The organism is Haloimpatiens massiliensis, from assembly GCF_900184255.1.
In the GTDB taxonomy this organism is placed as follows: Bacteria; Bacillota; Clostridia; order Clostridiales; family Clostridiaceae; genus Haloimpatiens; species Haloimpatiens massiliensis.
Genome location: NZ_LT854637.1, coordinates 173,014 through 230,684, shown reverse-complemented (window position 1 = coordinate 230,684; position 57,671 = coordinate 173,014). Strand labels below are relative to the sequence as shown.

At 29.7% G+C, this 57,671-nt stretch carries 48 protein-coding genes and 1 riboswitch (2 of these 49 only partly in view); of the genes, 11 read left to right on the top strand and 37 right to left on the bottom strand.

The genetic code is table 11. The annotated features are described in order from the left end of the window. Nucleotides 1-683, bottom strand: the 5' portion of a protein-coding gene (locus tag C1715_RS04245) for a [Fe-Fe] hydrogenase large subunit C-terminal domain-containing protein (RefSeq protein WP_035292843.1). Its footprint begins 664 nt before the window's first position; only the first 683 of its 1,347 coding nucleotides appear in the window; its start codon is at nucleotides 681-683; its stop codon lies off the left edge, out of view. A gap of 144 nt (nucleotides 684-827) precedes the next feature. Then, nucleotides 828-1,229, bottom strand: a complete 402-nt coding sequence (locus tag C1715_RS04240) for a hypothetical protein (RefSeq protein ID WP_035292845.1) — start codon at nucleotides 1,227-1,229, stop codon at nucleotides 828-830. Between the two features lie 405 nt (nucleotides 1,230-1,634). Between C1715_RS04240 and C1715_RS04235 the strand changes: the two genes are divergently transcribed. Beyond that, the gene (locus tag C1715_RS04235) at nucleotides 1,635-2,930 is read left to right on the top strand and encodes an IS110 family RNA-guided transposase (protein ID WP_102399397.1); all 1,296 of its coding nucleotides are present in this window, start codon (nucleotides 1,635-1,637) and stop codon (nucleotides 2,928-2,930) included. Between the two features lie 528 nt (nucleotides 2,931-3,458). Here the strand turns inward: C1715_RS04235 and ribH are convergent. From ribH to ribD, 4 genes are all read right to left on the bottom strand, one after another. Then, nucleotides 3,459-3,950, bottom strand: coding sequence for a 6,7-dimethyl-8-ribityllumazine synthase (gene ribH, locus C1715_RS04230; protein ID WP_035292846.1), 492 nt, complete (start codon nucleotides 3,948-3,950; stop codon nucleotides 3,459-3,461). Nucleotides 3,951-4,286: 336 nt separating this feature from the next. Then, a complete protein-coding gene (locus C1715_RS04225) occupies nucleotides 4,287-5,486 on the bottom strand; it encodes a bifunctional 3,4-dihydroxy-2-butanone-4-phosphate synthase/GTP cyclohydrolase II (protein ID WP_035292848.1) in 1,200 nt (399 codons plus the stop codon). Between the two features lie 87 nt (nucleotides 5,487-5,573). Continuing rightward, entirely contained in the window at nucleotides 5,574-6,224 is a 651-nt protein-coding gene (ribE, locus tag C1715_RS04220) for a riboflavin synthase (protein WP_035292849.1), read from the bottom strand. 138 nt (nucleotides 6,225-6,362) lie between these two features. Then, entirely contained in the window at nucleotides 6,363-7,469 is a 1,107-nt protein-coding gene (gene ribD / locus C1715_RS04215; protein WP_051931776.1) for a bifunctional diaminohydroxyphosphoribosylaminopyrimidine deaminase/5-amino-6-(5-phosphoribosylamino)uracil reductase RibD, read from the bottom strand. Nucleotides 7,470-7,808: 339 nt separating this feature from the next. After that, a riboswitch (FMN riboswitch) is annotated at nucleotides 7,809-7,922 on the bottom strand. Between the two features lie 294 nt (nucleotides 7,923-8,216). Between ribD and C1715_RS04210 the strand changes: the two genes are divergently transcribed. From C1715_RS04210 to C1715_RS04200, 3 genes are read left to right on the top strand one after another with little or no spacing between them, the layout of a single operon-like run. Beyond that, complete coding sequence (locus C1715_RS04210) at nucleotides 8,217-8,420, top strand: spore coat associated protein CotJA (protein ID WP_035292850.1); 204 nt, start codon at nucleotides 8,217-8,219, stop codon at nucleotides 8,418-8,420. Between the two features lie 11 nt (nucleotides 8,421-8,431). Further along, nucleotides 8,432-8,707, top strand: a complete 276-nt coding sequence (locus C1715_RS04205; protein WP_035292851.1) for a spore coat protein CotJB — start codon at nucleotides 8,432-8,434, stop codon at nucleotides 8,705-8,707. Nucleotides 8,708-8,719: 12 nt separating this feature from the next. Then, nucleotides 8,720-9,292: a manganese catalase family protein gene (locus C1715_RS04200; RefSeq protein WP_035292852.1), complete on the top strand. Its 573-nt coding sequence runs from the start codon at nucleotides 8,720-8,722 to the stop codon at nucleotides 9,290-9,292. Between the two features lie 64 nt (nucleotides 9,293-9,356). Here C1715_RS04200 and C1715_RS04195 read toward each other — a convergent pair whose 3' ends face one another. Then, on the bottom strand, nucleotides 9,357-10,070 hold the full coding sequence (locus tag C1715_RS04195; RefSeq protein ID WP_102399396.1) for an adenosylcobinamide amidohydrolase: 714 nt from the start codon (nucleotides 10,068-10,070) through the stop codon (nucleotides 9,357-9,359). Between the two features lie 497 nt (nucleotides 10,071-10,567). Between C1715_RS04195 and C1715_RS04190 the strand changes: the two genes are divergently transcribed. Continuing rightward, nucleotides 10,568-11,485, top strand: a complete 918-nt coding sequence (locus tag C1715_RS04190; protein WP_102399395.1) for a DMT family transporter — start codon at nucleotides 10,568-10,570, stop codon at nucleotides 11,483-11,485. 154 nt (nucleotides 11,486-11,639) lie between these two features. On the opposite strand, the gene C1715_RS04185 is transcribed toward C1715_RS04190, so the two are convergent. The 9 genes from C1715_RS04185 to C1715_RS04145 form a co-directional block, all read right to left on the bottom strand. Then, nucleotides 11,640-12,395, bottom strand: coding sequence for a TIGR03915 family putative DNA repair protein (locus C1715_RS04185; RefSeq protein WP_102399394.1), 756 nt, complete (start codon nucleotides 12,393-12,395; stop codon nucleotides 11,640-11,642). A gap of 65 nt (nucleotides 12,396-12,460) precedes the next feature. Next, nucleotides 12,461-13,765: a putative DNA modification/repair radical SAM protein gene (locus tag C1715_RS04180; protein WP_102399393.1), complete on the bottom strand. Its 1,305-nt coding sequence runs from the start codon at nucleotides 13,763-13,765 to the stop codon at nucleotides 12,461-12,463. A 285-nt stretch (nucleotides 13,766-14,050) separates the two neighbouring features. Then, nucleotides 14,051-15,394 carry a M20 family metallo-hydrolase gene (locus tag C1715_RS04175; RefSeq protein WP_102399392.1) on the bottom strand — a complete coding sequence of 448 codons (1,344 nt, stop codon included), beginning with the start codon at nucleotides 15,392-15,394 and terminating at the stop codon, nucleotides 14,051-14,053. Between the two features lie 90 nt (nucleotides 15,395-15,484). Continuing rightward, nucleotides 15,485-16,597 carry an ABC transporter permease gene (locus C1715_RS04170; protein ID WP_423240821.1) on the bottom strand — a complete coding sequence of 371 codons (1,113 nt, stop codon included), beginning with the start codon at nucleotides 16,595-16,597 and terminating at the stop codon, nucleotides 15,485-15,487. Further along, on the bottom strand, nucleotides 16,590-17,753 hold the full coding sequence (locus tag C1715_RS04165) for an ABC transporter permease (protein WP_102399391.1): 1,164 nt from the start codon (nucleotides 17,751-17,753) through the stop codon (nucleotides 16,590-16,592). Before C1715_RS04165 ends, C1715_RS04170 begins: the two co-directional genes overlap by 8 nt. An 11-nt stretch (nucleotides 17,754-17,764) precedes the next feature. Next, nucleotides 17,765-18,703: an ABC transporter ATP-binding protein gene (locus C1715_RS04160; RefSeq protein ID WP_102399390.1), complete on the bottom strand. Its 939-nt coding sequence runs from the start codon at nucleotides 18,701-18,703 to the stop codon at nucleotides 17,765-17,767. A 281-nt stretch (nucleotides 18,704-18,984) separates the two neighbouring features. Then, complete coding sequence (locus C1715_RS04155; RefSeq protein WP_102399389.1) at nucleotides 18,985-19,635, bottom strand: response regulator transcription factor; 651 nt, start codon at nucleotides 19,633-19,635, stop codon at nucleotides 18,985-18,987. A gap of 96 nt (nucleotides 19,636-19,731) precedes the next feature. After that, nucleotides 19,732-20,907, bottom strand: coding sequence for a sensor histidine kinase (locus tag C1715_RS04150; RefSeq protein ID WP_102399388.1), 1,176 nt, complete (start codon nucleotides 20,905-20,907; stop codon nucleotides 19,732-19,734). Between the two features lie 161 nt (nucleotides 20,908-21,068). Next, complete coding sequence (locus tag C1715_RS04145; protein ID WP_102399387.1) at nucleotides 21,069-21,851, bottom strand: nitroreductase family protein; 783 nt, start codon at nucleotides 21,849-21,851, stop codon at nucleotides 21,069-21,071. Between the two features lie 1,509 nt (nucleotides 21,852-23,360). Between C1715_RS04145 and C1715_RS04140 the strand changes: the two genes are divergently transcribed. Next, nucleotides 23,361-24,110, top strand: a complete 750-nt coding sequence (locus C1715_RS04140; protein ID WP_102399386.1) for a hypothetical protein — start codon at nucleotides 23,361-23,363, stop codon at nucleotides 24,108-24,110. Nucleotides 24,111-24,392: 282 nt separating this feature from the next. After that, nucleotides 24,393-26,675: an RNA polymerase recycling motor HelD gene (helD, locus tag C1715_RS04135; RefSeq protein ID WP_102399385.1), complete on the top strand. Its 2,283-nt coding sequence runs from the start codon at nucleotides 24,393-24,395 to the stop codon at nucleotides 26,673-26,675. 113 nt (nucleotides 26,676-26,788) lie between these two features. On the opposite strand, the gene C1715_RS04130 is transcribed toward helD, so the two are convergent. From C1715_RS04130 to C1715_RS04065, 14 genes are all read right to left on the bottom strand, one after another. Then, nucleotides 26,789-28,492 (bottom strand): AAA family ATPase, encoded by a 1,704-nt coding sequence (locus C1715_RS04130; protein ID WP_102399384.1) that lies wholly within the window; start codon nucleotides 28,490-28,492, stop codon nucleotides 26,789-26,791. A 164-nt stretch (nucleotides 28,493-28,656) separates the two neighbouring features. Further along, the gene (locus C1715_RS04125) at nucleotides 28,657-29,397 is read right to left on the bottom strand and encodes an ABC transporter permease subunit (RefSeq protein WP_138203589.1); all 741 of its coding nucleotides are present in this window, start codon (nucleotides 29,395-29,397) and stop codon (nucleotides 28,657-28,659) included. 179 nt (nucleotides 29,398-29,576) lie between these two features. Continuing rightward, nucleotides 29,577-30,752: an ABC transporter permease gene (locus C1715_RS04120; RefSeq protein WP_102399382.1), complete on the bottom strand. Its 1,176-nt coding sequence runs from the start codon at nucleotides 30,750-30,752 to the stop codon at nucleotides 29,577-29,579. A gap of 1 nt (nucleotide 30,753) precedes the next feature. Then, the gene (locus C1715_RS04115; protein WP_102399381.1) at nucleotides 30,754-31,671 is read right to left on the bottom strand and encodes an ABC transporter ATP-binding protein; all 918 of its coding nucleotides are present in this window, start codon (nucleotides 31,669-31,671) and stop codon (nucleotides 30,754-30,756) included. A gap of 168 nt (nucleotides 31,672-31,839) precedes the next feature. Further along, nucleotides 31,840-34,131, bottom strand: coding sequence for an ABC transporter permease (locus C1715_RS04110; RefSeq protein WP_102399380.1), 2,292 nt, complete (start codon nucleotides 34,129-34,131; stop codon nucleotides 31,840-31,842). Between the two features lie 30 nt (nucleotides 34,132-34,161). Beyond that, nucleotides 34,162-34,356 (bottom strand): hypothetical protein, encoded by a 195-nt coding sequence (locus tag C1715_RS04105; protein WP_102399379.1) that lies wholly within the window; start codon nucleotides 34,354-34,356, stop codon nucleotides 34,162-34,164. 203 nt (nucleotides 34,357-34,559) lie between these two features. Further along, the gene (locus C1715_RS04100; protein ID WP_180963985.1) at nucleotides 34,560-37,085 is read right to left on the bottom strand and encodes an ABC transporter permease; all 2,526 of its coding nucleotides are present in this window, start codon (nucleotides 37,083-37,085) and stop codon (nucleotides 34,560-34,562) included. Between the two features lie 165 nt (nucleotides 37,086-37,250). Beyond that, nucleotides 37,251-39,767: an ABC transporter permease gene (locus C1715_RS04095; protein ID WP_171011308.1), complete on the bottom strand. Its 2,517-nt coding sequence runs from the start codon at nucleotides 39,765-39,767 to the stop codon at nucleotides 37,251-37,253. A gap of 149 nt (nucleotides 39,768-39,916) precedes the next feature. Further along, nucleotides 39,917-42,415, bottom strand: a complete 2,499-nt coding sequence (locus tag C1715_RS04090) for an ABC transporter permease (protein WP_180963984.1) — start codon at nucleotides 42,413-42,415, stop codon at nucleotides 39,917-39,919. A gap of 527 nt (nucleotides 42,416-42,942) precedes the next feature. After that, a complete protein-coding gene (locus tag C1715_RS04085) occupies nucleotides 42,943-43,128 on the bottom strand; it encodes a hypothetical protein (protein WP_102399375.1) in 186 nt (61 codons plus the stop codon). 78 nt (nucleotides 43,129-43,206) lie between these two features. Further along, a complete protein-coding gene (locus C1715_RS04080) occupies nucleotides 43,207-43,500 on the bottom strand; it encodes a CXXX repeat peptide modification system protein (RefSeq protein WP_171011306.1) in 294 nt (97 codons plus the stop codon). A gap of 20 nt (nucleotides 43,501-43,520) precedes the next feature. Next, nucleotides 43,521-45,650 carry a radical SAM peptide maturase, CXXX-repeat target family gene (locus C1715_RS04075; protein WP_102399373.1) on the bottom strand — a complete coding sequence of 710 codons (2,130 nt, stop codon included), beginning with the start codon at nucleotides 45,648-45,650 and terminating at the stop codon, nucleotides 43,521-43,523. A gap of 25 nt (nucleotides 45,651-45,675) precedes the next feature. Next, nucleotides 45,676-46,326, bottom strand: a complete 651-nt coding sequence (locus C1715_RS04070; RefSeq protein WP_102399372.1) for a S8 family serine peptidase — start codon at nucleotides 46,324-46,326, stop codon at nucleotides 45,676-45,678. After that, nucleotides 46,316-48,136, bottom strand: coding sequence for an ABC transporter ATP-binding protein (locus C1715_RS04065; protein ID WP_180963983.1), 1,821 nt, complete (start codon nucleotides 48,134-48,136; stop codon nucleotides 46,316-46,318). Before C1715_RS04065 ends, C1715_RS04070 begins: the two co-directional genes overlap by 11 nt. Before the next feature lie 235 nt (nucleotides 48,137-48,371). On the opposite strand from C1715_RS04065, the gene C1715_RS04060 reads away from it, so the two are divergent. From C1715_RS04060 to nadC, 4 genes are all read left to right on the top strand, one after another. Continuing rightward, nucleotides 48,372-49,055, top strand: a complete 684-nt coding sequence (locus C1715_RS04060; RefSeq protein WP_102399370.1) for an ABC transporter ATP-binding protein — start codon at nucleotides 48,372-48,374, stop codon at nucleotides 49,053-49,055. 368 nt (nucleotides 49,056-49,423) lie between these two features. Next, nucleotides 49,424-50,335 carry a quinolinate synthase NadA gene (nadA, locus tag C1715_RS04055; RefSeq protein ID WP_102399369.1) on the top strand — a complete coding sequence of 304 codons (912 nt, stop codon included), beginning with the start codon at nucleotides 49,424-49,426 and terminating at the stop codon, nucleotides 50,333-50,335. A gap of 5 nt (nucleotides 50,336-50,340) precedes the next feature. Continuing rightward, nucleotides 50,341-51,648, top strand: coding sequence for an L-aspartate oxidase (locus C1715_RS04050; RefSeq protein ID WP_102399368.1), 1,308 nt, complete (start codon nucleotides 50,341-50,343; stop codon nucleotides 51,646-51,648). Beyond that, on the top strand, nucleotides 51,629-52,465 hold the full coding sequence (gene nadC / locus C1715_RS04045; protein ID WP_102399494.1) for a carboxylating nicotinate-nucleotide diphosphorylase: 837 nt from the start codon (nucleotides 51,629-51,631) through the stop codon (nucleotides 52,463-52,465). Before C1715_RS04050 ends, nadC begins: the two co-directional genes overlap by 20 nt. A gap of 85 nt (nucleotides 52,466-52,550) precedes the next feature. On the opposite strand, the gene C1715_RS04040 is transcribed toward nadC, so the two are convergent. From C1715_RS04040 to C1715_RS04010, 7 genes are all read right to left on the bottom strand, one after another. Continuing rightward, the gene (locus tag C1715_RS04040) at nucleotides 52,551-53,000 is read right to left on the bottom strand and encodes a DUF134 domain-containing protein (RefSeq protein WP_102399367.1); all 450 of its coding nucleotides are present in this window, start codon (nucleotides 52,998-53,000) and stop codon (nucleotides 52,551-52,553) included. Between the two features lie 346 nt (nucleotides 53,001-53,346). After that, the gene (locus tag C1715_RS04035; RefSeq protein WP_102399366.1) at nucleotides 53,347-54,144 is read right to left on the bottom strand and encodes an ABC transporter permease subunit; all 798 of its coding nucleotides are present in this window, start codon (nucleotides 54,142-54,144) and stop codon (nucleotides 53,347-53,349) included. Between the two features lie 35 nt (nucleotides 54,145-54,179). Continuing rightward, entirely contained in the window at nucleotides 54,180-54,974 is a 795-nt protein-coding gene (locus C1715_RS04030; RefSeq protein ID WP_102399365.1) for an ABC transporter permease subunit, read from the bottom strand. 4 nt (nucleotides 54,975-54,978) lie between these two features. Further along, nucleotides 54,979-55,863: an ABC transporter ATP-binding protein gene (locus tag C1715_RS04025; protein ID WP_102399364.1), complete on the bottom strand. Its 885-nt coding sequence runs from the start codon at nucleotides 55,861-55,863 to the stop codon at nucleotides 54,979-54,981. A gap of 79 nt (nucleotides 55,864-55,942) precedes the next feature. Further along, nucleotides 55,943-56,653 (bottom strand): pseudouridine synthase, encoded by a 711-nt coding sequence (locus C1715_RS04020; protein ID WP_102399363.1) that lies wholly within the window; start codon nucleotides 56,651-56,653, stop codon nucleotides 55,943-55,945. Between the two features lie 275 nt (nucleotides 56,654-56,928). Continuing rightward, a complete protein-coding gene (locus C1715_RS04015) occupies nucleotides 56,929-57,384 on the bottom strand; it encodes a GNAT family N-acetyltransferase (protein ID WP_102399362.1) in 456 nt (151 codons plus the stop codon). 76 nt (nucleotides 57,385-57,460) lie between these two features. Then, nucleotides 57,461-57,671 carry the 3' portion of a hypothetical protein gene (locus C1715_RS04010; protein WP_102399361.1) on the bottom strand. It continues 1,145 nt past the right edge of the window, so the window shows 211 of its 1,356 coding nt (coding positions 1,146-1,356); its start codon lies beyond the right edge, outside the window; its stop codon occupies nucleotides 57,461-57,463.

Genomic DNA, 57,671 nt, shown 5'->3' with positions numbered 1-57,671 from the left:
AGCATTCCTACCCACATAGGACAGCAGCAAGAAGTTATCATTATATCCTTTTCACTTTTTACATGAGCATCAAACTCAATAGCTTCTTTTAAAGTTAACATATCTGCGAAAAATGCCACTTCCACCATGTCTAAAAAGCCAACCTTTTTAAAAGCAGTTCTCATTTTTTCTAAAGAAACATCTTTTCCAAACTGACCTGCTATAGCCGGTGCCACTGCTGCTATCACTGGTACATCTGATTTAAGAATATCTACTAAAGGCATGAATTCTATTCTATCTAAATATCCACCATTTTCACAAGCTGTAACGCATCTACCGCAATCTGTGCATAAATCTTCATTTATGTATATTTTATTTTCTTCATTTAATATTGCATTAAAAGGGCATGCTTTTTGACATAGAGTTTTTCCTTCCTCATCTGCACACTCCATAGTGCACTCTCCAATTTTGTGCACTATTTTAGCTTCTCTTTCATATCCCTTCATGGCACTTTCCAGTGAATTTATAAAACTTTCATCATCAATGTACTCTACCGTAACACCACATAAGGATGATATTACTTTAGAAAGTTCCTTTTTTTCATCTCCGTACTCCTTTAATATATTCCCTACTTCCCTTTTAAAATTACCTTCTTCTTTTGCCCATAAAATTCTTTTAAATAAATCCTTGTATTTCTCTTTCATAAATTATATGTAGTGAGTTTTTAAAAACATCACTAGCCTATTTCCCCCCCCCTTTTTTAATTCTACAATATATTTTAAATTATTCCCTTGTACACTTTTATTATACTAAAAAATCAGCCCTTAAATAGGCTGATTTTAAATTTACTATTGAACTGGATTATAGGTAGTTGCTTCTTGTAAATTTCCCTTTGTTTCATCACCCCTTGCATATTTCACGTGGTAATAATAATTTTCTCCTACTCTTAACTTTTGAAATTGCTCCTTTGTGCAACTAACCAAACATTTTTTGTAAGAATTGCTCTCTATTGAATTTATAATTATATAATAATTTTCTCCATCTTTTTCTTTATAAGAATAAGGACTTTTTCTTTTTTTCATAACTTCATGCTCTTCCTTATTATCTTTTTCTATAAGTACTACGGAACCTGTAATTGTTTCCGAGATTTTTTGGGGTCCAAATATGCCGTAGAGAATATATGATACAAATAAAATTGGTATGACTATTATTAAGATCACTAAGGACTTATATTTAATTTCACTTTTCATATATTAATACCCCTTGTATAATATAGTCATAACATTCAATAGAAAACTATCTATTATTCTAACGAATATTACAACAAATCTTTTTTATTATTGTTCTAATTATTTTGCCCGATAGGGCGTTCATTTCATACCTAAATTAAGTTTTCTATTAAATCTAAATTGAAACCTATACAGTTAAATATTTTGATATAATATCTCCTGAATAGAAGATAGATGGACTCCCCCTGGGAATGACTCTATGGAGTCATTTATACCCGTGAATTAGCGTATCATTCCATCAGTGAGAACTCTATGTTTAGCTGGTTGGGTTTCCTTTTAGGAATTATCCGTGTCACAAACAAGGTTATAGAATCACTGATAGAAATGGAATATCTATTCTATCTCAAAATAAAGGAGATAATATATATGAGTAAATTTTTTTATAGACCAACAGTTGGAATTGATGTATCAGCAGACTTTTCGGTAGTTGCTATACTATCACCTGACGGTGAAATTTATAGAAAGCCTTTTAAGATTATACATAATAGAAATGGTTTTGATTACCTAGTAGATCAAATAAAAAAAGCGGAAGAAGAGTTTAACATGAAAACGGCAATTTTCATGGAATCTACTGGTGTATACCATCTTACTCTTTTCCACTTTCTTAAAGATACATTTGAAGTATGTATCCTTAATCCACTCATTACTAATTGTAACAAGAATGGTGACATAAGAAAAGTGAAAAATGATAAAAAAGATGCATTAACCATTGCTACTATAGGTAAATTTCAAAATGTTAAATATTCTTCTGATTTTGATGTTGAAATTTACACTTTAAAGTCTCTTTGTAGAGATTACTATAAATTTACTGATAGTAAATCTACATTTAAGAAAAAGCTTTCTGCTGATTTAAGAGTTATATTTCCTAGTTATAGCTCTGTCTTTTCAGACATTACTGGCAAAACATCAATAGCTATACTAAAAACGTATTCTAGTCCTGAAGCAGTTTTAAGTGCTAATAGAGATGAACTTATCAACCTCATTTCAACCAATTCTAGAAAAGGACTAACACATAGTGAAAAAATTTATAAAAAGCTATATGATGCTGCTGACGAAGCTGCTTACATTGGTCTTAAATCACCAAGTCTATTTGTAAAAATAATTAATACTATCGCAGTAATAGAATCACTAGAAATCCAAATTGGAAATCTATTAACAGAGATTCATCTATTAATGCGTAGCACTAGGATCTCTGATGAATTTAAGAAAAATGTACAATTACTTTACTCAATACCAGGTGTTGGAGAACTAACTGCCATCACAATAATGAGTGAAATCGGCAATATTAAAGGTTTTGTTAAGCCTAAGCACTTAGTTGCTTATTTTGGATTAGATCCTTCTGTTAGCCAATCTGGTAAGTTTAACAGTGACAGAAATGCCATGTCTAAACGAGGTACCAGAATAGGCCGTAGGGCCTTATACGCTGTCGCGTTAACATCCATACGTAAGAATAGAAATGGTGAACCTATAAATAGAGTTCTACTAAATTTCTATAATGAGAATATGAAAGATAAAAAGAAAAAAGTAGGCTTAGTTGCAATAATGCATAAGCTAATTAACTACATATTCTCTGTTCTTAAAAATCAAAAAGAGTATGAACTACGTGACCCCAAGATACATTCAAAAATGTACCTAAACAACAAATCAAAACAAACAGCCTAACGGCTAAAACAATTAGGAATCACTTTCCATTGTTCGTGTTTTTCAATGGATTTTTTGTGATACCTATTTTTAGAAATAAAATTTTTTATAAAAACCTATTGACTTTTACTAGCTGGTCTAAAATTAATACACATTTAGCTTTACTTCTCATATTTTACCCCCTAAATACTTAATATAATTATATTATAACACAATATTTTACCATATTAAATAATTAAAGTTATTATTTTCTATTTATTATATATATTCATTTAATGATTATCCCACAAAAAGCATTATATTACCTGAATTATGAAATTTCTCTGGAATGACTTGCATAAGAAGCAAAGGAACTGTTTAAATTTAATTTTAGAAATTCTTCTTTTAGACAGATAAAATTATCGTAAGCCTGGCAAGGACGCCAGGCTAGCGAACCTGAGGCAGGACGCTGAATGTGAGCGTTAGATAATTTTATATGGCTAAAAGATTAGAATTTCTTAAATTAAATTTATTGTTCCGAGCTCTTATGCAAGTCATGGAGGAGAAATTTCATAATTCCACTACATTGTACCTTATTGTGGGATAATCATTTAATAAATTAGCCATTTCAATAGCTGTTACCCCAGCATCATAGCCTTTATTCCCTGCTTTAGTTCCCGCTCTTTCTATAGCCTGCTCAATACTTTCAGTAGTTAAAACACCAAATATTACAGGTACTTCTGTATCTAAAGAAACATTAGCTATACCCTTGGAAACCTCACTGCAAACATAGTCATAATGAGATGTGGTTCCTCTAATAACAGCCCCAAGACATATAACTGCATTATATTTATTTGATTTAGCCATTTTCTTTGCTATTAGAGGTATTTCAAATGCTCCTGGAACCCAAGCCACTTCTACATCTTCCTCCTGTGCTCCATGTCTTTTTAAAGCATCTACTGCCCCTGCTAAAAGTTTGCTTCCTATAAACTCGTTAAATCTTCCAACAACTATACCGAATTTCAAACCTTCTGCTATTAATTTTCCTTCATATACCTTCATTATTATTTCCTCCAATTATTTAATTTTTCTACACTATCCACCCTTTTCCTTAATTGATAATGTAGCCTTTCTCATCACTTACTGACGCTAATGACACTAAAGTAAGGCTTCTTAGTTAAATTATAAATATCAATAAATATAGAAATTTCATTTTAGGTACATGAAAAGAAATAACAAGTCAAAGATGCTAGTATATTTTGTGTCAGACAAGGAAGCAGGTTCCGCCGCTAGTAGGACTATCAGTGGGTTCTGCTGACGCAGTATGACGCAAAATAGACTAGCATACTGACTTATTATTTGTTTGAATGTGCCTTACTATACCTTTTGTACCAAAATCTAAAAGTCCAGATAATGTCCCATCTTTTCTTTTTTAGTCTTTAAATAAAACTCATTCATTTCATTGTGCCCCATGTCAATAGATACTCTCTCAACAATTTCTATTCCATATCCTTTTATACCTGATATTTTTTTAGGATTGTTAGTCATAAGTCTTACTTTCTTTATTCCTAAATGTGAAAGTATCTGAGCTCCTATGCCATAATCTCTTAAATCCTCTGGAAAACCCAATGCTAGATTTGCCTCTACAGTGTCCATTCCCTGATCTTGAAGCTGGTAAGCTTTTATTTTATTTATAAGTCCTATGCCTCTTCCCTCTTGACGCATATATAGAAGCACTCCCTTCCCTTCTCTTTCTATGTTTATCATGGAAGCTGCCAGTTGCTCTCCACAATCACATCTTAAGGAGCCAAAGGCATCTCCTGTAAGACATTCAGAGTGAACCCTTACAAGTATCGGTTCGTCACCTTTAATATCACCTTTAACTAAGGCCACATGATGTTCCCCATTTAATTTATTTACATAACCTATTATTTTAAAGTCTCCATATTTAGTAGGCATGTCCCCTTCAGCTACCTTTTCCACTAGGCACTCATGTTTTCTCCTATAGGCTATTAAATCAGCTATGGTTATTATCTTTAAATTATGCTTCTTTACATATTCCATAAGCTGAGGAACTCTAGCCATGGTTCCATCTTCATTCATTATTTCACATATAACTCCTGCAGAAGAAAACCCAGCTAACTTTGCCATATCCACTGCCGCCTCTGTGTGTCCTGCTCTTTTTAATACGCCCCCTTCTTTATAGGCCAAAGGAAATATATGCCCTGGTTTATTAAAATCCTCTGGTGTTGCACCTATATCTACTAACTTTTTTATAGTTTCCGCTCTTTCATAGGCAGAAATTCCTGTAGATGCTCTCTTAAAATCCACAGACACAGTAAAAGCTGTCTCTTTAGGGTCTGTGTTATTCTGAACCATTGGAGTTATCTTAAGCTCTTTAAGTCTCTCCCTTAACATAGGCACACATATAAGCCCTCTGCCGTATTTGGCCATAAAGTTTATACTTTCTCCTGTGACCTTGTCTGCAGCCATAAGTAGATCCCCTTCATTTTCCCTATTCTCGTCATCTACTACTACCACCATTTTTCCTTCTTTTATGTCTTCTATAGCTTCCTCAATAGTATTGAATTTAAACATTTATAACACCCCTTCGTAGTTAATAGTTAATAATTAATAGTTACTAGTTGATATTTATTTTTACTATTAATTTTAAAGTGTAACCTTTTAATAAAATCCATTTTCTTTAAGAAAATCTAAACTAATGTCCCTCTTCTTATCCACAACCTTATTAAAATTCATGAACTTTTCCATATATTTTCCCACTAAATCACATTCTATGTTAATTTTCTCTCCAACCTTTTTATTTGAAAGAGTGGTTTGTTCTTTAGTGTGTGGAATTATAGAAACCTTAAATATATCCTCATCCACATAAGCCACAGTTAAACTTATACCATCTAGGGCTACGGACCCTTTTGTTATCACATACTTTAGTATCTCTTTAGATGCTCCTATGCTTATCCACAGAGCATTATCCTCACTTACAAATTCCTTTATAACTCCAGTACCATCTATGTGCCCACTGACCATATGTCCTCCAAATCTATCCCCTACTTTTAAAGCTCTTTCCAAATTTACTTTTGTACCATTATTAAGATACTTTAGATTAGTTCTTCTAATGGTTTCAGGCATTACATCTACAGAAAAACTCTCCTTGTTAAATTCTGTTACCGTAAGACAAACTCCATTAGTGCTTATACTATCCCCTATCTTTACATCTCCTAAAATCCTTTTGCTTTTAATCCTTATAGAAGCGGATTTCTCTCCCTTTTTTATGTTCTCTACCTGGCCAATTTCTTCTATTATTCCTGTAAACAACAGCTATTCACCCCTCCCCTAACATAATTACATGAAAGCCACTATATTTTATGTAATAGTTATTAGTTCATTTATTTTAGATAAAGTTACTCTATCTATGCTAGGTATTTTTCATTTATTCACCATCATATTCATCTATCAGTTCCCTAGCTTATTATTAACTAGTGCCTCTATTAAAATATCTCCTGAAATATTTTTAACCTCTATCTTTCCTAACTCAATACACTCTTTCATAAACTCTACTCCATCACCTTCTACAGGAGTTTTTGCATCTGTCCCTCCTATTATTTTAGGAGCTATGAAACACATAAGCTTATCTACAATCCCTTCCCTTAAAGCACTGTAGTTTAAAGTACCTCCCCCTTCTAAAAGCACACTGTCAACTCCCATTTCCCCTAGTTTATTCATTAAATATTTAAGATCTACTTTTCCATCCTTTCCAGGAGTTTTTATAACTTGAACCCCCTTTTGGGCTAAAGCCATTAACTTTTTATCCTCTACCTCTTGCCCCACAGCCACCACAGTTTTAGCAGTAGAACTTACATTAATCACTTTAGAATCTAATGGTATTCTTCCATGGCTATCTACTACTACTCTCATAGCATCCTTACCACTACCATTATTTAATCTAGTAGTTAAAGAAGGATTATCCGCAAGTACAGTGCCTATGCCCACCATTACAGCTGATACTCTATGCCTTAATTCGTGAACATACTCTCTAGATATTTCATTTGAAATCCACTGGGAATCTCCTGTTTTACAGGCTATTTTTCCATCTAAAGTCATGGCAGTTTTCATTATGCAAAAGGGCATTCTAGTAGTTATATATTTTATAAATATCTCATTTACCTTTCTTATTTTTTCCTCTAATACCCCCACTTCAACTTCTATTCCAGCCTTTTTTAATATGTCTATTCCCCTTCCACATACCAATTCATTAGGGTCCTTCATACCTATAATTACTTTTTTTATACCACTTTTTACAATTTCATTTGCACAGGGTGGTGTCTTTCCATAGTGCGAACAAGGTTCCAAGGTAACGTACATATCTGCACCTTTAGGGTCTTCCTGACAGTTTTTAAAGGCATTTACCTCAGCATGTGGTCCTCCATAAAATTCATGATAGCCCTCACCTATAATTTTGCCTTCCTTCACTATCACTGCTCCCACTAAAGGATTTGGATTTGTATATCCAGCACCCTTTTTTGAAAGTTCAATGGCTCTTCTCATATATTCTATTTTCAAAAAATCACCTCTTTTAAAACACTATTGGTAAAATCAAAGGGATGTTTCCACTAGGAGAAGTGGTATTCAAGATTTGTAAACTATTACAGCGTTTAAAACTTAAAGTTTTAGTAAAACTACACTAAACTTTATTTGAAATGTGAAATTTAATCAGTTTATTAAACCACAAAAGGTACACTATGGAGTATTTATGAATTTTATCCTCCCTGCCTTTATAAAAGCTCAAAACAATAAATTTCACCATTAACACAAAAACCCTGAAGATAATATATCTCCAGGGTCCATAATCACGCTAAATAAATTCAATTAAAGAGATGCTATATAAAGCTATAAAGCATATCTTTCCTTCTCCCATCCAGACTATACTGTCGGTCTTGGAATTTCACCAAGTCAGTCAAAAGACTCGCGGACTTTACCGCCGGTGGGGAATTTCGCCCCGCCCTGAAGGTTTCACCATATTAATTTAAATAAAGTATAACACTGCTGTTTTTTCATGTCAATGTATTTTACGTTAACTTTTTACATGCATGTTTTTTCCTTTGTACACTATTTTTCTACCTCTATATACTTTACTTACAACGGTATTATATCTACTATACAAGGTCATTGAACCTCCATAACGTAAAGCCCTTTCATCCTCGATTACAAGGGTATGAACGAGATTTTACGGGTTGAATTATAAACTGTTAACACATATACCTATATATGAATAGTATATATTGTAAATAATAACTGAGGTGGAGGAATATGTATCAATCATTCAATCCATGTATGGACTATATGCCTAATCCAATGGTTAATCCTTATGCTAATATGAAAAAAATAAGGCTAACTAGAGCTTTTATACCTGATCAACCTTATATTTCTTTGTTTCCATTGGATGAAGCCCTAAAAAAGGGAACTTTATTCCCTAATCTTTATATACCTTACCCAATAAAATCTAAGGAATAGGAGGAGTTATAATGGCTAAAATGTGCTATGACGACAATGACCGCAGTAAAATGATGAAAAAAATTAAAGAATTAGAATTTGCAGCTGTAGAATTAAATTTATATTTAGATAATCATCCTAACAATCAAAGAGCTCTAAATGACTATAATATGACTACAGATATGTTGATGGATATGAAAGAAGCCTATGAAGTAAAATACGGTCCATTAACCAACTTTGGTTATGCCAAAAGTACTCCTTCTTGGAAATGGGTAGAAGAACCATGGCCATGGGAAATAGGGGAATAAGGGGGTTGTCGTATGTGGATATATGAAAAAAAATTAGAATATCCTGTTAAAATAAAATCTAAAGATTTAAAAATGGCTAAATTTCTTGTAACCCAATATGGGGGACCGGATGGAGAATTAAGCGCTGCTATAAGATATTTAAATCAGCGATACACCATGCCAACAGGAAAGACTAAAGGTTTGTTAACAGATATAGGTACAGAAGAACTAGCTCACGTAGAAATAATTTGTGCTATGATATATCAATTAACTAAAGATGCAACTCCAGATGAATTAAGGGAAGCTGGCTTAGGTGCACATTATGCACAACATGACAATGCTTTGTTCCCATCAGATGCTAGTGGAGTACCTTGGACTGCTGCCTATATTCAAGCACTAGGTGATCCTGTAACAGATATACATGAAGACATGGCTGCAGAACAAAAAGCTCGTGCAACATATGAGCATCTTATAGACCTTACAGATGACCAAGATGTAAAAGATGTTCTTAAATTCCTATGGGCAAGAGAAATCGTACACTATCAAAGATTTGGTGAAGCACTAGTAGATGTATATGACTATATAGATAGTAAAAAATTCTTTTAGGTCTATAATATATGTAGTAACGTTAATAAAGGTTGTTGGTATAGCCAGCAACCTTTTGGGGTTATTAAACATCAAAATATATCTTCATCAACTTATCTACAGATGCATTAATGGCATTATAAACTGCTGTAGCTAGCATCTCTCCAAATAAAACATGCTTACCACAATATCTTATTTTTCGGCCTTGTCCGTTAAATACAACCACTGAATCAGTGCCTGTACCAGTGGCTATTTTATCACTTACAGGACTTATTACAATTAAATCTTGCATAGCAGCTGCCTTTGCTTCTGTTATCATCATAATACACTCCACCATAGCTTCCTTTGTTAAACTTGCATTGGTTCCAAATATTATATTTATAGTCCCTGACTTTAACGCTGTTTCATCAAAATGCGGCCAATCAGCCTTATCACCAGCTCTTCTAGCATTAGAAAGTCCTAATGTTACAAAACATTGAATCTGAACATCATCTTTTTCTATAAAATACTCTGCAAAGGATTCCATTTTAGCCGCAGTCATCATACCTACATGCTTACCACTCCAATCATGCTCTTCTATATATCTTTCTATAGTTACTTCTGGTGGTAAAAACTCTCCCCCCTCATGGCTTTCATTTTTAGGTACTCTTAAATTAAGTATTCCGTCAGCATAAGTATGTCCACCATTTAAAACTGCTGAACTTAAAATCTCTACTGATGATGGAAATTTTATATGTACATAATCATCCGTTACCTCTAAATTTAAATTTTCCATGCGCTTTTTTATATTAATACACATCTTTATCCCCCTATCTATGTGCAATTTTATATTTCACATATAAAATTTATTGTTAACTTATATGAATCTATAATTTAGATACTACATTAATCCTCTGTAATTATTAACTGGTATTACTAAAATCTATTTATACAGTAAGTTTATTTATATAGTTAATATTATAACTCTCTATTAATATAGGCGTAAAGTTTATACTTTAACCGCTTCAATTCGTAATATACAATTTATACATTAAATCTACATAGGCTTTTGGATAAATATTGATTGTAATAACACCCTAAAACCGTATTATTTCGTTAAAAAATTTTGGGCTGAGTTTCAAATTACGAATTGAAGTTTAACTGTATTAAGCTACGCATTAAATGGGAATTTATTATTTAAGTAAGAGGTAAGCTCAAGTAATATAAATAACCTTTTTTACAATTATACCCCTATAGGTATTACTATTTATATCTGCTATAATGTATCTGTATATTTAACAAAAAGGAGAGATTTTTTTGAGAAAAACAAAGGACAATTTATTAACCAATACATTTGTAGTAATGGGACTTGCTTTAATAGCCTGCTTCTTATGGGGAAGTGCCTTTCCTTCCATAAAAATTGGCTATAAGCTTTTTCACATAGCTAAAGATGACACCTATAGTAAGATTCTATTTGCAGGATATAGATTTTTTCTAGCATCACTTATGATTTTTTTATTTTGCTTTATATCTAAATACTCTATAAAAGTTAGCAAAAAAAATTTTTATAGATTAATACTACTAGGTATAATTCAAACCTTTATTCAGTATATTTTCTTTTATATCGGACTTTCTAATACCACTGGAGTAAAAGGTTCCATAATAGCTTCCTCAAATACATTTTTTAGTGTAGTTATTGCACACTTTTTCTATACAGAAGATAAAATGACCTGGAAGAAAATACTTGGTGTAATTTTAGGCTTTTTAGGGGTTATTATTGTAAACTCTAAAAGCGGTGGCTTTTCTGGTGGATTTAAATTCTCTGGAGAAGGCTTTGTTTTAATCTCCAGTTTATTTGGAGCCTTTGCAGGAGTCTACACAAAAAAATTAGCAAATGATATACCACCTTTTGCTGTTTCCGGTTATCAGTTATTTACAGGCTCTATTGCTCTTATTTTAGTAGGACTTTCAGGGGTTTCCCATAACATAACCTTTACTCCTGTTGGAAGTATTCTGCTTTTATACATGGCATTTATATCTGCAGCGGCCTTCTCCATTTGGTCATTATTATTAAAATATAATGGCGTAGGAAAAGTTTCTGTTTATAAATTTTCAATTCCACTATTTGGAGTATTTTTATCCTACTTCTTTCTTAAAGAAAGCTTCTCCAGCTCAAATGTAATTTTAGCTGTTGTATTGGTTTCTTTAGGAATATATTTAATAAATAAAAAATAATTTGTTTCTTTAAAAGAAATATGTTAACTACTACCGAGATAAACAACAAAAGTTTTCGTAAGAATTCTATAAGATATCATAAAAAAGTCATGCATTAAAAGGAGACTTTCTCCTAATTTATGCATGACTTTTTTTCTTATACGCAACTCTTCCTTTATAGCAAACTATCTTCTGTCTCAATTATATATTTCCAATACCTTTTAGGCATGCTTCTCTTTTGAAGTCTTAAGTTTCTTCTATTTTCAATATTAGCACTTTTAAAATATTGCTTCCAAAGATTTTCGTAAACACTGTCACCTGTGCACTTTAAGATGTTGTCTCCCTGTTCTATAGACAAAGGGGCTATTACCCATTTTTCATCTTTATATAAGGAGACTATCTCTCTTTTTCTGTCATGTATCATAAATTGTTCACCTGAAAGTCTTTTTGCAAAATGAGGAGTTATAAGCTGAAGTATATTATGATCTGGTTCCATAGCAGCATAATATGCACCATTTCTAAGCTGCCTAAATCTTAAAAACCCAAGCATTCTATGTTTCTCATCCATAACCTTTTTACACATTCTATGCATGCTTATGACCACTTCATTATGCAAATGTAAATCCACATCTTTTCCTATTTTAAAGCCCATTTTTATATATCTGTAAATCAAGGTAGATGTACCTTCTACCTCTGACAAAAAAACATAATATATAATGCGTAGAGCATCTTTAGATATCTTTTTTTCTATGGCATTATAGACTTTTAAATATTTTTCCTTTTCATTATTTATATACACAGGTTCATAGAAAAAACTGGGCTTAAATTCATCCTCAGCAAATATTTCTTCCAGCCTTTCTCTTCTATAATAAGCTTCATATATTGCCGTAAGTAACCCCATGAAACTTCCGTCATATACATAACAAACCATAAAACGCCCTCCAATACAACCCTTTTAAAAGTAAGTAGTAAACAGTTCCCTCTATAGTTTTCAATCTATAGCTGACCGGTTATTTTACTATAGTCATTTATCATACTATTATCCGGTAATAATCTATCAAAAAATGAAATCTGATAATACTTTCCACTATCTCCACTTTTCTTAGGAATAATTATATTTTGTCTTATACTCTCCTCTTTAAAGCTACAAGTTCCACAATATTTTCCTTCACATGTTATAAAATATTTTGCCCTTTTTAAAACTACACCTATTTTCTTTAAATCCGCAACTTTTATAGAATGAACCCGTCTTATAGACAATATTCTATTTACAGACCTGACCCCAACACCTGGAATTCTCAAAAGCATCTCCCTTGAAGCTTTATTAATTTCCATTGGAAATAATTCTAGATGTCTTAACGCCCAATCTGTTTTAGGATCTAGTTGTAAATCAAAATTTGGCTTTTTATCATCTAAAAGCTCTTTTGCAGAAAAACCATAAAATCTTAAAAGCCAATCTGCTTGATATAGCCTATGTTCTCTCAAAGTTGGCGGAGTATCTACCTTAGCTATTTTCTTGCCATTTCCCACAGGTATATATGCAGAATAGTATACTCTTTTCAAGTCAAAATTTTTATATAATCCCTCTGATAACTTCATTATTTGAAAATCACTTTCTGGCGTGGCCCCAATTATAAGTTGACTACTTTGACCTGCTGGAACAAAATTAGGTGTTCTTTTGTAAATTTTTTTCTCATGTTCAATAATTGCAATATTGCTTTTTATAAGACTCATAGGCTTTAAAATTTTTTCTTTATTTTTTTGAGGTGCCAAAAGTTTTAGGCTTTCACTGGAGGGCAATTCAATATTTACACTCATCCTATCTGCAAACATACCTGCCCTTCTTATTAAAGCCTCATCTGCTCCAGGTATAGCCTTTAAGTGAATATATCCATTAAAATTATGAGCATTCCTAAGAGATTCTACTACCTTTATTAAAAGCTCCATAGTGTAATTGGCATTCTTATATACCGCAGAACTTAAAAACAACCCCTCTATATAATTTCTTTTATAAAAATTAAGTGTCAAATCTACTATCTCTTCTGGAGTAAAAGCTGCTCTTGGTACATCATTTGAAGCCCTATTTATACAATACGCACAGTCGTATGAGCAATAATTTGTAAGAAGTATTTTTAAAAGAGAAATGCATCTGCCATCCGGCGTAAAACTATGACATATGCCACTGTAACTGGCATTTCCAATGCCACCTTTTTTATTCTTTCTATTGCTGCCACTAGACGAACAAGATACATCATATTTGGCCGCAGCAGATAATATATTAAGCTTTTCAAACACATCCATATAAAACACCTCACACAATTAATACTGTATACTTTGTTAAAATTTCACATTTAACTTATAACTATATGATATCAAACATATGTTCTAATGTAAATAGGCAAATAAAAAAACTCCCTTTTAAAAAGTGGAGATTTCCCATATAATTATGAAATTCTTTAGTTATGGTACATGAAAAGAATTAACAAGTCAAAGATGCTGGTATATTTTGCATCAGACAAGGAAGCAGGTTCCGCCTTTGGTAGAACTATCGGCGGTTTCTGCTGACGCAGTATGACGCAAAATAGACTAGCATACTGACTTGTTATTTATTTGAATGTGCCTATATGAAACTTTATTAGATATTCGTAATATAACCTCAATGTAAAGTTTTACTGCGTTAATTAAATCCTTCTCATTAAAATCAAATCTAGGCGAGTGATGCTCCCCCTTTAAATCACTGCCAAACATAATATATGCTGCTTTTCCGCCATTATCTTGAACCTTTTTCATCATATAGCATATATCTTCGCTGGCTCCAAAGTCCTCCTTATCATATATGAGGCTGTAGCTTTTCATATCTGTTGCAACATTTTTAATAATTTCCACTAATTCCTTATCACTTTTAGCACTTATGGACTTTCCCACATGTTTTATTTCTACATGAGTATCGTGCATTTCTGCTGATGCCCTCAATATTCTCTCTGCATATTCCTCCATATATTTGTTTAAATTTGTAGTTTCCCCTCTAGTCTCTATCTCCATAAAGGCTCTCCCTGGTACTACATTTCTTCCACTGCCCGCTACTAATTTACCAACATTTATTCTAGTAGTACCCTGCCCATTTCTAGGTATAGCATCTAAATTCAAAACCGCAGTGGAAGCTGAGAGCAGTGCATTGTGTCCTTTTTCTGGCGCCGCTCCAGCATGAGATGACCTGCCTTTAAACTCAGCATTAATCTTTGATGTAGCTAAAAAACCTTCTGTCCCACAGACTATCTCGCCAGACTTTTTAGCCCTCATACCTATGTGTCCACTTATTATATAATCTACATCATCTAATAAATTAGATTCTGCTATACACTTAGCACCTCTAACCCCTTCCTCTGCTGGTTGAAATATAAGCTTTATCTTTCCTTTCAATCCAGCTCTGAACTTCATAATAAGTTCTGCCACTCCTAAACCTATGGCTATATGTCCATCATGACCACAGGCATGCATAATCCCATGATTTACAGAAGAAAAACCATTTCTAAAAGGTAAATGATCTTCTTCTTTACTTTCCATTACTTTAATTCCATCTATATCAAATCTCAATGCTATTTGCGGTCCTGGTCCATTATCTAAAATACCCACCACAGCTGTAAATCCACCCGTCATCAGCTTGCATATTTCTTCGTAGGCCCCTTGTTTTATAGCCCTTTCATAGTTATCTTCTAGTTCCTCATTAGAAGGCACATTCATTCTATAGTTATCATTCATAACCTCTTTTCCTATTTTTACATGATAGCCCATATCCATTAACCTTTTTCCTATCAGTGAAGCAGTTCGAAACTCCATCCAAGCAGTTTCTGGATATTTATGAAACTCTCTTCTATAGTTAATTATCTTCTTCTCTATATCATGAACTAATTCATCTATAAGTTCATACATTTAACACACTTCCTCAATTCGTAATATTATTCCCAATATAAATTTCTTACAAATGAAGTTTTTTGTCAACCAATTTTTCTAAAAACATATCTATTTATTAGCAAAATCTCTAAGTTTAACATTGCCTGCAGTAAATAAAACCACTGCCATTAATATAAGCACAAAAATATTAGGAAATACTTTTCCAGTATCAATACTATTAAATACCCAGTACTGAGGCGTGAATCTAACTATATTTTCTAGTACCCAATGCATTTTTTTAACTTGTATCCCAAGGCCTAAAACACTTAAAAAAGTGGTAGCAGTACACACAAGTGTTATTATAAGAGTTACCACGGATTCATTTTGAAATACCCTAGTTACAAATATCCCCAAGCTAATAGAAATAGCAGCAATCAAAATTATACTAATGAGAACTATATGAACTGATGCAAATGAATAACCTATTATAAACTTCTCTATCAAATATACAAGGGAATATACCGTAACTATTTGAAAAAACATTGCCAAATACAAACTCCCCACAATCTGCCAGCCCTTATTAGCTGTGGTTATGCACCTAGATAAAACCTTTTGTCTTCTTAAATTTAACAGCTCAGTACCTACCCCATTAGCAGAATACAACATAAAATTTATTAACATAGTAAGAGTTATCATCATTGCCACGTCTATATCCTTGGAAGAATTTTTTATTTGAACGCTTACTGAAGATTTTTCTATGTCCTTACCACTTTCTATTATGTTTTTATTTATAAGTAAATGTTCTTTCACTTTTTTATTAATTTCATCATCCAATGCTCTTTCAACTGGCACTGTACCATTCCCATCTTGTTTTTTATAAGCTTTTATACTTGGTTTTTCTCCATTTTTAATTTTCTCAGTAAAGTCTTCTGGTATTACATATACTGCAACCACATTATTTTTTTCTACCAATTCCATTACCTTGCTTTGATTATAATTGTAATATATAGATTTACTTATATTTAAATCCTTTAACATCTTACTTCCATATTCACCCTTATCTAAAACATTAAAGGCTACATCTACCATACTGGCAGTTCCCCCTGATTCTTTATTACTTATAAAATAAACAGCTGTTATAACCACTAGTGGCATTAAAAATGATAATAGCATAACTATTTTATCCTTCATAAGCCTTTTAAAATTTACAAAAACCAATGTTAAAAATGCCAAATTACTCACCCCATTTAACCCTAACTTTAAATATACTAATGCTATAAACAACCGCCGCAATTACAACAAATAATATTGAATAAAACTTTATAGAATGAAAAGAATTATATAATAGATAATTCTTATAAGTTTTTATTACAAGTACATTTGGTGAAAAATTACTTAAAAACTTAATCACACTATTACTAGTCTTATCTATAGGCCAAAAGGCTCCTCCTACGGTTATTGACAACATTACAAATACTCCTGAAATTATATTTAAAGTCTTTTTTTCTTTAATAAATGCAATTATAAGTCCTGACAATACTGATGCCAAAAGGCTCTGTAATAAAACTATTGCTAAAAGCAATGGAATAGATCTATTAAATGATAATCCCATAATTCTGTATCCAAATACATATATGGAATTTAATATAACCGCTGTAATAAAACAGTTTATTATTGAATAGTTAAAATATTGAGTTTTGCTTAAAGTTGTAGACAATATTCTCTTAAATATCCCAGCTTCCTTTTCCGCATAATATGATGCTGATAAAGATATAATAAGCATAATGAACATAAAACTAAATATTGATATTGAATAGTATTCATAAGAAGTTAGACTATTATCTTCAGTAACTATTTTATTCTGTATAGAGCTCCCCTTACTAGCATTATAAATTTCACTATTTATTTGATTAAATAGTTTCTGTTTTTCCTTTTCTGATATATTGTTCCTTCCGATTTTTTCTTTTATTAACATCTGACTCTCTAATTCCTGGTGATATTTATTTATAATAGAAGCTAATATCTTTTCCTTAGTCCTAGACTTGTCCTTTTTAGGAATTATACTTATTTCACACTCTTTAGAGTTCTTTAAACACTCCTGGTAATCTGTAGGTATTACAATCTTATACTTCCAATTCTTTTGACTAATTTCTATAATATTTTTCATAGCATCTGTAGTTAAAAAATTTTTTAAACTAACTGAAAATTTTGATTTATCCTTATCTTCTATAACTATAGGAATCTTTTTCATCTCATTGGGAGGATTAAACATTTCTCTTTGAAAATATCCGTATAATATACTTAAAATTATGGGAAACACGGCAAATACAAATATAAATGTAGGTAAATCCCTTATAATTCCTTTCAACGTGGATTTTATAAATGCCCTTAACTTCATAGCTATCCCTCCTAATCCCTAAGTTTCTTGCCTGTAAGTGTTAAAAACACCTCTTCAAGAGTAGGCTCTTCGAAGTTTATTCCCTTTATCTTTATTCCATGATTCTCTATTAATTTAAGCAATGCATTTAAATCAAAATCTCTTTCTTCTACCAAAAGCTTAATTACCTCTCCATCTTCACTGCACTCTCTAACTCCTTTTAAATCCTTAAATTTGATTAACATTTCTCCCTTATATTCTTCCAATCGTAAAATAACCTTATTTTTATCACTAACCATAGACTTTACGGAACTTTTACTTCCATAAGCCACTTCTCTGCCTAAATCCATTATGAATAACTTATTACATAAATAATCTACTTCCTCCATATAATGTGATGTGTATATAATTGTAGTTTTCCTCTCCTTATTTATCTTCTTAGTAAATTCAAAAATATGATTTCTAGACTGAGCATCTATACCTACTGTAGGCTCGTCCATTATTAGAAGTCTTGGGTAATGCATAATAGCTGCAGCTATATTTAATCTTCTTTTCATTCCCCCTGAAAACTTCTTTACTTTATCTTTTCTATGGTCTTTTGTACCTGTTATTTCTAACGCTTCATCTATTCTCTCTTTTAATAACCTTCCCCTAAGTCCATACAGACTTCCAAAGAACTCCAAATTATCATATGCTGTTACAGTTTCCATTAGTGCAACTTCCTGCGGAACCAATCCTATAAACTCCTTTGCCTTTATTTCATCGTCCCTTATAGAATGTCCACCTATACTTATATCACCAGAACTGCTTTTCAAAAGTCCAGTTATTATATTTATAAGAGTAGATTTTCCTGCTCCATTAGGACCTAGAAGTCCGAAAAATTCTCCTTCCTCAACCCTAAAATTTATATTATCTAAAACTATCTTGTCATCAAAACGCTTGGTTACATTTTTCACTTCCAGTATACTCATTTTACCCCTCCATTTTATTAGTTATAATGAATACATTTCATTTATTTCAATGTACCTTATATCCTTAATTGCTCATTGGTACATTGAACATTAATTATCCACACATTTACAGTTTTCAACTGTTTATTATGAACTTTTATATTGTAAATTTTCATATCATAATTCTATTCCATTGTACCTTTTTGTAGTTTAATTATATAATAGATAATTATTATAAATTTTACTATTATCCTAAGTAATTAAATAAGGTGACTTAAGTCATTTCTCAAGTCACCTTATTTCTATTTTACTATTCCATTTTTAAATGCAAAAATAGCTATCTGAGTTCTATCCCTTAAATTTAATTTTGAAAGTATATTTGTTACATTATTTTTTATAGTACCTTCTGAAAGATACAATTTTTCACTTATTTCTTTATTTGAAAGGCCACTAGCTATTTCCTTTATTATATTAATTTCCTTTTCTGAAAGGCTGAAATCCTGTGCTACCTCCCTAGAACTACAAATTTCCTCTACTCCACTACATATTATTTTATTAGCCACATCTGGATGAACTACCACATTTCCCTTAATGCAGGCTTTTATTCCCCCATATATTAAATCATACGAACTATCTTTTAAAAGATATCCGCTAGCCCCAAACTTCAACGCCTCATGTATATATTCTGTATCATTAAAAGTGGTTAAAACCAAAACCTTTATATCCTGAAATTCTTCTTTTATTATTCTAGTTCCTAAAACCCCGTCACATTTAGGCATTCTTATGTCTATAAGTACCACTTGTATTTTTTCTCTCCTACAAAGTTCTAAGGCATCTTGTCCATTTTCACAAAGACCAACTACTTCTATATCTTCATAAGTAGAGAGTATTATCTTTAAACCCTCTCTTATTAACTTTTCATCATCTACTATAGCGATTCTTATTTTTTCCATACTACTCCTCCCACTTATAGACAAATTTCTAAGTTTTCCCCTTAATCCTTGCTATATCTAAAACTTAAAAATTGTTGTTCAACAACCCAACTACCATTAACTCTTTGGAGTATTACAGTAGGTATCTGCTTGATATAGCACAACCTTTAAAAGAAATCCCTCACCTTTTTTACTATTGTATGACACGTTTCCGCCTAATTCTCCTACTCTTTCCCATATACTTTTAAGTCCAACTCCTTTTTCTATATACTCTGCCCCAACGCCATTGTCCTGCAAAGTTATAACCAAGCTTTCTAGATTAAAATTCATAAATATATTAACCTTGGTTGCCTTTCCATGACGCAAGGAATTAGAAAGAAATTCTTGGACTATTCTATATATGACAAAACATTTATCAGAATTTAAGCTCCACTTATCTTTAGTAAATCCTAACTTCACTTCTATACCTGTGAGTTTTTGAAAATTTTTAATCAGTGCCTCTACTGCTAATATGCCTTCATATTTATCAAATTCTATTGGCTTTAACTCTCTAACTGCCATCCTAACTTCTTGAAGGCTGTTTTTTGCAAATTCGCCTAAGTTTTTAGCCATTAAAGCTGCTGCCATTGCATCCTTTTGGGCTATTTTTTCTATAGCACCCAGTTGTATTATCATAGTAGAAATACTATGACCTACACTATCATGTATCTCCCTAGATATTCTATTTCTTTCTCGAAGCACCGTTAACTCCTCTATAGATTTGGCATAACTTTCTAAATCACTATTAGCTTTTTTAAGTTTCTCTTCTGAAATTCTCAATTTGTCATATAAATTTTGTGCTTTCAACTTCCCATAATTTTCTTCTTTAATGTATCCAGCTAATATAGATAATGTTATTAATGCAGAACTTATAGATATCATCTCACTAAAATTTAAATAATACCCTGTTATAATCATCGTACTTATTGTTATACCACAGCTTATCCAAGATAAAATTTGACTTTTTATAAGTACAATACTATCTAAAGCAGCATTAAAAAAATAAAAGAATACCATGCCACCATAATTTCTATAACCAAAGTATGCCATACTACACTCTAATATTAAAGATATAAAAACAAACTTTTCCTTATGACTGAGTATAAAAAATCTAATTTGATTATTTATTGTAAATAAAAGAATTAAAATAACCGTATCTATTTTTACATTATTCTTTTGAAATCCTACAATTCCTGCTATTAAAAGTGCAATAGCAGCATATCTAACTATTAATAGTAATTTTTTTCTCTCCATTTTTACCTTCCAAACTTTCCTCTATAATTTTGAAACACATATTAATTTAATCATCTTTTTTAAAATATTTCTACAATTACTTAAAATAATTTCCAAATTAATTTAATAAAAAAACCAGAAACCCACATTACTTTGGTGAATTTCTGGTTTATATTAATAAATTATTTTATTTTATGAGCATCCCAAAATTTCAATGCAGCTTCAACGGATCTGTTCATCTCTTTCATAAAATTTGACCCAGATTTTCTTCCATAAATTAGCTGTCCAAAATTATCAGCATTAAATTTATTTCCCTTAACCACAAACTTTTCATTTTCTCTATACATTTCTTTAAATTCTTCTCTGTTTAATCTTTTATATTCCTCATCAAATACAATGTACTTTTTATCAAATCTTGGCTTTATTATTTTTTTAGCATCTTCTTCATAATAGCCTAATGCAAGCATGCATATAGGGAAAGTATAGTCTGGAAGATTTAATATCTCTCTATGCTTTTCATAGTTCTCCATAACATCTCCTATGTAGCAAGACCCTATACCCAAAGCTTCTGCAGTTATTACTGCATTCTGTGCTGCTATTAACGCATCAGAACAGCCTAGTAAAAAGTCTCCCTTTCCTGGCGCTGTATAGTCCATATTATTCTTATGGCAATATTCCTCTACTCCACTGGCCTCATAATAATCATACTGTCTTTGCAAATCTGCAAGAAATATAAGTACTACTGGTGCTGAAGCTATAAATGGCTGATTGTCACAAGTTTTGCTTAAAATCTCCTTTTTATCTTTATCCTTAATTGCAATTATAGAATAAAACATCATATTTCCAGCAGTAGGAGCTCTCATGGCACCCTCTAATACTTCATTTAAATGTTCTTCCCTTATTTCTTTTTTGTCATATTTTCTAAGAGATGTCCTGTTTTTTATTACACTTAAAACTTCATTCATAAATACACCCCCAATTTATTTAACTGTGCCTAAAATAAAAAAAGGCTCTAGAAAGTCACTAACTTTTCAGAAAACCTTATTTATATACATAACCATTTGATATACGTACTTTTACGAATATTTTCTATTATATTTTATAATCTAAGCGATAATGAATACTACATTATATAGTACATCTTGTAAATTATTTTAGGGTACTTACACCCAATGCTATATTATTTCATTTAAAATTTATATATATACTATATAAAAAAAACGTAAGGTTGTCAAGGAAATTTTAGAAATTTCTCAAAATAATGAGTTTTTTTATTTATATTTGTTTTTCCCCTATTCAACCACCCTATTACTTATTTCCATTTTAAACTGTATTCTAATATAATAGAATATACCTTGTTAAAACCCAACACTAAAATTCTCAGTTCCAAAAAAATTTTAGTAAATTGGAGCAACTAATAGTTGTATAAAATATAAACATGTGTAGACAATCAAAGTTAAATGTATATATTTTATTAAAAAGCTCCCTACATTCGTAAAGAGTGTAGAGTGGTGTTTAAAAAAACATCCAAAACTCCTTTAACTGCTGGAAGTCCCTAAAGCTACATTAACCACAACGTAAGAATGAAATAAGTCTAAACGTGAAGGTGACGAAAGTAGAAAAAATAATGTAGATAGTGCAAGGTTAAATCCTAAACACAGTGACAATGGGTAATCAGCAACCAAGTTCCGAAAAGGAAAAGGCTCAACGACTAGAGAGTAATCTCGTACCTTCAAGTGAGGGGAAATGGGGAGGGTCCTAAATAATTAGGATTGTGATATAGTCTGTGCTTATATGAAAGTATAAGAAGTTCATAAAAGAACTGCATAGGAGTAACGACCTTATGTGAACACTCTAAAAATATTACAAATGTGCATTAGATAATTGATAAAAACAACCGTATTTTAAAATTTTATAATTAATGATTAACCCACAATAAGGTACAATGTGGTGGAATTATGAAATTTCTCCTCCATGACTTGCATAAAAGCTCGGAACAATAAATTTAATTTAAGAAATTCTAATCTTTTATCCATATAAAATTATCTAGCGCTCACATTCAGCGTCCTGCTTCAGGTTCGCTAGTCTGGCGTCCTTGCCAGGCTTACGATAATTTTATCTGTCTAAAAGAAGAATTTCTAAAATTAAATTTAAACAGTTCCTTCGCTTCTTATGCAAGTCATTCCAGAGAAATTTCATAATTCAAATAATATAATGCTTTTTGTGGGTTAATCAATTTATTTATTTTCTAAATCTTTAACAATTAAGATATAAACGTAATTATTTACAAAATGTTGTTCTTTATTAAACTTTAATTTTCAATTGTTCATTAATTTCTTTTGGAGTAGTAACCTTAATTTAAAAAAATCACCTTATAAAATAAGTGCATTATTTTTATAATGTTGCAAATGAAAGGGCTAGGATGGGTATACTATATAATATAAAAGTATAGTATACAAGCGAGGTGAATAATAATGGGTACTATGATTAAAACAGTAAAACAATATTCTCATGAATTAGATGATAATACAATAAAAGAATTATCATTTATAGGAAGCAAATATAGAAATGTAAAGAATTATGTATATTCAAGATATAGCGGAATTAATAGTATCCCATTATTAAAAAAAGATAGACAAATAAGAGATGGGTGGGTAAAAACAGAATTTGCAGAACAATGGAAATTACCTGCGAGATATTGGAAATTAGCTTTAAGTGAAGCTTTGGGAAATATTAAAGCCAAGTGGACTAATATCAAGAATAGAGTTAAAGAGCAATGTAAAGCAAATAATAATTTATCAAATGAAGATAGGCATTATATTAATTATATTCTTAAATTCAATGATTATTATTATAAAGTATTAACGAATAAATCTTTTGAGATTCCTAAAATATTTAGACATAAAAACTTAAATTATAAATATCTTAATAGTCTTATTAAAAGATATACAAGAAGATATAAAGAAAAGATACCATATTCTAAAACCGGAAGAGCATTTTCTATTGATACAGGTTTATATAGGTATAAAGATGGAGGTATAAATATTACATCTACTAAGAAAGGCAAAAGAGATGGTGATGTGTTTACTTGTCCTAAATGTGGTGAAATTCATTCTGATACTAATGCAAGTAAAAATATATTAAAAAGAAAATATGATAAAGAAATTACGTTGTATACAAATTATAAAAAAGTTAAAGAGATTTTAGAAAATAGAGTTAGTTAATTTAAATTGATGTAAATGATATAACTATAAAAGAATATTTAATCACAAATGTATGTACCCTATGAAAATAGAGCATATATTTTATCAGAAATGAGGGTTAAATAATTCTTTCATTGTAAAATTTTAAAATACGGTTGTAGGATAGTAAATCATTTAAATTAAAAAATTTAAATGGTTTTACGAACTGGTACATCCAAGGCTTTAAGCCACCATAAGGTGTGATAAGTGCGAATTATCTAATATGAGTACATTTGTACATGTTTTTAGAACCAGGATAATGATATGCCTGCTTTTGAACATCCAGATTATAAAAATGAGTGTAAAAAACTAGATACAACTCTTAATTACTTAAAAAACTTTGATGAGATTATAAGTAAACAAAAGAAAAGAATTGATGAAGCTGTTGAATACAGCACAAGTCATTATAACTCAGACAATGCCGAGCAGTTCAATGAGCTTGTTATAAATGAAGCTCTTCAAGTTAGCATGAAGTCTAGACTTAAAAATATCAGTAGAAGTCTTTCTAAGCCTTATTTTGCTAGAGTAGATTTTACTGAAGAAGGTCTAGACAAAATAGGTAAATACTATATAGGTAAAATGTCTCTTCTCGATGAAAAAACCGGAGAATTTTTAATTGTAGATTGGCGGTCACCTGTGGCCAATCTTTACTATGAAGGCAGACTGGGAGAAGCTAGCTATATTTGTCCCGATGGTGACATACATGGAGATATATCTCTAAAAAGGCAATACACCATAGAAGATGCCTGCCTTAAAGAAATTTTTGATGTAGACATAACTACCAATGATGACTTTCTTCAAGCTGCGCTTGGCTCCAATAAAGATAATAGACTAAAAGATATTGTATCCACAATCCAATCAGAACAAAATCAGGTTATTAGAGCAGATATGTGGAAACCGCTTATAGTACAAGGGGCCGCTGGTGGTGGAAAAACTACTATAGCTTTACATAGGATTGCCTATCTTATGTATAACTATGAAAAAACATTAAAACCAGAAAACTTTATGATAATAGCTCCAAATAGATTTTTTTTAAGTTATATATCAGAGGTTCTACCAGAGCTTGGAGTAGAAAATGTAACACAAACCACTTTTGAAGACTTTGCTTTTAATGTAATAGGGAAAAACCTAGGCAAAAAACCTAGATTAAAGTCACCTCACGAAAAGCTATCTACCATAATAGAAAATTATTCAGACAAAAAATCTAAAGAAAACAATAATATTATTGAAGCCTCATGTTTTAAATCTTCATTAGAATTTAAAGAGCTTCTCAATAAATATTTAAAGTATATAGAATACCACTATATACCTAAGGAAGATTTCAAAGTACATGACTTTGTGCTTTTCACCTACAAAGAGATTCAAAAACTCTTCATAAAGGATTATAGCTATCTACCTTTTTCCAGGAGAATTAATGAAATAAAGAAAAGCATGATAAATAGGGTGAAATATCAAAGAGATAAAATATTAGATCGTGTAGATAAAGAATATGAATGGAAGCTAGACAAAGTTAGAGCTTCCATGGGTGATTGCCCTGAGAGAAGATCTCAAATAATTGAGATTATAGATGAACGAGATAATCTACTTTTAAATATCAAAAAAGGACTTAAAACTGTTATAAAGGATTATACTTCAAAAATTCCTAAAAGATCTGTATGGCAATACTATGAAAATTTCTTAATAAATTTATCTAAATTAAATACCGATGAATCAAGGTGGGAACTTATAGATTACATAAAAGATTACTCCCTTGAAAACTTAAAAAATAAGAATATAGAAGTGGAAGACTTATCACCGCTAATGTACATCTCCATGTCAGTATATGGTCTCAGTGAAAAAATAAATTTAAGGCACATTGTAATTGATGAAGCACAAGACTTTAGTTTATTTCAACTTTATGTACTTAAGAAAATAGTAAACAGCAGCTCCTTTACAATACTTGGAGACCTATGTCAAGGTATATACAGCTACAGAGGAATCCATGATTGGAATGATGTAGCAAAATATATATTTACAAATGACAATTCAAGCCATCTTTGCCTAGAGCAAAGTTACAGAACCACCATTGAAATAATGAATGCAGCCAGTGAAGTTATAGGAGGACTAAACGATCCTCGCCTTCCAAAGGCCAAGCCTGTAATACGTCATGGTGATGAGGTTAAGGTTTTTGAAAAGGATTCTCTTAAGAATATTGCTAAGGATATTGATGATAAAATAGAAAAAATGCTCCAAAGTGAATATAAATCCATGGCTATAATATGTAAAACATTAGATGAATGCACGAAACTAAAATCCCTATTAAAAGAAAAGAAAAAGGTTTCTGTAATAACCGGTAAGGAAAAGGACTATCCCGGCGGAATAGTATTAATTCCCTGCTATCTTGCAAAAGGCTTGGAATTTGATGTGGTTATAATTGCTAATGCCTCAAAGGATATGTACACAGAAAGTGAATTAGATGTAAAACTTCTTTACGTGGCCATGACCAGACCCCTACACGAACTTTATATTTATTCTCTTGGGGAAAAGACTAAAATACTGCCAATTTAAAAACAAAGACTATTACATTAAGTATCTTACATACAATATGGTTGTTCCATAGATTAAAGTACCGAACAACCTATTGTAGTATTTACTTTATAATGTACTAGCCTTTTATTATTCTAAATTTCCTCTTCCACATAAACATCCTTTTTACCAACAACAACTATCAATAATTTTTTCATATTATCCAAATTAAAAGTCTTTCTTAATTTATCGCTATTTTTATATTTACTAATTTGCTTTAATCCTTCTGATTTAATTTTATCAAATGCATTTCTATCTTTTTCCTTTATATACTTTAGTTCTATAAGCCATTCATAATTTATACTTTCTGCAAAAGCTTTATTCTTGGACAATAATATATCAATGAAGCCCTCTTCAACCTCATACTCGCTATTAGCAATATATATATTGTTCATAAAAATAGATAATATCAAAATTTTAATATGCTTTTCATCAAATTTAACTAAATCCCTATTAGAAAGACTTTCTAAACTTTTCTTTAGACATTGTATAAATTTATTGCAATTTCCCTTTACAGCCATTTCATTTATTGCGGCTTTAATTTTTTTATTATCTATATCTAGTTTATGTGTCTCCGCAAGTTTTAATTTAAAATACTCCCAATATATTTCCTTCATAGCTATATTAGGAATTACTAATGTAACATCCCCCAGAAAAGATTCTTTAATAGTTAACATTCCCATATAAAAAAGTAATGAAACAAAGTTTTCTTTTCTATCATACATATATTCTAAATTAAATCTTTGAACTAAAGTAGTTTCTATTTGACCTTCAGCTAAAATAGTTTCAATAGTTTCTTCGTCTTTAAAATTAAATGCTAATGTTTCTAATTTCTTATAATCTGTTTTTATATTTAAATCTAACATATTCTTTGGATACTTATTATATCTTACTAGATTATCAAAAAAGTATAGTACCATATTAGGATTAAAAAGACGTTGTTTACTATCTTCACTAAAAAGATATCCATTATAATATTGTTTCATATCATCAATTAAGATATCCCTGCTGAATATATTAAACAAACATAACCTTTCCATTAATGTCTCCAATTCAGGTAGAGTAAACCCCATCATTTCATTGTACATTTTTTCTAATGTAAGATTTTTAGTTATATTAAAACCACTAGTTAAATCATCTAATAATATTGGACTAACTCCCGTCATAAATATTCTATCTACAGTAGTTGTAGTTAGTGCCTTCAACGCTTTATAAAAAGTTCTTATATATCCTTGACTAGAAATTATATCATAATAAAGTTCTTCATTAGTTGTAATCAAATCATTAGCAAAGTTATCATACTCATCTATTAAAACAAATATTTTCTTACCTACATTAGAAGTCATTGACGCAGCAAAATTTATGGCCCCTATAGAATTGTTAAATTGAAGTTTATCATTTTTACAATCTAATATATTATAATATCTAATGAAAAAATCTTTTACTGATTCTATAACCCGCTCATCAAAACTCTCAATAAGCTCCTCTTTTCCCCCAAAAGTTTTTATGTTTGAAAAATCTAATTTTAAAATTAAATAAGAATTTCTTTTTTCTGTAGGATTACTCCCTATATATAAATTTCCAAATAACTCCTCAAACCTATCCTTTTGATTAATATCATAATAATTGCGAAGCATTGACAAAAATAAGCTCTTTCCAAATCTTCTAGGTCTAATAAAAAGTTCATATGATGCATCATTCTCTAACAATTCTATATATTTTGTTTTATCTACATATAAATAGTTTTCCGTTACTACTTTTTCAAAATCTGATTCTCCATATGGGATTTTAACATTCATTTAACTCACCCTTTTTATAATTATAACTTCATTTGTGACCCTTACTTACATTATACCAAATGCAATTAATATTTATCATACTTTTTTATTACCCATTGCCTATTCCACAACTCTTATAGTATAAATATTTTAAGTCATAAATCAATTAATGATACACGTTGTTATTACGCTACCACATCTTTTTTCACAAACACCACATGAGTTATTCCATAGCATACTCCAATCCACACTAAAAGAAGTATAACTGAGAATTTAAATGTTATAAAATCCACCGCCAAATTTTTATTTATACTCCCTTTTATAACGCCTAGACTAGCGTGATATGTCGGAAATAAGAACACTAGCAGTTTATCCAGTACCGTAGCAGGCTTTAATCGCTGTATATAGTAAGCCTTAATTTTCAAATTTATCATAGCATGAGTAAATGCTATAAAAATTAGTGATAGGCCCATAGAAACATTAGTGTTATCAATGATTGTAGCCATGAGAAAACAAAATGCTATGCTAGCAGTTACTCCTAAAACCTGTAGGATTAACATTTTCACAATGAAACTTCCTGCGGAAATCAAAACCCCACTGCCAGCATATGGGACCACTGCCCCCCTTTCCTGTGCAATATACGCGGCTTCTACAACTCTGTATTTTACATCTGTCAAAACTGGCAATGAAGCATCTCCAAATCCAAATATTAATCCCAGTAAGATGAAACTAATAAATTCCAATAATAAAATTATTAAATTTACAGTTACTACAGCCACTATAAACTTACTTAGTATTATCTTCCACCTTTTAATAGGTTTTGTAAGTAACATTTTTATGGTGGCAGGTTTATTTTCTCCTGAAACCACATGAGAGACCATTATCCCAACCATAACTAGGAGTCCAAATTGCCCTAAAACCCTCATTATATCCGAAAGCACATTAACTGCTGTTATCTACATGTACTATTATAAAAAAGCAGAAAATAAAAACTGAGACAATAAGAGCTAAACCTATGAGAAATTTCTTATTTCTTATAAATTTCTTAAACTCAATGCCTATAAGTGTAAACATAAAATTCTCCCAAATCAATATTTTAATAATATTAAACTACAATATCCTTTTTATTGAAGTAGTTAGTGGCTATAGCTATAAAAGCTACTCCATATAAAATACAAATTCCTACTCCCAATTTAATATTTATATTTGTAGCACTTAAATTTAAATTTATAACTCCCTCTATTAAAGAGTTTCCATCTCCATAGGTGGTGAATAAATATGGATATATTTTTGATAAGGACTCCTGCGGCAATATAAAGGTTGCCATATTTAAACAAAATATTATTATTGAACTTACCATTAAACTTGCCACATTGTTTTTAAATAATGTAGATATTAATATTCCAAAGCTACAATATATGAAAATACACATAAGCTGCAAAATAAGTAACTGAATAAGGTATTTATATACTGGATTTATATAAGAACTACCCACAATAGCTGTAACCCTTTCTAATTCATCCACATGATATTTCGTTCCAATAACTACTGGATAGGATGGATTTCCCCCATTAAATACTAATCCTATAATTACAAACATGAAAAATTCAATAATAAAAACCGTTAGGGTAGAAACTAAAAACCCACTTAAAAATTTTGTTATTATAAATCTCACTCTTCCTATGGGTTTTGTTATAGCTAATTTTATGGTGGAATACTGCATCTCAGAGCTTACACTGTCGTAAGTTAATATTATTATTAAAAGTGGTAGAAAAATCACATTAATAAATCCCATAAGGTCTTTCATGGCTCTAAAGGAATAAATTTTGTATAAGGGCTGAGGCTCCATATTCTCCTTAAGTAAATGCTCATTTAGAAGAATCTCTCCGTTTATCCTCTCAACTTCGTTATAATCCATAGCTATTTTGTATTCTTCTCTTTCCTTCTTTAATGCTTTATTTTTGTTTTTAAGCTTTTCTTTCCAATTGTAGTTAGGTTTTTTTATCTCCTCTGAAAGTTCCTTATTTTCTCTTTCCAAGCTCTTTATCTTAAGTTTATAGGTTTTTATTTCCTCCTCTTTAATTCCATCCTCCTTTAATTTTGCCTTATACTCCACTAGAAGCTTTTCGTTGTTCTTAATTTTTATCTGAGGTCTTTCACTTTTCGCATCCCCATATAACCCATAGGTTTTAAAGATAAATAAAACTAACAGTCCTATAATAAAGATTAAATATTTCTTATTCTTTAGGATTTTATAAACCTCTACCTTAAAAAAATCCAAGTTATTTGCCCCCTTTTGCTATTTCCATAAATCTATTTTCTAGATTTCCATGTGCTCTATTAATGTCCAATATCTCAATGCCTCTAGTGGATAGAACAGTAATGAGCATGGAATAGCAGTCCTTGTCAGTAGTTAATATTAATTTATCCTCCAGTGTCTCAATATTTTTAACAAAGCTATTGTCTTGCAGAATATTCTTAACCCTTTCTATATCCTCATGCCTTACCTTAAGCTGAATTTTTTCCTTATCTTTTAAGTGAAGGTTATTTGTAAGTTCTACAGATTTGATCACTCCATAATCAATAAATGCCACCTTATCACAAAGCTGCTCTATTTCCCCTAAAATATGTGAAGATATAAATACTGCAGTGTTATTTTCCTTAACTAGATTTCTAACTATGTTTCTAAAATCCACAATTCCAATGGGGTCAAGTCCATTAGTAGGCTCATCTAATATTAAAAGCTTTGGATTAGGTAAAAGCGCTTGCCCAAGTCCTAAACGCTGCTTCATTCCAAGAGAATATTTTTTAACCTTGTCATCTATTCTATCCTTTAGACCTATTATCTCTATAACTTCATCTATTCTCTCTTTCTTCACGTTACCATAAAGCTTTGCAAACATATTTAAGTTTTCCCTTCCAGTAAAATCTAAGTACATATCTGGATTTTCCACAATACACCCTACAGAACTAATAGCCTTTACAAAATCCTTTTGCACATCATATCCATTTATATAAATATTTCCAGATGTAGGCTTAATAAGTCCCACTATCATCCTTATGGTTGTGGTTTTTCCCGCTCCGTTAGCTCCAAGAAATCCGTATATCTCCCCTTCCTTTACATCAAAGCTTATGCCCTTTATTATCTCCGTTTTTCCAAATGATTTGTGAACATCTTTAAGTTCTAGTACCGCGCTCATAAAACTGCCCCCTTCTTTCTTGAATCTTTTTATATATTTTACCATTAAAGTAATACAACTTCAAAATAATAAACATTTTCAAATAAAATCTCAATATATAACTATAAATATTAAATACACATTAAAAAAAGAGAGTGCAAAGGCAACAACCCTTCACACTCCCTACTTTTATTCTACTCCTCTTATGGAATCCACTATACTATCAGAATATACTTTTCTTGAAGCATTTATGGCTGCAAGAAGGCATATAACTAACACTGCAAGAGATGTACATAATACATTCCATATAGATATTGTCCATTCCATGCCTGCCATTAATACTTTTCTAGTTGCCACGTAAAATAAATAAGTGAATAGGATTCCTAAAGATACTCCCCAAATGGTTGAATATATGCCATAAATTAGCCCCTCATTTCGTATCATAGAGTTCACCTCATCCTTTGCCATTCCTATAGCCCTTAGCATTCCAAATTCTTTTTTCCTAAGCATTACATTCATACTCATTATATTAAATATGTTTATAATACTTACAAGTGCTACAATAAATATAATTGAATATAATATTACAGCAGTTTTAATACGAGATTTTTTTATTTTTTCAAGTTCTTCCTTATAGGAAGTTAAAGATACTCCTCTTGAATTCTTTACTATATCCTTTAACTTGTTTTCCACATAACCATAATCTCCGTGCTTATCTAAGCTTATCCTTACTCTTTGGTAGCCTGGAATATTAAAATTTTCTTCAAGTAATTCATTATCCATGATTATAGTAGTAGTTATAGCACCATCTTGTGGTACAATTGCATCATCTTTAAGTATACCTCCAACTATAAATTTTTGTTCATTCATATATATAGGTACTTTATTTTCATATATTTGTATTTTCATCTCTACGGCATCTCCAACTTTAAAAGTAGTAACATTATTATTATTTAAGTTTTGAGCTAATAAAACCATAGGTTTTTTTTTCAAATTATCAAAATCTACATTTCCTTCTTCTATGCTGTTTTTAAATTTTTCTAAAACCTCTCTATCATACCCTTGTACTTCACACTTAAAGGTATAAATATTCTTATTTAAATTTTCTTTTACATATGAGAATTGTTTACTCCATTTTTTTAGAAGTTTGATTCCCTCTTCAGTAATCTTATTTGATGGTACTATCATAAAATTACTAGTTTCTTTAGATTTTACTACGTTTTTTACTCCTTTTAATTTTTCTATATCTCTTACATATTTCTCCTCTATTGAAGCTCCTTGAAATGAATCATTACAAGCTATAACAAAATCTCCACCCATCTTTTTCTTTAAAGTGCTTGCTGGATCCGAACAATTTATTATATAATTTACCAACATAAAAAGTATTATACTTATACTCAAAGAAACTACAGTAGATATAAACTTTTTTCTATTCCTGTTGATATTAATTCTAGACATATCTCTTGTGAATTTGCTTTTTTCTTTAAGAATAGAGTTTTTTTCCTTTAACCTATTACCTTTAAGCTTAAAATTCCCATTAGAGTTTACAGCTTCTATAGGAGAAACTTTAGAAGCTTTCTTAGCAGAAAAATATGTTCCCAAAAATATTGATATAAAACCAAAAATAAAAGATAGGATAATCGCCTCCTTGGGTATTCTAAATAAATATTTAAAATAATTATTACCAGAAAATAACGTCATAGCTCCTTTAGAAACAAAATTTCCAATAAAAATACTTAAAGGTATAAATATTAATCCTAGTAAAAATCCCTCTCCCATAACTAATTTTATTATGTGTGAACTGGAAGCCCCTATAGCCCTAAGCATCCCAAATTCCTTATTTCTCTGAAGAATAGACGTATTAAATATATTACAAATTAGTATGCTAGATATGATAGATACTATAGTATATAAAACTATACTTATAAATTTTAATATTTTAATATCTTTCATCATAAATTGTTTAATACTATCTATAACAATAGCAATTTTTTCTAGATCCGCCTGTAAAGATAATTTATCAAAACCCTTTTGCTGTTCTATATTTTCTTTAAACTTTACATAAGTAGTAAAATTTCTAAATTTATTTGGTACCTTATCTAAGGCAAAATCTTTACAGACATACGCTTTAGCAGTATTTTTCAATGTGTTATGATTAAATGTGTGATCAAAAGTTCCAACTAGCACAAATTCATTATTTAATTCCAGCTGTTCCTTGCCCTCACCTAATCTAAAGTTTAATTTTATATTATCACCTATTTCAAGATTAGGATTAATTTTTTTAACTACCCAATTTTCTAAAGCTATTTCATTAGGTTTTTCTGGATAACGTCCTTTTAATAATTTAAAATTAAATAAATCTATAGCTTTTTTATCATAACCATTAATATCAATAGAATACTGTGAATCTTTTATTTTACTGTTTCCCATAGAAACAAATGTGGTTGAATTTTCAATAATACTACTATTATTTTTGCACAATTCTTCTGCTTCTTTTTTGTATTGATTTTTTTAATCCATAATTACATCATATGCTCCGCCCCTATCATCAATTAAACGAGCCTTTGTATTCTCCTTTAAAGTAGAAAGCATTACACTTAATGAAGTTATTAAAGTTATGGATATTACTATACTCATTGCTACAAAAAAATTTCTTTTCTTATTTTTAACTAAATATTTCGGTATTAGCCCCCAAAAGCTTTTCATATTGACCCCTTCTTTCTTGAATCCTTTATATATTTTACCATTAAAGTAATATAACTTCAAAACAATAAACATTTTCAAATAAAATCTCAATATATAACTATAAATATTAAACACACCTAAAAAAGAAGTGCAAAGGCAATAACCCTTCACACTCCTTATTTGTCTACTCTATAATTCTTATGGATTTTACTATCATTTGATTGCTACTCCTGTATCCTTATGGAATCAATAATACTAGAAGAAAATACTCTTCTAGATGCATTGATCGAAGCTAATATACAGACTCCAACAGTAACTAAAATCACAAGCACTATGGTACCTATAGGAAAACTCCAAGTCATTCCATCTGTAAGACTTTTTCTAGAAATTAAAAAAACTATATAGGTAAAAATTGTTCCTGTTATCCCTCCCCAAAATGCAGAGGATATACCATAAAATATTCCCTCAGCTCTTATCATCTTTTTAACTTCATCTTTTCCAAGCCCTATTGCCCTCATCATTCCTATTTCTCTCTTTCTCAATAACACATTCATACTCATAATATTTACTAAATTAATAATACTAACTATAGCCACCACTCCTACAAAGCTGTACATTATAAGCGAAAACTTTAAATCATTTTTCTTAGCCTCTTCTACTTCTTCTTTATATGATGTTAAATTAACCCCCCTATTGCTCCTATATTTATTTTTCAACTTTTTTTCTACTTCCTCATAATTTGCATCTTTACCTAATGTTATCTTTACCTTCTGATACCCCTTAATTTTAAAATATTTTTCAAAAGCCTTTTCACTGACAATCACCACATTTTTAATTTGCGAATCTTCTGGCATATAATCTTCTTTTAATATGGCCGCAATAGTAAAAGTCTCACTTTTCCTTTCAGTACGATCCTTTTCATTATCATATACATGGCAACTTAACTCTATATGGTCTCCTATATTTAATTTTGTACAATTACTATAATTTAAATTTTGTGCCAAAATAACCATAGGTTTCTCTTGAAGTTCCTTTTCATTAATTTTACCCTCTATTAGCTGCTCCTTTGTCTTCTTTAATCCTTCCTCAGTTAACCCTTTTACTTCTGTTTTAAACTTATACCTTTGATTTTTAAAATCATCTTGGGTTGCTGAATTTAAATTGCTTTCTTTTGAAAGAACTTTAATTCCTTCCTCCGTTACCGTATCTTTGGAAACTTGCATTGAAACACATGACATCTTTTCCTTACTTATTTTATTTACACCTTTTATATTTTCAATATACTCTATATCCTCATGAGATAATGCATAATCTGGTTTATCGGTAGGCGTGGATATTACAAAGTCACCTCCCATTTTGCTTTTAATATTCTTTATAGGATCAGAACTATTTATTAAATAAGTTACAGCCATAAACATTATTATACTTATACTAAGTGAAATTACAGTAGTTATAAATTTCTTTTTATTTCTATTTAAATTCAAACGTGCCATATTTGATGCAAATCCAAATTTTTTACTTATCACACTGCTATCCTGTAAATTACTTTTTATTTTTTTACCCTTTAATTTCAAGTTATTATTTGAATTAATTGCTTCCATAGGGGATATTTTAGATGCTTTTTTAGCTGGAAAATAGCTTCCTAAAATAATAGAGAAAAATCCAACTATAAAAGAAGCTATAATGCCACTTTTGGGAATGTTCATAATTCCCCCCACATCTTTATAACCTGCTATTAATTTAGTAATTCCTTGAATTGTAAAATTTCCTATGATAATTCCTAAAGGAATAAATATACATCCTAAAATAAACCCTTCACCTAGCACAAGTATTTTTATTTTGCTTGGCGAAGCACCTATAGCCCTTAACATTCCAAAATCCCTAGTTCTTTCTGTTATGGACATATTAAATATATTATAAATTATTACACTAGCCACAATACTTATTATTATATAAAGAATAACGCTTATAAAATCAATACCTTTATAAGCTTTAAGTAAAAATGTTTTTGCAGTATTTATGCGGAATTCTATATTTTTATAATCATCATTAAATGCCAGTGAATTACAACTTTTTTCAATAGACTCCTCTGAATTTACATTTAAATACCCTTCATATAAATGTCCTTCATGTAAGATTTCTTTTGGAGGACTTATGCTTTCAACGTAACTTCTAGGAACATATGCAATTGCAGTGTTTTTCAATTGATTGGTATTAAATTTATAATCAAAAATTCCTGAAATTGTAAATTCTTTTTCTATATTAAATTTTTTAAATCTGCCTACAGTTAAGTTTAGCTTAATTTTATCTCCCACTTTATACTTTTTATGCATAGCACTTAAAGCCCAAGCTTCTATGGCTATTTCATTATCTTTTTTAGGGTATTTTCCTTCAAGTAGCTTAAAATTAAGAAATTCTCCTATGTTGTCATCATAGCCATTTACCCTTAAAACGTATTTGGAATTAGGTACCTTATACTCTCCTAATTTACATGATATAGACACTTTGTCTACAAGTGGATCTTTCACTAATTTATTCAGACTTTTCTTATCTTCCGTAAAAAAGAAATTATCATATACACCACCGAAATCATCTATCATTTGCTTATATGATGATTCTTTTAAGTTTTTAATCATTATGCTCAAAGATACGATTAGAGAAATAGACAGCATTATGCCTACTGCCACAAAGAAATTTCTTTTCTTGTTTTTAACTAAATATTTCGGTATTAGTCCCCAGAAACTCTTCATATAGCCCCCCTCTTTCTTAAACTCTTTTATATATTTTAACATTATAGTAATATAAATTCAAAATAATAAATATTTTCAAATAAAATCTCAATATATAACTATAAATATTAAATACACATTAAAAAAAGAGAGTGCAAAAGCAATAAACCTTCACACTCCCTACTTTTATTCTACTCCTCTTATGGAATCCACTATACTATCAGAATATACTTTTCTTGAAGCATTTATGGCTGCAAGAAGGCATATAACTAACACTGCAAGAGATGTACATAATACATTCCATATAGATATTGTCCATTCCATACCTGCCATTAATGTCCTTCTAGTTGCCATATAAAATAAATAAGTGAATAGAATTCCTAAAGATACTCCCCAAATGATTGAATATATGCCATAAAGCAGACCCTCATTTCGTATCATAGAGTTCACTTCATCCTTTGCCATACCTATAGCTCTTAACATGCCAAATTCTTTTTTTCTAAGCATAACATTCATACTCATTATATTAAATATATTTACAATACTTACAAGTGCTACAGTAAATATAATTGAATATAATATTACAGCAGTTTTAATACGGGATTTTTTTATTTTTTCAAGTTCTTCTTTATAAGAAGTTAAAGTTACTCCTCTTGAATTCTTTACTATACCCTTTAACTTATTTTCCACATAATCATAATCTCCATGTTTAGCTAAATTTATCCTTACTCTTTGGTAGCCGGAAATTTTAAAATATTTTTTAAGTAATTCATTGTCCATAATTATAATATTAGTTAAAGAAGCATCTTGTGGCTTCATAACATGATCTTTCAGTATGCTTCCAATTATAAATTGTTCCACATTTCTGTACAAAAACTTTCTATTCTCATACACATCTATATCCATTTCTATTGAATCTTTCACTTTTAAATTAGTAACATGATTATTATTTAAATTTTGCGCTAATAGAACCATAGGTTTTTCTTTAGAATTATCAAAATTTATATTTCCTTCTTTAAGATTATTTCTAAATTGTTCTAAAAACTTCTTATCATACCCTCGTATTTCACAATTAAACTTATAAATATTCTTCTTTAATGCCTCACTTATCTCTGGCTGCAACCTACTCTGCCGTTGTAATAGTTTCATCCCCTCATCAGTAACTTTATCTGGTTGTACTTTAATGAAATTACTGGTTTCTTTAGACTTTATTACGCTTTTTACTCCTTTTAATTCTTCAATATCACTTATATATTTCTCTTCTAATGAAGCTTCTCCAGCCAAGTCGTTACAAGCTATAACAAAATCTCCACCCATCTGTTTTTTTAAAGTATTTGCTGGATCTGAACAATTTATTATATAATTTACTACTATAAAAAGTATTATACTTATGCTCAAAGAAACCACAGTAGATATGAACTTTTTTCTGTTTCTATTTATATTAACTTTAGACATATTCCTTGTGAACTTGCTTTTTTCTTTAAGAATAGAAATTTTTTCCTTAAGCCTATTACCTTTAAGCTTAAAATTTCCACTAGAGTTTACAGCTTCTATAGGAGATACCTTAGAGGCTTTCTTAGCTGAAAAATATGTTCCTAAAAATATTGATATAAACCCAAAAATAAAAGATAAAATAATTGTCTCATTAGGTATTCTAAATAGGTGTTTAAAATAATTGTAACCAGAAAATAAAGTCATAACTCCTTTAGACGCAACATTACCTATAAAAATACTTAAGGGTATAAATATTAATCCTAATAAAACCCCTTCACCAATAACTAATCTTATTATGTGAGAACTAGAAGCACCTATAGCCCTTAACATTCCAAATTCCTTAATCCTCTGAATAACAGAAGTATTAAATATATTACAAATTAATACACTAGATATGATAGATACTATTATATATAAAGCTACACCGATAAATTTCAATGAATTAATTCTATTAATTAATGTCTTCTTAACAATATTCATTCTAACTGTAGCTTTATCGAAATTTACTTGAGAAGATATCTTATAAAACCCCTCTTGCGTCTCTATACCTTCTTTAAATCCCACATAAGTAGTATAACTTTTAAATTTATCTGGAACTTTATCCATGGCAAACTCTTTACAAACATACGCTTTGGCGATATTCTTTGCTACATTATAATTAAATGTATGATCAAAAATTCCAACTAATACAAATTCATTATTTAACTTCAAATCATATTTCCCATTTACTAGTATTGAACTTAAATTTACCTTATCACCTATTTTAAGATTAGGTTTAATTTTCTTAACTACCCAATTTTCTAAAGCTATTTCATTGGGTTTTTCTGGATAACGTCCTTTTAATAATTTAAAATTAAATAAATCTATAGCTTTTTTATCATAACCATTAATATCAATAGAATACTGTGAATCTTTTATTTTACTGTTTCCCATAGAAATAAATGTGGTTTCATTTTCAATAATATCATTATTGCCTTTGATTAATTTTTCCGTTTCTTTTCTGTACTCATTTCTATAATACATAATTACATCATATGAGCCCCCCATATCATCAATTAGGCGAGCCTTTTCATTGTCTCTTAAAGCATATAGCATAACACTCAAAGAAGTTATTAATGTAATAGATAATACTATACTTATTGCCACAAAAAAATTTCTTTTCTTATTTTTAATTAAATATTTCGGTATTAGCCCCCAAAAGCTTTTCATATTGCCCCCTTCTTTCTTGAAATCTTTTATATATTTTACCATTTAAGTAAAATAAATTCAAAATATTAACTGTATTTAAATGATATATAAATATTAAATACACCTAAAAAAAGAAGTGCAAAAGCAATAAACCTTCACACTTCCATCAATTATTCTACAGTTCTTATAGAATCTATTATGCTCCCTTTCACAATCTGCCTTGAAGGAAATATAGATGATAATACACATACCCCAATAGTAGCTATTGAAAGTAATATTAATAGAATAGATGAAAAGCCCCATTTAAGTGCGTTATATCCTATTAATTTATTAACTAAAAATGTTGCTGCGGCAGAAAATATTAATCCTATAGTTACACCTAAAATTACCGAAGCTATACCATAAAAAACTCCTTCATCTATAACCATTCTTCTTATTTGATTATTCTCCATACCAATAGCTCTAAACATACCAAATTCACTTTTTCTCATAAATATATTTGTATTCATAACACTAATTATATTCACTATACTTACTAAAGATGCAATCAATACAAAACTATATGCAACTAAATATATCTCCATTTTTGATTTTTTTGCTTTAGATAACTCTTGTTTAAAAGACTTTACTTGAACTTTAGGATAATGTTTTGTAAAGCTATTAAGCTTTTCGTTTACCTGCTCATAATATCTTGAGCTTGTAATAGATACTTGAATATTTTGATAAGCATTGATTTTAAGATATTTTTCTATAGCATCATTACTCATAATAATTTTATGTCCTATATCCTCACTATATTCTTTATCTAAAACTCCTGCTATAGTAACCTTTTGTATTCTATCTTCTATATATTCTCCTTTATTACTGTACCTAGAGATAATTATATTTATTTTATCTCCTGGCTTAAAGTTTGTATATTCTCTCTCTGGCAAAACTACTAATGGTTCTCTATCCATATTATCTAAACTTATTTTTTTTCCTTTAACATGGGATAATATTTCTTTCAAATGTATACGATCATATCCGGTTAATTTTTCTCCTATAAAATAATATTCTCCTTTTTTAAAACTCTTTTCTGTATATTTATTTCCTTTACTTAGATTTTCTAAATATTTAATCCCTTTATCAGTTATATTTTCTTTTTTAACTTCCATAGTAACATCTTCTATTTCTTTAATTGCATTTACACTTTTTATACCCTTTAAATTTTCAATATCTTTTATATGATTTTTTTCTAAAGAGTCATTATAATTTCTAGATGTATTCACTATAGAAAAATCCCCACCTAGATTTCTTTTTATCTCATTTACAGGATTATATATTCCAGTAAAATAATTTACTAATATAATTAAAGTTAAACTCATACCTATTGATATTATTGTAGTTACAAATTTCTTTTTATTTCTCTTTAGGTTTGTATATGCCAATTTACCTGTAAATCCTAGTTTATTATATACTCTACTATTTTTATTATTTTTTATAGTTGCACCGTTCAACTTAAGATTACTATTTGAATTTATAGCAACCATCGGTGATATTTTAGAAGCTTGTCTTGCTGGGAAATAAGAACCTACTAATATAGAAATAAAACCCACAATTAAACAACATATAACATCCTGTTTATATACTTCTATAGTCATAAGTCCATATCCTGATATTATATTGACAAGAATTGATGTTACTATATATCCAGTTGCAATACCTATAGGTATAAATATAATTCCTAAAACAATACCTTCGCCTAATATTAAAGTTATTATTTGATTAGGTTCTGCCCCTATAGCCCTAAGCACTCCAAAGTCTTTTATCCTCTCTATTATAGAAATATTAAATAAATTATATATTAATACGCTTGCCATAATTATGATAATTATATATAAAGCTATATTTATTGTTTTTATGAACTTCATAAAAGATAAAAAGCTTTTTTTATCATAATTTAATAACATACTCTCGTTATAGGAATCATTTTTAAAACTTAAAGAATTAAATCCATTTTCCATATCTATACCTGACTTAAAAATTAAATATTCTTTATAGTTTTTTGCTATATCAGGCAGCGATTTTTCTACATATTCCCTAGTAACGTAGGCCTGTGCACTTTTTTCAACATTAAAGTCAAATATGTAACTAAAGGTACCTACTAATATAAATTCATTGTCCCTTTCAAAAGCCTGATTTTTCATGGCAGTTCTGTAATCTAACTTAGAAGGTATTTTTATTTTGTCTCCTATTTTTGTATTAGAAGGTAACTTATTAACCACCCACTGTTCTAGAGCAATTTCATTTTCTTTCTGAGGATATCTTCCTTCTATTAACTTAAAATTTAATATATCCCTTGACATTTTATCATATCCAGTAATATTCATTTGATATGAAGAACCCGGTATTTCAGCTTTCCCTAGTTCTAAAGATATAGTGTACTTGTCTATATTTTCATTTTTATTTATATCCTTTAACTTTTTAAAATTAGGTGATGATATAGTTACATCTTGTATTCCACCTATGGAATTTTTCACATACTGCCATTGGGCTTTTTCAATTTTTCTAGTAATAATCCCTATGGATGTAATTAAAATTGTAGATACTATGAGCCCTATAGCTATAAACCATACTCTTTTTTTACTTTTAAACATGTATTTAGGTATTAAAGAAAAAAAGCTTTTCATTCTTGCACCTTGTATAATGAACATGTAGTAAAAATTCATTATACTTTTCCTTTCTTAAAGATTTTTACTATAATTATTATAAAACGCTATGGTTTAGTGTCTTTACCTATAGCTAGACTATTTTATTTGAAGCTCTAACCACTGTCTTATGCTTATTTGTTTAATTAGTTAGATAACTCATTAGTTTTTATATAGAACAAAAATACATTTATCATGACATTTATGGAGTATAGCGGATTAATACTATAAAGACCCTAATTACTGCTTCGAGAACTATTTCTATGAGAGATTATATTTTTACTATATGTCTCACTAAGAAACAAGCAGAAGGTAAATACTTTTACGTTGCTATGAGCCATGTTGCTAAAAAACTACTATTTTGGGAAAGCACTTTTTCATTGTTGTATATATATCATAAAAATCTATGCAATAATTAAAAATAACATTGCATAGATTTTATTTTAATATCAGCAATCACATCATTACATACTGTACTAGATGAATTAGTCCATCTAGTATATCAAAATCTATTTTCCAAATATTCTAAAAGCTCCTCCTGTACATCCACCTCTACATGAACTTACACAACTTACTGCACACTCGGCACTGCAACCATTATTACAAGTGGTTGCACAATACGCCATACAATCATGATAATAACCTTTTACATCATTATTTTTTATTTTTATTTTTTTTGAAATTAAGTTTTTCACCAAAATACCCTCTTTCTATATTATTTATTTTACTTGCTGATATTATAACCTTATATAGAAATGTTTTATTAATAATAATTACATCATATGCAAAACTACATTATTCGTTTTAAACTCTATAACCCAATAACCAGCATCATCTTTTTTCCACTTATATTTGCACGACTTTTCTTGCCACCACTTTTTAATTCCTTTTTGAGTTTTAATTTCCTGTGCACATACCTTTCTTAATAACAAAACCCTTGTCCCTTCATCTATATCTAAATCATCCTTGCACAACTTTAATTCTCTTAAACTATCCAATCTCTCATTTAATATTAGTATTTCTTTTTTCTCAGATTCTGTTACTTGTCCTACTACTTGAGATTTCATTTTATCCCTCTTTTCTTCCATTAATTTTCATATAATATTTTATCTAAAGGATCTACATATTCTAACTTTTCTATAATGCTTCCAGCGTTTATTAATCTTCTTTTTACTAATTTACTTTGTAACTTTCTAGTAGCTTCTCTTTCATAATGACTTATGTTACATTGTATTTTGGGTGAAACATTATACTCTTCAGTTAATTTTTTATTTAAATATCTACAAGCCTTACATTGATAAGCATCACACTTCCTACAAATTGGTGCGTTTTCTATTGATAGTAAGCATTCATCCTTATTTAAAATTCCTTCTTCTAAACTTCCTATAGAATCTTCTACGTCATCATAATAAAATGCTGGACATATATAGAACTCACCATTTGGTGCTAATGTTATAGTTTTACTTCCTGCAGTACATTCATTATGAGAGTTAAAATTAATTCTATCTGTAATAACATTCACCTCCAAAGGTTGGTTGTCAACATATGTTTTTTCAATAACTTCTACAAGACTATTTAGCTCCTCCTTATACAATTCAATATGTTTTTGCTTCCAATTACCTATATCTTCCAAAACTAAATTTATCCTTATATGGTCTTTTGACAAATTCCTTATATATACTGTTATATTTTCAATATTATCTTTGTTTATAAGTAAAATGCATGTGTCTGAATTCTTGTTTATTTTAGAAACATCATTATCATAAATTACTATGGACTTTTTATTTGCTTCTTTAGAATTTGAATCTACCAAAGACATATAAAAACCTTTGTTTTTTATGGGTGTTTCACCTTTTTCCCCCATAAAAACTATTTCAAAATCATTTTCACTGGCAAATTCCATTGCTCTATCAATTAATTCCATGCTCATTTTATTTTTAGTACCTTTTTTATTTCTATATGAGCAGTGTGGAGTTATATCATCTTGGAGCATTACTAGCATATATTTTTTGTCTTCAACATTTTCGTATTCTCTTCTTAGGGATGGATTTCCAGTAAGCTTTTCGTATTTTGCCCAAAATCTTTTATTTGCCCTAACTGTAGCCTTATGAAGCTTACATATATGTGTACTCCTTTTATAAATAGAACCTGAATCATCATAATTGAATCCCGTACACCATGCACATCCTGTAGCTACTTCACAGTTAATACATTCCTCTTTACTTTGATCTTGCAATGTCAGTGCATCAAATGTCCTCAATTTATCCTTGTTTATGCCTTTTTCTACATTTCCAATACACCTTCCGTTTCTTTTCTCCAAAGCAAAGTCTACAAATCTTATGCATGGAAAGAAATTTCCGTCACAATCTATGGCTAACATTTTACCTGCACCGCAAAAGTTTCTTTCCAACGATTCCTTTCTTAAAGGATTACCTATGGATGGATCAAAAAATCTAACATAGTATTCATTCCATAATTTATTTTCTAATATATAGTCCCCAAGTTCATCTAATTGCTTTTCTAGTATTTTATCATCCCCCTCTTGCCATACATCTTCAAATATAACATTAGCAGCAACTTCCTTTATGCCATTGTTCCACAAACTTATAATACTATCCTTAAGATATGGTAAATCATTATGTGAAAATGTAGCTTTTGTACTTTCATTAGGAAACTGCTTTAACCATAAAGGAACATTTTTCATTACATCATCATATGAACCTTTTCCACTGGGATATACCCTCTGCAAATCATGTTTTGTTTTATTTCCATCTATACTAATCCCTATGGATAAATGAGATTTATTCTTCTTTATAAAACTTTGTACTTTTTCCGTGTGGTATAAAAGTCCATTTGTAGAAAAGCTAAATCTATATGAATCAAACCAAGGGTGATCTAACATAAACATTTTCATTTTTATGTAATCACATACTTTATCTATTAAATCAATTTCTAAAAAAGGTTCTCCTCCTATAAAGTCCCAAACCACAGACCCCTCGCTAAATTCCTCTCTATTAGAAAGTATATAATCTATACATTTTTTAGCTGTTTCGAAAGTCATCTTTTTTCTATGATTTTTTCCTGTCATATAACAATACTTGCAAGCTAAATTGCAATCTTCTGTTACACATAAAGTAATATTTTTAACCTTCTTATCTTCATTATTTCCCTCCCAACTCTCAAGAAGCTGACCCATTTTAATGTCTTTATTATCCATATACTCACGCCCCCACTAAAATTTATTAAAATATTATATTTTTATTACCATTTTTAACATACTTACAAAAATAACCTGTTATATATGCAGCAGCTATACTTGTACCCCTAATTTTCTCTTGATTTTTTTTATAACACAATTCCTTTGGCAACTTGTATGGTGCATAATAAAAACCATCTTCATATATATGCCAATTTAGATCCTCTACTTCTTTACCCCTAACCCCTATGACACCCTTTAAATAAGCTGGATAAGATTTTAATCCATAATTATTAGCTGCTGAAATTACAATGATATTGTTTTTTCGCAATTTTCTTACTATTCTTTTTAAAGGAAACCAATATTTAAACTTAGTAGTTCCTAAACTTAAATGTATAATATCAGGATTATATTTTGTAGATTCTTCTAAAGCTTTTAAAAGCACCCTCCCATCAGTTGTAAGATTTTTATCTAGTATATTTATATCTATCAATTCTACATTGTCATATATATATTTAATACAACTTGCTACTAAAGTGCCATGATCATTGTTAGCCACAGATTCTTCAGTTTTTTCTATATACCCTTTAGAATTTATTTTTATAGATATAGCTTCAATTACATTATCTTTTAAATTGTTTTTACTCCTATCTATACCACTATCAATAATCACAACTCTAACTTTATTATTTATCATCCTTGCTCACCCCAGCACTGGTTTCTGCTAATACTTTTAATTCCATATCCTCTCTTAACAAATCAAATTCGTGACTATATAAATCTTTATAAACTAGATTATTTTTAATCAAATACTCATGAGATCCTTGTCCAACTATTTTTCCCTCATCTAATACAATAATTTTATCAGCGTTTCTAATCATTGATAGATTATGAGTGATTACTATAACCGTTCTATCTTTAGAAATATTATTTATAGCTTCACTTATTAAATATTCTGCCTCTGTATCCATAGCAGCAGTAGCTTCATCTAAAAGGATAATGGGTGTTTTTCTTAGCATGCACATAGCAAGTGCCAATCTTTGTTTTTGCCCACCAGACAAATTACTGGCCTCTTCATTAATTACCGTATCATATTTTTCATCTAACCCCATTATATATTCATGCATAAAGACTTGTTTACAAACTTGTTCAATTTCTTCTTCTGTTGATTTTGGATTAGCTAGTTTCATATTTTCTTTTATAGATAAATTAAATAAAAAAGGTTGTTGTTGTACAATTGAAATATTTTTCCTTATAGATTCTTCAGTCAGATCTCTTATATCAATTCCATCAATCAATATTTCTCCATGATTAGGTTTATAAAAATTTAAAAGAAGATTAAATATAGTGGATTTACCACTACCATTTCTTCCTACTATAGCTGTAAGTTGATTCTTTTGGACATTGAATTTAATATTTTTAAGTATTTTCTTATTATTTTCATAAGAAAATTCAACATTTTGAAATTCTATATCCCTATTATTTTCTATACACTTATCCCCAAATTTCTCTTTAGGAAAATCAATATTATCTATTAATCCAAATATTCTTTCTAAAGATACTAGTGCTTGCTGAATATTAGAGTTTATTTTAGTAACTGAAATGAGTGATTGAGAAAATTGCCCTGAATAAGACACAAAGGCTATAAAATACTGTATACTTAATGTATTTTTAGATATAAAATATATCCCCAATGCTATAACTATTAAATCATCTAAATAATTTATAATACTTGAAATTACAAAAGATAAATTTCCAGTGATACTTATTTTTATCTCTTTCTCTTTTATCTTTTTTGAAATATCTTTATAATTAGTACAACTCTTTTCTTTTAATCCATATGCCTTTATATGTTTTATACCCACCAAAGCCTGCTGAAGAATACTAAAATATCTATCATTTAGTATCTTAATTTCTCCGTTAATATTTCTTAAGTTTTTTCCAAATCTAACAAAACATATATATGAAAATGGGAAAACCGCTAGTACTACAAGAGATAGCTTAATGTTTATTTTAAATATCACAACTCCTAAAACCACAATTTTAAGTATATCTATAATGACATTAACCAAATCATTGGTTATTATGCTGCTTAAAGTAAATATATCTCCTTGTAATCTTGAAATAAACTCTCCAATATTGTTCTTATCAAAAACTTTCATAGGTAAATTCAACATTTTACTATACATGTCCACTTTTAAATCATAAGACAAATCATTACTTAAAATAGTTTGATTATAATTTTTAATAAATTGGCTAAAGGACTCTAATAAAAAAACTACTAATAAATAAATAAGTTTATTGAAGATAGATTTATAATCTTTATAAGCTAAACATTGTACAATACTACCCCATATCAAAGGTTGAACTATCCCTAGTAATATTATTATGATAGTAAACATTAAAAATATAAAAAATCTCATTTTATATGGTTTTACATAATTAAAAGTTCTCTTTAATAGTGTTACATCATTTTTAGAGAGAAACTTTTTCTTAAATTTATACATATCTGTCTCCTCTTTTAAATAATATACTACTGTCATATATAAATTATCATTTTATACTATTATTGTCAAATTTATATTATTTTGAATTTTATAATTATTTATGGTATATTATTAATATATTTACCATAAATGGTGTAATTTTATCATAAGTTAGTATCTATTACACAATAATACCGTAATACTTTATAATTACATAGGTAATCTCAAAAATACATTTTAAATAGGGGGCTTTACCATGGAAATTTTAAAAACAGAATATCTTCAAAAAACTTATGGCTTTGGGGAAGCTGCTGTTAAAGCACTAAAGCCTACAGATATCGGCATAAAAGAAGGAGAATTTACTGCTATAATTGGGCCTAGTGGCTCTGGAAAAAGTACTCTTTTACACCTTCTTGCAGGTCTTGACAAGCCATCTGCTGGACACGTGCGTATAGATGGTCATGATATACATGAAATGAGCGAAAAGGAGCTTTCAAGATTTAGAAGGAGAAATATAGGTTTTATATTTCAATTTTTTAATTTAATTCCTATATTAACTATTGAAGAAAACATAAAACTTCCTCTTCTTATGGATGGCAAAAAAATTGATGAACAATATATACATGAGCTTATAAAAACCTTAGGACTAGAGGACAGAAAAAAGCATCTTCCAGGAGAAATATCTGGAGGTCAACAACAAAGAGCCTCTATAGCTAGAGCCCTTGCCACTAAACCTAAAATAATCTTTGCAGATGAACCTACTGGAAATCTAGACACTAAGAATAGTCAAGAAGTTTTGGAGCTTTTAACCATGTCCATTAAAAAATATAATCAAACTCTTGTAATGATAACTCATGACCCTAAAATAGCTTCCCTTGCAGATAGAATTATAACCCTTAGAGATGGAGAAATAGTGGATGATAAAAGGGTTACTGCATGAAGAGTTTTTTAGGTAATAATGGCAAAATACTTAATGTAACCTCTAATAGCATAATATCATCCATTAGAACATTAGAGTAATGTGGACTTTTAATATTCCATAGGCTGCTTATAAATATATCTATAAGCAGCTTTTTTTATTTCTAAAAAAAACTTCATTATGACTATGGTATTTAACTATTCCAAAAACTCATAAAATAATTATTGCAATATTTTTAAATTATTGAATTGTATATATTGCAATGATATACTATTTACAAAGTTGTTATATTAACCTATCCACCAATCATCAGCTCTTCAATCCTTTATATAAAAGGAAGTAACAGCTGACGATTATGGAATAAAACAATTGAGGGAAGCGGGGTAAAAATGGAAAAGGATATTAAAGACCAAATTTTAAAACTTAAGAAGGAAAAAAATGCAATAATTCTTGCACACTATTATCAAATACCAGAAATTCAAGATATTGCTGATGCAGTAGGCGACTCCTACTATTTAAGTGAAATTGCAAGAGATTGCAAAGAGTCTATAATAGTTTTCTGTGGTGTAAAGTTTATGGCGGAAAGTGCTAAAATTTTATCTCCTGAAAAGACAGTGTTATTTCCAGTGCTTGATGCGGGATGTCCTATGGCTGATATGGCCAATACTGCTGATTTAATAAAATTAAAAAGTCAGCATCCTAAAGCTTTAACTGTATGTTATATAAACTCATCTACAGAAGTTAAGGCCCTTTGTGATGTATGTGTTACTTCATCTAGCGCTCTAAAAATAATAAACAAAGTTGACAACCAGGAAATTATATTCCTTCCTGATAGAAACTTAGGTGGTTACATAGCAGAACAATTCCCAGACAAAAAATTTATTTTATGGGAGGGTTTCTGTCCAACTCATGAAAAAATAGAAAAAGAAAGTATTTTAAAATTAAAAAATTCCTTAGAAGATGTAAAAATTCTTGTACATCCTGAATGTAATAAGGAAATAAGAGACATAGCAGACTATATAGGAAGTACTTCTGGGATTATAAAACATGCCACTGAAAGTACTAATAAAAACTACATAATAGTAACAGAGGAAGGCGTTCTTTATGAATTAAAGAAAAATAATCCTAATAAAAACTTCCATGTTATAGATAGCGGCATGATTTGTAGTAATATGAAAAAAACTACTCTTGAAGATGTATATAATAGTCTTTTAAATATGCAAAATGAAATTATATTAGACCAAGATACAAGAATTAAAGCTCATAGGGCTTTAATGAATATGCACGAAATGGCTAGGTAAAAATTATGGAAATGAATGTAGACGTTCTAATTGCAGGCTCCGGGGTTTCGGGTCTATATTGTGCCTTAAACCTAAATAAAAACTTAAAAGTACTACTTATTTCAAAATCAAAAATTACAGACACTAACACTTATCTAGCTCAAGGTGGAATCGCAACCGCTAGAAGTAAGGATGATATCCCAAGCTTTATTGAAGATACTTTAAAAGCAGGTAAGTACAAAAATAAGCTTGAGTCTGTAAAGGTATTAGCAGAAGAATCTATGGAGAATATAGAAAATCTCGTGAATATAGGTATGAACCTAGATAAAGCAGAGGATGAAATTTTATATACTCGTGAAGGTGCTCACAGCATAAATAGAATAGTTCACAGCAAAGATCACACTGGTGAAATAGTTGCAGATACTCTAATAAATGAGGTAAAAAAACATGAAAATATAACTATATATGAAGACACCTATATATGTGATTTAATTAATGTAAACAATAAATGTGTTGGTGGAATAATATTTAAAGATGGAAAGCAAATAAACATTCATTCTAAAGTGGTAGTTCTAGCTACTGGAGGTATTGGAGGTTTATTTAAAAATTCTACTAACCAAAGGATAATGACGGGTGACGGCATCGCCATAGCTTTAAAAAATAATGTTAAACTTGAAAATCTTCAATACATTCAATTTCACCCGACGGCTCTTTACGAAAAAAATACAGATGCCAAACGCTTTCTTATTTCAGAAGCAGTTAGAGGTGAAGGCGGTCTTTTATTTAATTCTAAAGGTGAAAGATTTGTGAATGAACTATTGCCTAGAGATGTGGTTTCAAAAGCTATATATGGTGAAATAAAAAAATTTAAAGTACCTTATGTTAATTTAGACATTTCCTTTAAGGATAAGAGTTACATTGAAAACAGATTTCCATCTATTTTCAATCATTGTCTTGACAAAGGTATAAACATGACTAAAGAACCTATACCAGTATCTCCTGCTCAACATTATTTTATGGGGGGCATATCAGTGGATTTGTATTCAAAAACCTCCATGGAAAATCTATATGCTGTAGGAGAAATTAGCTGTACTGGCGTTCACGGTGCAAACAGACTTGCTAGCAATTCTCTTTTAGAGGGCTTAGTTTTCTCTAGAAGAGCTGCTATTTCTATAAATAATAAAATAAATAATATAAAATTACAAAAAATTAAATACACAAAAACCTTTACTAAATGTGAAGTTGAAAACCTAAAAAAAGAGAATAGAAAAATTGTCATACAAGAACTAAAAAGAAGGTCGGAGGATTTACATGATGAACTATTTAAATACTGATGAAGCTATATTATCTGCTTTAAAAGAGGATGTAACCAATGAAGATATAACAACCACATCTGTAATAGATAAAAATTCTAAATCCATAGTAGATTTATTTGCCAAAGAAGATGGCATAATAGCAGGTCTTCAAGTTTTTGAAAGAGTTTTTACTCTTTTAGGAGATGTGGAAGTTAAGTTCTATAAAAAAGATGGGGATAAGATAGAGCCTAAAACACTTATCGCTACTATAAAAGGAAACACTAGAAATATTTTAATAGGCGAAAGAACTGCCCTTAATTTTCTTCAAAGAATGAGTGGAATTGCAACCATTACAAGAAAATTTGTAGATAAACTTCAAGGCACTGAAGCTAAACTTCTAGATACTAGAAAAACCACTCCAAATATGAGAGTATTTGAAAAATACTCCGTAAGAGTAGGTGGAGGCCACAACCATAGGTTTAATCTTTCCGATGGAATACTTTTAAAAGACAACCACATAAGTGCCGCAGGTGGCGTTAAAAATGCTGTGAATGCTGCAAAAGAAGCCGCATCCTTTGTAAGAAAAATCGAAATAGAGGTAGAAAATCTTCAAATGCTAGAGGAAGCATTAGCGGCTAAAGCAGACATTGTTATGCTAGACAATATGGATTTAGAAACCATGAAAAAAGCCGTAAACATAGTAAATGGCAGAGCTTTAACTGAAGCTTCAGGTAATGTAAGCTTAGACACAATAGCTTCTATCGCCGCTACAGGAGTTGACTATATATCCACTGGTTATATAACGCACTCTGCAAAGATTTTAGATTTGAGCATGAAAAACTTGAGAAACATATAAAACACTAATCCCCAGTATCTAGTAGCTAATATCCATACAACTTTCTATTGTTTGGAAATTAGTTATTGATAACTGGGGATTAATATTATTCATCTTTATATTTTCCATTACACCATCTCTTACAAAATCCAGCTTTTTTACTACACATTACTTCCTCAGAACCACATTCAGGACATTTATGTTTATCCTGTTCATAATTTACTTCATAAGTAATACCACAGCTTTTACATTTAAATTTACAGTGCCTTGTAGTATAGTTTCCTCCGTTTATGCTTATAGCCTTTCCTTCTGTTAACGCTATAGCAACCTTCTTCCTAGCACTGTCTATTATATTTTGAAAAGTTTGACGTGAAATCTGCATTTTTTCAGCACATTCTTCTTGCTTTAATCCTTCTATATCTTTCAATCGCATGGCCTCAAGCTCTTCTACTTTTAAAACCATTTCTTCTATTTCACATTTATGTTTTCCCTGTGGAACAAAATACGTGTCTTTTGGGAAAAACTCTACATTTCTAAATTTTGTTGGTCTTGGCATTTTAACTCCTTCCTGTAGAAGCTATTGTTATAGTATCCTTACCCTTCTTTTTGTTGTTCCCTGCAAATGCCTCCTGCAGATTTTATTTTATCTTTTACATAGCATTCTACAACTTCATCTCAAATTACTTAAGCTAGCACAATTACTTGTATATTATTTTCTTTAAATAGGTTTTGTTCTGTTTCTTCAATACCTTCTGCTATTATAACATTTGACCCTAAATCTCTCAAGAATACTATACAAATCCTAGTCTACGTCTTGGATTTGGCATAAAACTAATAACTAAAATTAAGTCCCTTATTACAATGCAATGGTACTATCTTTTACTCCTTTTAATATATTTTTTTTATCCCTTTAAATCTCTCTTTTCATAAAATACATATGTTGAAACAAATAGCGTTAAAATAATTATAAAAGATAAAATTAAATATATAGCTTCAAATCCCTTACCCTGCATTAAATTTTTAGCATCATAATATTTATATGGTGTTAGATATTTTAACTTTTCAAGACTTTTATCCATATCAATTGCCATAGATAAAATATACGCAAACATCAATATTCCTGTAGTTATTTGAGTAGCATTTTTAGCTTTATTACTTATGGCAGCTATCCCTGTTCCCAAAAACATAAACATAAGCTGTAATATAAACATTCCAATCATTAATACACCTATATCTTTAGCTACTGACTCCCCCTTTGCGTATTGCCCTACAATAATAAGTGAAGAAATAAGAGTTACAATATTTAGTATTAAAATATTAGAAAAGGCCGCTAATATTTTACATGTAACAATTTTATTTCTTGACATAGGTTTTACAAATAAAAATTCTGATGTTTTATCCCTTTCTTCCTTAGAAATAATGTTCGATCCAAGTATAGCAGCATGTATAGTTGACATTATTACTAAGTATAGAAAAAGTACCCCATAAAATCCCCTAGCCTTTGATAAATCAAATAAACCAGCCCCCATTATAGATTGCAAAACTTTGGGCATCTTAGTAATAATAGTACTCATAGATTGACCTGTAGATGATAAACCAGAATACTTAGCCATGCCAGACCCAACCATAAATATCATAGCAATACACCATATAATAAGGGCTCTTCTATGGGCTTTCATCTCTCTAATATATAAATTCATAATTTTTCCCTCCCTTTTACCCTTTTCAACCACTATTAAACTGTATGGATATCCCTTTTGCAATATATAAAATAACTGGCTGCTATAGTTACTATAACAACTACTACAGCTAAAATAATAAATGAAACTTCATACTGCCCATTTTTTATAATGTATGCCGTATCAAAATATTTAAATGGAGTTATATATCTAAATGCCTCACTTTCAATAACAGCTTGAAACATACCTATAATAAAAAAACCAAATACAGTACTTAAAGAAACTGAAATCACAGATTTAATTTTAGGTACAACTACAGCCACTAAAATTCCTAAAGACATGAATATTAATTGAATAAAAAATAATGTAATAGAAATCATACTAAATATTTTAATACTATAAATGTTTTCTTTTACAATAGCTCCCATGATACTAGCCGTAATAAAATAAATAATATTAGTAATAACTAAAGATGTGACTACTGCAAAAAGCTTAGAAGTGACTATTTGTCTGCGTGTAACTGGCTTTGTCAAAAGAAAATCTGCTGTTTTTTCACGCATTTCTTTAGATAAAATTGATGTGCCTAAATTCATTGCCTGAATTGCCCCACACAACACTATATATAAAAATATATAAGAATAAAAGTTTAGAAAAGAAGAAATATCTCCCGAAAACCCAAAAGCCTTTCTTACTGGCTCTGGAAATCCTTGCAGTAACTTTTGAAATTCTACAGCTTCTTTTGAAAAAGTTGGAAACATGCTTAAGAAAAATATAGTCAATGCACATAAGGAACAAATCCATATAAATGTTGACTTTCTGTAAGCTTTTAGTTCATAAAAAAACATATTCATGAATCTATTCCTCCTTTTCATAATAGTGCATAAATATTTCTTCAAGGTCCGGTTCTTCTATCCATATATTGGATATTTCTACCTGTGAGAGTTTTTTCATAATTAGATTAACATCTCCTTTAAATAGAAAACTAACTACTCCATCTTTAATATCTAATGCATTTACCCCATTCATATCAAAATAATCTTTTTCTATATTATTTGAAGTCTCAATTCTAAATCTTTTGTAGTTATCAGCCTTTAATTTACTAATTTTTTCAATCTTTATAATTTTACCTTCTTTAATAATAGCCACTCTACTACATAATTTCTGAACTTCACTTAAAATATGAGAAGAAAATAAGATAGTTGCTCCTTTTCTATTTTCCTCTTTTAATAAATTGAAGAAGTTTTGTTGCATAAGAGGGTCCAAGCCACTGGTAGGTTCATCAAGTATAATAAGCTTAGGTTCATGAAGTAATCCTTGAACTATCCCTACTTTCTTTTTATTTCCGAAGGATAATTCATCAATCTTTTTGTTAAGATCTAAATTCATTATTTGGGCTAATTCCTTTATTCTCTTACTACAATCCTTTTTGTAGAAACTAGCTGAGTAATTTAAAAGCTCCTTGACCTTCATGTTATCATAATAAAATACTTCTGCTGGAACATATCCTATTTCCATTTTGATTTCCGAGGCAAACTTTACACAGTCCTTTCCAAAAACTGTAGCACTTCCACTGGTAGGGTATATAAGAGATAACAGTGTTCTTATGGTTGTAGACTTTCCTGCTCCATTCGGTCCTATAAATCCAAAAATTTCTCCCTGTTCCACATTAAAGCTAACATCAGTAATACCCCTATTTTTACCGTAATTCTTAGTGAGGTTTTTAATTTCTACAACATTCATTTTTACGCCTCCTTTTACTTATATATTCTCATACAAACTTAATACCACTAGGTAATAACCTATCAATATAACTTCTACTTTATACACCATTATTATTTCTAAGTTTTTTAACTTCTTCTCTTGTTAAGTTTCTCCACTTTCCTACTGGCAATCCCTTCAATGTTATATTAGTAATTCTTACGCGTTTCAAATCTATAACTTTATACCCAAAATATTCACACATTCTTCTAATTTGACGATTTAATCCTTGAGATAATGTGATTTTGAAGGTTCTGTCTTTTAATTTAACTACTTTACACTTGTTTGTTACTGTATATTGCTTCTTAACAGGGTTATATATTTTCACTCCATTTCTCATTCCATTTATAAAAGAAGAATTAATTACCTTATCCACTGTTACAATATAGTCTTTTTCATGATTATTCTGCTCTCTTAAAATCTCATTAACAATGCTACCATCACTGGTAAGAAGAATTAAACCTTGAGAATCCTTGTCAAGCCTTCCAATAGGGAAAATCCTCTCTGGATGATTTACAAAATCGATAATATTTCCCCTTATATGTCTCTCAGTAGTGCAAGTAATACCTACAGGTTTATTTAAGGCAATGTAAACATGCTTTTTCTTACTTTTTAATATTTTACCGCTTACTTCAACCTTGTCTTCCTCATCTACCGCTTGCCCTATAGTTGCAATTTCTCCATTAACTTTTACTTTTTTATTCTTAATTAATTTATCCGCTTCTCTCCTAGAACAAAGTCCAGTAGAACTGATAAAATTATTTAGTCTCATAAATATGTCTCCTTCTAAAAATATAATTAACTGCCACCTTTGTGAACAAATATAAACAAATTTTTCTCCCTTATAAAATACTTTCAAGCTAAAACACTAAAATATATGTTTTTGACCTATTATAGTGTTTTATAATTGATTATACATTAATTATATCATTAACTGTAATATAATTTTTATTTAAAAAATAAAAAGCACCCAAAGGTATACTTTAACCTTCTAGGCGCTTTACTTATCAATTTTCTACCATTTCATTTTATATTTACGGTAAAAATTTAATTTTTATTCTTTAAAGCCATTACTTTCTCACCATTTATATCAATTTCTCCGTTAAACTTAAATCCTCTACGTTTATACATGTTTATAGCTTGTGCATTATCCTCATATACGCTTAAATATATTTGACCACAATTGTATTCATTAAATAATCTCTCAATCAATATATCTAGACTTCTGTTCCCATAACCCTTTCCTTGATACTCATTTCCAATCATAAATCTATCAAGCCATACTCTTCCTATATTTTTTTCATCTTTAAAAAGTCCATACATAGAAAATCCCACTAATTGTTTTTCATTATAAATACCAACTGGTCTCCATAAGTCTGACTCCTTTGCTTCTTCTAAACATTCTTTTGTACTTTCTATAAACCCTTCCTGTTCTTTTGCAACATGAAGCGCTAATGCATCATTATAATTTTCTTTTGTAATTTTTTTTATTATTATATTCACTTTACCCATCCCCCATATTCTCTCTATATATAATTATAGGTTAGTAAGCATTTATTTTCAAATTAGTCCGTAAATCCTATTTCACATATTCAGTCAATTCTTTAAAGATAGCCTTTACACCTTTACTCCATCCCTTATCCTGCGCATACCTTTTGCCTATCCAATTAAAGGGATCTTCATCTTTAGGCATATTTTTAGATAAATTAATTATTGTTCTTGAAGCTATTTTTGTACTATCATCTATATCTGTATTATATTCCATCCAGCTATGATATACATTAAACGGA

Excerpts from the sequence above, each read along its gene's own strand:
- C1715_RS04075 (WP_102399373.1), bottom strand. The coding sequence starts at position 45,650 with ATGGATAATAAAGACATTAAAATGGGTCAGCTTCTTGAGAGTTGGGAG.
- ribH (WP_035292846.1), bottom strand. The coding sequence starts at position 3,950 with ATGAAGGTATATGAAGGAAAATTAATAGCAGAAGGTTTGAAATTCGGT.
- C1715_RS04040 (WP_102399367.1), bottom strand. The coding sequence starts at position 53,000 with ATGCCAAGACCAACAAAATTTAGAAATGTAGAGTTTTTCCCAAAAGAC.
- nadA (WP_102399369.1), top strand. The coding sequence starts at position 49,424 with ATGGAAAAGGATATTAAAGACCAAATTTTAAAACTTAAGAAGGAAAAA.
- C1715_RS04205 (WP_035292851.1), top strand. The coding sequence starts at position 8,432 with ATGGCTAAAATGTGCTATGACGACAATGACCGCAGTAAAATGATGAAA.
- C1715_RS04235 (WP_102399397.1), top strand. The coding sequence starts at position 1,635 with ATGAGTAAATTTTTTTATAGACCAACAGTTGGAATTGATGTATCAGCA.
- C1715_RS04090 (WP_180963984.1), bottom strand. The coding sequence starts at position 42,415 with ATGAAAAGCTTTTTTTCTTTAATACCTAAATACATGTTTAAAAGTAAA.
- helD (WP_102399385.1), top strand. The coding sequence starts at position 24,393 with ATGCCTGCTTTTGAACATCCAGATTATAAAAATGAGTGTAAAAAACTA.
- C1715_RS04160 (WP_102399390.1), bottom strand. The coding sequence starts at position 18,703 with ATGAGTATACTGGAAGTGAAAAATGTAACCAAGCGTTTTGATGACAAG.
- C1715_RS04020 (WP_102399363.1), bottom strand. The coding sequence starts at position 56,653 with ATGAGACTAAATAATTTTATCAGTTCTACTGGACTTTGTTCTAGGAGA.
- C1715_RS04140 (WP_102399386.1), top strand. The coding sequence starts at position 23,361 with ATGGGTACTATGATTAAAACAGTAAAACAATATTCTCATGAATTAGAT.
- C1715_RS04025 (WP_102399364.1), bottom strand. The coding sequence starts at position 55,863 with ATGAATGTTGTAGAAATTAAAAACCTCACTAAGAATTACGGTAAAAAT.
- C1715_RS04035 (WP_102399366.1), bottom strand. The coding sequence starts at position 54,144 with ATGAATTTATATATTAGAGAGATGAAAGCCCATAGAAGAGCCCTTATT.
- C1715_RS04130 (WP_102399384.1), bottom strand. The coding sequence starts at position 28,492 with ATGAATGTTAAAATCCCATATGGAGAATCAGATTTTGAAAAAGTAGTA.
- C1715_RS04145 (WP_102399387.1), bottom strand. The coding sequence starts at position 21,851 with ATGAATGAAGTTTTAAGTGTAATAAAAAACAGGACATCTCTTAGAAAA.
- C1715_RS04225 (WP_035292848.1), bottom strand. The coding sequence starts at position 5,486 with ATGTTTAAATTCAATACTATTGAGGAAGCTATAGAAGACATAAAAGAA.
- C1715_RS04200 (WP_035292852.1), top strand. The coding sequence starts at position 8,720 with ATGTGGATATATGAAAAAAAATTAGAATATCCTGTTAAAATAAAATCT.
- C1715_RS04240 (WP_035292845.1), bottom strand. The coding sequence starts at position 1,229 with ATGAAAAGTGAAATTAAATATAAGTCCTTAGTGATCTTAATAATAGTC.
- C1715_RS04080 (WP_171011306.1), bottom strand. The coding sequence starts at position 43,500 with ATGAAATCTCAAGTAGTAGGACAAGTAACAGAATCTGAGAAAAAAGAA.
- C1715_RS04105 (WP_102399379.1), bottom strand. The coding sequence starts at position 34,356 with ATGAAAAGCTTTTGGGGGCTAATACCGAAATATTTAGTTAAAAATAAG.
- C1715_RS04050 (WP_102399368.1), top strand. The coding sequence starts at position 50,341 with ATGGAAATGAATGTAGACGTTCTAATTGCAGGCTCCGGGGTTTCGGGT.
- C1715_RS04065 (WP_180963983.1), bottom strand. The coding sequence starts at position 48,136 with ATGTATAAATTTAAGAAAAAGTTTCTCTCTAAAAATGATGTAACACTA.
- C1715_RS04185 (WP_102399394.1), bottom strand. The coding sequence starts at position 12,395 with ATGGTTTGTTATGTATATGACGGAAGTTTCATGGGGTTACTTACGGCA.
- C1715_RS04100 (WP_180963985.1), bottom strand. The coding sequence starts at position 37,085 with ATGAAGAGTTTCTGGGGACTAATACCGAAATATTTAGTTAAAAACAAG.
- C1715_RS04175 (WP_102399392.1), bottom strand. The coding sequence starts at position 15,394 with ATGTATGAACTTATAGATGAATTAGTTCATGATATAGAGAAGAAGATA.
- C1715_RS04060 (WP_102399370.1), top strand. The coding sequence starts at position 48,372 with ATGGAAATTTTAAAAACAGAATATCTTCAAAAAACTTATGGCTTTGGG.
- C1715_RS04165 (WP_102399391.1), bottom strand. The coding sequence starts at position 17,753 with ATGAAGTTAAGGGCATTTATAAAATCCACGTTGAAAGGAATTATAAGG.
- C1715_RS04115 (WP_102399381.1), bottom strand. The coding sequence starts at position 31,671 with ATGAGCGCGGTACTAGAACTTAAAGATGTTCACAAATCATTTGGAAAA.
- C1715_RS04125 (WP_138203589.1), bottom strand. The coding sequence starts at position 29,397 with ATGAGGGTTTTAGGGCAATTTGGACTCCTAGTTATGGTTGGGATAATG.
- C1715_RS04195 (WP_102399396.1), bottom strand. The coding sequence starts at position 10,070 with ATGTGTATTAATATAAAAAAGCGCATGGAAAATTTAAATTTAGAGGTA.
- C1715_RS04095 (WP_171011308.1), bottom strand. The coding sequence starts at position 39,767 with ATGAAAAGCTTTTGGGGGCTAATACCGAAATATTTAATTAAAAATAAG.
- C1715_RS04150 (WP_102399388.1), bottom strand. The coding sequence starts at position 20,907 with ATGGAGAGAAAAAAATTACTATTAATAGTTAGATATGCTGCTATTGCA.
- C1715_RS04155 (WP_102399389.1), bottom strand. The coding sequence starts at position 19,635 with ATGGAAAAAATAAGAATCGCTATAGTAGATGATGAAAAGTTAATAAGA.
- C1715_RS04210 (WP_035292850.1), top strand. The coding sequence starts at position 8,217 with ATGTATCAATCATTCAATCCATGTATGGACTATATGCCTAATCCAATG.
- C1715_RS04030 (WP_102399365.1), bottom strand. The coding sequence starts at position 54,974 with ATGAATATGTTTTTTTATGAACTAAAAGCTTACAGAAAGTCAACATTT.
- nadC (WP_102399494.1), top strand. The coding sequence starts at position 51,629 with ATGAACTATTTAAATACTGATGAAGCTATATTATCTGCTTTAAAAGAG.
- C1715_RS04180 (WP_102399393.1), bottom strand. The coding sequence starts at position 13,765 with ATGGATGTGTTTGAAAAGCTTAATATATTATCTGCTGCGGCCAAATAT.
- C1715_RS04070 (WP_102399372.1), bottom strand. The coding sequence starts at position 46,326 with ATGATAAATAATAAAGTTAGAGTTGTGATTATTGATAGTGGTATAGAT.